General features: G+C 54.6%; 54 protein-coding genes and 1 tRNA gene (1 of these 55 running past the window's edge). 34 read left to right on the forward strand and 21 right to left on the reverse strand.

Annotation, left to right across the window (positions count from 1 at the left end; all coding sequences use genetic code 11):
• Positions 1–341 precede the first annotated feature (341 nt).
• Positions 342–414, forward strand: a tRNA-Ala gene (locus tag VJ369_RS15380).
• 143 nt (positions 415–557) lie between these two features.
• Here VJ369_RS15380 and VJ369_RS15385 read toward each other — a convergent pair.
• A complete protein-coding gene (locus tag VJ369_RS15385; protein ID WP_324092923.1) occupies positions 558–1,916 on the reverse strand; it encodes a DUF4232 domain-containing protein in 1,359 nt (452 codons plus the stop codon).
• 525 nt (positions 1,917–2,441) lie between these two features.
• Here VJ369_RS15385 and VJ369_RS15390 point away from each other — a divergent pair.
• From VJ369_RS15390 to VJ369_RS15405, 4 genes are all read left to right on the forward strand, one after another.
• The gene (locus tag VJ369_RS15390; protein WP_324092924.1) at positions 2,442–3,536 is read left to right on the forward strand and encodes a magnesium and cobalt transport protein CorA; all 1,095 of its coding nucleotides are present in this window, start codon (positions 2,442–2,444) and stop codon (positions 3,534–3,536) included.
• A gap of 15 nt (positions 3,537–3,551) precedes the next feature.
• Positions 3,552–4,178: a GyrI-like domain-containing protein gene (locus VJ369_RS15395; RefSeq protein WP_324092925.1), complete on the forward strand. Its 627-nt coding sequence runs from the start codon at positions 3,552–3,554 to the stop codon at positions 4,176–4,178.
• 6 nt (positions 4,179–4,184) lie between these two features.
• Positions 4,185–4,652 carry a protein-tyrosine phosphatase family protein gene (locus VJ369_RS15400; protein WP_324092926.1) on the forward strand — a complete coding sequence of 156 codons (468 nt, stop codon included), beginning with the start codon at positions 4,185–4,187 and terminating at the stop codon, positions 4,650–4,652.
• 78 nt (positions 4,653–4,730) lie between these two features.
• Positions 4,731–5,420 (forward strand): DNA alkylation repair protein, encoded by a 690-nt coding sequence (locus VJ369_RS15405; protein ID WP_324092927.1) that lies wholly within the window; start codon positions 4,731–4,733, stop codon positions 5,418–5,420.
• 77 nt (positions 5,421–5,497) lie between these two features.
• Here the strand turns inward: VJ369_RS15405 and VJ369_RS15410 are convergent, their stop codons facing one another.
• From VJ369_RS15410 to VJ369_RS15420, 3 genes are all read right to left on the reverse strand, one after another.
• Positions 5,498–6,889: an amino acid permease gene (locus tag VJ369_RS15410; RefSeq protein WP_324092928.1), complete on the reverse strand. Its 1,392-nt coding sequence runs from the start codon at positions 6,887–6,889 to the stop codon at positions 5,498–5,500.
• Positions 6,886–7,953, reverse strand: coding sequence for a histidinol-phosphate transaminase (gene hisC, locus VJ369_RS15415; protein ID WP_324092929.1), 1,068 nt, complete (start codon positions 7,951–7,953; stop codon positions 6,886–6,888). The genes VJ369_RS15410 and hisC overlap by 4 nt, the downstream gene beginning before the upstream one ends.
• Positions 7,954–8,148: 195 nt before the next feature.
• Positions 8,149–8,658 (reverse strand): Lrp/AsnC family transcriptional regulator, encoded by a 510-nt coding sequence (locus tag VJ369_RS15420; RefSeq protein ID WP_324092930.1) that lies wholly within the window; start codon positions 8,656–8,658, stop codon positions 8,149–8,151.
• A gap of 241 nt (positions 8,659–8,899) precedes the next feature.
• Between VJ369_RS15420 and VJ369_RS15425 the strand changes: the two genes are divergently transcribed.
• From VJ369_RS15425 to VJ369_RS15440, 4 genes are all read left to right on the forward strand, one after another.
• Positions 8,900–9,769 (forward strand): SDR family NAD(P)-dependent oxidoreductase, encoded by an 870-nt coding sequence (locus VJ369_RS15425; protein WP_324092931.1) that lies wholly within the window; start codon positions 8,900–8,902, stop codon positions 9,767–9,769.
• A gap of 156 nt (positions 9,770–9,925) precedes the next feature.
• Entirely contained in the window at positions 9,926–10,825 is a 900-nt protein-coding gene (locus VJ369_RS15430; RefSeq protein WP_324092932.1) for a VOC family protein, read from the forward strand.
• An 80-nt stretch (positions 10,826–10,905) separates the two neighbouring features.
• A complete protein-coding gene (locus VJ369_RS15435; protein WP_324092933.1) occupies positions 10,906–11,874 on the forward strand; it encodes an epimerase in 969 nt (322 codons plus the stop codon).
• A gap of 53 nt (positions 11,875–11,927) precedes the next feature.
• The gene (locus VJ369_RS15440) at positions 11,928–12,593 is read left to right on the forward strand and encodes a pentapeptide repeat-containing protein (RefSeq protein WP_324092934.1); all 666 of its coding nucleotides are present in this window, start codon (positions 11,928–11,930) and stop codon (positions 12,591–12,593) included.
• A gap of 1 nt (position 12,594) precedes the next feature.
• Here VJ369_RS15440 and VJ369_RS15445 read toward each other — a convergent pair whose 3' ends face one another.
• Entirely contained in the window at positions 12,595–13,530 is a 936-nt protein-coding gene (locus tag VJ369_RS15445) for a LysR family transcriptional regulator (RefSeq protein ID WP_324092935.1), read from the reverse strand.
• Between the two features lie 78 nt (positions 13,531–13,608).
• Between VJ369_RS15445 and VJ369_RS15450 the strand changes: the two genes are divergently transcribed.
• Positions 13,609–15,348 carry an FAD-binding protein gene (locus VJ369_RS15450; RefSeq protein WP_324092936.1) on the forward strand — a complete coding sequence of 580 codons (1,740 nt, stop codon included), beginning with the start codon at positions 13,609–13,611 and terminating at the stop codon, positions 15,346–15,348.
• Positions 15,349–15,428: 80 nt separating this feature from the next.
• Here the strand turns inward: VJ369_RS15450 and VJ369_RS15455 are convergent, their stop codons facing one another.
• Positions 15,429–17,111: an ABC-F family ATP-binding cassette domain-containing protein gene (locus tag VJ369_RS15455; RefSeq protein WP_324092937.1), complete on the reverse strand. Its 1,683-nt coding sequence runs from the start codon at positions 17,109–17,111 to the stop codon at positions 15,429–15,431.
• 87 nt (positions 17,112–17,198) lie between these two features.
• Here VJ369_RS15455 and VJ369_RS15460 point away from each other — a divergent pair, with 87 nt between their 5' ends.
• From VJ369_RS15460 to VJ369_RS15470, 3 genes are all read left to right on the forward strand, one after another.
• Entirely contained in the window at positions 17,199–18,140 is a 942-nt protein-coding gene (locus VJ369_RS15460) for a DUF6578 domain-containing protein (RefSeq protein ID WP_324092938.1), read from the forward strand.
• Positions 18,141–18,286: 146 nt separating this feature from the next.
• Positions 18,287–20,884: an esterase-like activity of phytase family protein gene (locus VJ369_RS15465; protein ID WP_324092939.1), complete on the forward strand. Its 2,598-nt coding sequence runs from the start codon at positions 18,287–18,289 to the stop codon at positions 20,882–20,884.
• Between the two features lie 107 nt (positions 20,885–20,991).
• Positions 20,992–21,723, forward strand: coding sequence for a Type 1 glutamine amidotransferase-like domain-containing protein (locus tag VJ369_RS15470; protein WP_324092940.1), 732 nt, complete (start codon positions 20,992–20,994; stop codon positions 21,721–21,723).
• 161 nt (positions 21,724–21,884) lie between these two features.
• Here VJ369_RS15470 and VJ369_RS15475 read toward each other — a convergent pair whose 3' ends face one another.
• Positions 21,885–22,244 (reverse strand): hypothetical protein, encoded by a 360-nt coding sequence (locus VJ369_RS15475; RefSeq protein WP_324092941.1) that lies wholly within the window; start codon positions 22,242–22,244, stop codon positions 21,885–21,887.
• A gap of 217 nt (positions 22,245–22,461) precedes the next feature.
• On the opposite strand from VJ369_RS15475, the gene VJ369_RS15480 reads away from it, so the two are divergent.
• Positions 22,462–23,544: a PLP-dependent cysteine synthase family protein gene (locus tag VJ369_RS15480; protein WP_414652669.1), complete on the forward strand. Its 1,083-nt coding sequence runs from the start codon at positions 22,462–22,464 to the stop codon at positions 23,542–23,544.
• On the opposite strand, the gene VJ369_RS15485 is transcribed toward VJ369_RS15480, so the two are convergent.
• Entirely contained in the window at positions 23,541–24,155 is a 615-nt protein-coding gene (locus VJ369_RS15485; RefSeq protein WP_324092942.1) for a DUF2249 domain-containing protein, read from the reverse strand. The two genes, VJ369_RS15480 and VJ369_RS15485, sit on opposite strands and share 4 nt — an antisense overlap.
• A 134-nt stretch (positions 24,156–24,289) precedes the next feature.
• Here VJ369_RS15485 and VJ369_RS15490 point away from each other — a divergent pair, with 134 nt between their 5' ends.
• From VJ369_RS15490 to VJ369_RS15535, 10 genes are all read left to right on the forward strand, one after another.
• Positions 24,290–25,069, forward strand: coding sequence for a YggS family pyridoxal phosphate-dependent enzyme (locus tag VJ369_RS15490; protein WP_324092943.1), 780 nt, complete (start codon positions 24,290–24,292; stop codon positions 25,067–25,069).
• A gap of 83 nt (positions 25,070–25,152) precedes the next feature.
• Positions 25,153–26,877 (forward strand): ubiquinone-dependent pyruvate dehydrogenase, encoded by a 1,725-nt coding sequence (poxB, locus tag VJ369_RS15495; protein WP_324092944.1) that lies wholly within the window; start codon positions 25,153–25,155, stop codon positions 26,875–26,877.
• A 96-nt stretch (positions 26,878–26,973) separates the two neighbouring features.
• Positions 26,974–27,723: a YggS family pyridoxal phosphate-dependent enzyme gene (locus tag VJ369_RS15500; RefSeq protein WP_324092945.1), complete on the forward strand. Its 750-nt coding sequence runs from the start codon at positions 26,974–26,976 to the stop codon at positions 27,721–27,723.
• On the forward strand, positions 27,720–28,538 hold the full coding sequence (locus tag VJ369_RS15505; RefSeq protein WP_324092946.1) for a PfkB family carbohydrate kinase: 819 nt from the start codon (positions 27,720–27,722) through the stop codon (positions 28,536–28,538). The genes VJ369_RS15500 and VJ369_RS15505 overlap by 4 nt, the downstream gene beginning before the upstream one ends.
• A gap of 446 nt (positions 28,539–28,984) precedes the next feature.
• Entirely contained in the window at positions 28,985–29,215 is a 231-nt protein-coding gene (gene nrdH / locus VJ369_RS15510; protein WP_096254696.1) for a glutaredoxin-like protein NrdH, read from the forward strand.
• A gap of 67 nt (positions 29,216–29,282) precedes the next feature.
• Positions 29,283–29,765, forward strand: coding sequence for a class Ib ribonucleoside-diphosphate reductase assembly flavoprotein NrdI (nrdI, locus tag VJ369_RS15515; RefSeq protein WP_324093097.1), 483 nt, complete (start codon positions 29,283–29,285; stop codon positions 29,763–29,765).
• 2 nt (positions 29,766–29,767) lie between these two features.
• Complete coding sequence (nrdE, locus tag VJ369_RS15520; protein WP_324092947.1) at positions 29,768–31,906, forward strand: class 1b ribonucleoside-diphosphate reductase subunit alpha; 2,139 nt, start codon at positions 29,768–29,770, stop codon at positions 31,904–31,906.
• Positions 31,907–32,424: 518 nt separating this feature from the next.
• A complete protein-coding gene (gene nrdF, locus VJ369_RS15525; RefSeq protein ID WP_324092948.1) occupies positions 32,425–33,399 on the forward strand; it encodes a class 1b ribonucleoside-diphosphate reductase subunit beta in 975 nt (324 codons plus the stop codon).
• A gap of 254 nt (positions 33,400–33,653) precedes the next feature.
• The gene (locus VJ369_RS15530) at positions 33,654–34,931 is read left to right on the forward strand and encodes an MFS transporter (RefSeq protein ID WP_324092949.1); all 1,278 of its coding nucleotides are present in this window, start codon (positions 33,654–33,656) and stop codon (positions 34,929–34,931) included.
• 51 nt (positions 34,932–34,982) lie between these two features.
• The gene (locus VJ369_RS15535; RefSeq protein ID WP_324092950.1) at positions 34,983–36,203 is read left to right on the forward strand and encodes an FAD-dependent oxidoreductase; all 1,221 of its coding nucleotides are present in this window, start codon (positions 34,983–34,985) and stop codon (positions 36,201–36,203) included.
• Positions 36,204–36,287: 84 nt separating this feature from the next.
• On the opposite strand, the gene VJ369_RS15540 is transcribed toward VJ369_RS15535, so the two are convergent.
• The 3 genes from VJ369_RS15540 to VJ369_RS15550 form a co-directional block, all read right to left on the reverse strand.
• Positions 36,288–36,491 carry a cold-shock protein gene (locus tag VJ369_RS15540; RefSeq protein WP_096254701.1) on the reverse strand — a complete coding sequence of 68 codons (204 nt, stop codon included), beginning with the start codon at positions 36,489–36,491 and terminating at the stop codon, positions 36,288–36,290.
• 534 nt (positions 36,492–37,025) lie between these two features.
• The gene (locus VJ369_RS15545; protein ID WP_324092951.1) at positions 37,026–38,018 is read right to left on the reverse strand and encodes a MerR family transcriptional regulator; all 993 of its coding nucleotides are present in this window, start codon (positions 38,016–38,018) and stop codon (positions 37,026–37,028) included.
• A 34-nt stretch (positions 38,019–38,052) separates the two neighbouring features.
• Positions 38,053–38,994 (reverse strand): NAD(P)/FAD-dependent oxidoreductase, encoded by a 942-nt coding sequence (locus VJ369_RS15550; protein WP_324092952.1) that lies wholly within the window; start codon positions 38,992–38,994, stop codon positions 38,053–38,055.
• 78 nt (positions 38,995–39,072) lie between these two features.
• Between VJ369_RS15550 and VJ369_RS15555 the strand changes: the two genes are divergently transcribed.
• Together VJ369_RS15555 and VJ369_RS15560 are read left to right on the forward strand one after the other, a co-directional pair.
• Entirely contained in the window at positions 39,073–39,654 is a 582-nt protein-coding gene (locus VJ369_RS15555; RefSeq protein ID WP_324092953.1) for an XRE family transcriptional regulator, read from the forward strand.
• Positions 39,655–39,727: 73 nt separating this feature from the next.
• Positions 39,728–40,546, forward strand: coding sequence for a thioesterase family protein (locus VJ369_RS15560; protein WP_324092954.1), 819 nt, complete (start codon positions 39,728–39,730; stop codon positions 40,544–40,546).
• Here the strand turns inward: VJ369_RS15560 and VJ369_RS15565 are convergent.
• Positions 40,543–41,205 (reverse strand): uridine kinase, encoded by a 663-nt coding sequence (locus tag VJ369_RS15565; protein ID WP_324092955.1) that lies wholly within the window; start codon positions 41,203–41,205, stop codon positions 40,543–40,545. The two genes, VJ369_RS15560 and VJ369_RS15565, sit on opposite strands and share 4 nt — an antisense overlap.
• A 70-nt stretch (positions 41,206–41,275) precedes the next feature.
• Here VJ369_RS15565 and VJ369_RS15570 point away from each other — a divergent pair, with 70 nt between their 5' ends.
• Positions 41,276–42,013: a lipoate--protein ligase family protein gene (locus VJ369_RS15570; RefSeq protein WP_324092956.1), complete on the forward strand. Its 738-nt coding sequence runs from the start codon at positions 41,276–41,278 to the stop codon at positions 42,011–42,013.
• A gap of 94 nt (positions 42,014–42,107) precedes the next feature.
• Here the strand turns inward: VJ369_RS15570 and VJ369_RS15575 are convergent, their stop codons facing one another.
• The gene (locus VJ369_RS15575; RefSeq protein ID WP_324092957.1) at positions 42,108–42,386 is read right to left on the reverse strand and encodes a mycoredoxin; all 279 of its coding nucleotides are present in this window, start codon (positions 42,384–42,386) and stop codon (positions 42,108–42,110) included.
• A gap of 148 nt (positions 42,387–42,534) precedes the next feature.
• Here VJ369_RS15575 and VJ369_RS15580 point away from each other — a divergent pair, with 148 nt between their 5' ends.
• On the forward strand, positions 42,535–43,263 hold the full coding sequence (locus VJ369_RS15580; RefSeq protein WP_324092958.1) for an SOS response-associated peptidase: 729 nt from the start codon (positions 42,535–42,537) through the stop codon (positions 43,261–43,263).
• Here the strand turns inward: VJ369_RS15580 and VJ369_RS15585 are convergent.
• Positions 43,260–43,802 (reverse strand): hypothetical protein, encoded by a 543-nt coding sequence (locus tag VJ369_RS15585; protein WP_324092959.1) that lies wholly within the window; start codon positions 43,800–43,802, stop codon positions 43,260–43,262. The two genes, VJ369_RS15580 and VJ369_RS15585, sit on opposite strands and share 4 nt — an antisense overlap.
• A 619-nt stretch (positions 43,803–44,421) precedes the next feature.
• Here VJ369_RS15585 and VJ369_RS15590 point away from each other — a divergent pair.
• On the forward strand, positions 44,422–44,616 hold the full coding sequence (locus VJ369_RS15590; RefSeq protein WP_324092960.1) for a hypothetical protein: 195 nt from the start codon (positions 44,422–44,424) through the stop codon (positions 44,614–44,616).
• Positions 44,617–44,825: 209 nt separating this feature from the next.
• Here VJ369_RS15590 and VJ369_RS15595 read toward each other — a convergent pair whose 3' ends face one another.
• From VJ369_RS15595 to VJ369_RS15605, 3 genes are all read right to left on the reverse strand, one after another.
• Positions 44,826–45,455 (reverse strand): MBL fold metallo-hydrolase, encoded by a 630-nt coding sequence (locus tag VJ369_RS15595; RefSeq protein WP_324092961.1) that lies wholly within the window; start codon positions 45,453–45,455, stop codon positions 44,826–44,828.
• Positions 45,455–46,540, reverse strand: a complete 1,086-nt coding sequence (locus VJ369_RS15600; RefSeq protein WP_324092962.1) for an S-(hydroxymethyl)mycothiol dehydrogenase — start codon at positions 46,538–46,540, stop codon at positions 45,455–45,457. The genes VJ369_RS15595 and VJ369_RS15600 overlap by 1 nt, the downstream gene beginning before the upstream one ends.
• A gap of 176 nt (positions 46,541–46,716) precedes the next feature.
• Entirely contained in the window at positions 46,717–47,160 is a 444-nt protein-coding gene (locus tag VJ369_RS15605; protein ID WP_324092963.1) for a DUF1772 domain-containing protein, read from the reverse strand.
• 417 nt (positions 47,161–47,577) lie between these two features.
• Here VJ369_RS15605 and VJ369_RS15610 point away from each other — a divergent pair, with 417 nt between their 5' ends.
• Both VJ369_RS15610 and VJ369_RS15615 read left to right on the forward strand, forming a co-directional pair.
• A complete protein-coding gene (locus VJ369_RS15610) occupies positions 47,578–47,886 on the forward strand; it encodes a hypothetical protein (RefSeq protein WP_324092964.1) in 309 nt (102 codons plus the stop codon).
• Positions 47,887–47,957: 71 nt separating this feature from the next.
• Positions 47,958–51,413, forward strand: a complete 3,456-nt coding sequence (locus VJ369_RS15615; protein WP_324092965.1) for a DNA polymerase III subunit alpha — start codon at positions 47,958–47,960, stop codon at positions 51,411–51,413.
• On the opposite strand, the gene VJ369_RS15620 is transcribed toward VJ369_RS15615, so the two are convergent.
• Genes VJ369_RS15620 through VJ369_RS15630 form a run of 3 tightly spaced genes read right to left on the reverse strand, consistent with a single transcriptional unit; the run spans position 51,414 to position 53,454 of the window.
• The gene (locus tag VJ369_RS15620) at positions 51,414–51,854 is read right to left on the reverse strand and encodes a VOC family protein (RefSeq protein WP_324092966.1); all 441 of its coding nucleotides are present in this window, start codon (positions 51,852–51,854) and stop codon (positions 51,414–51,416) included. It abuts the gene before it with no gap.
• A gap of 32 nt (positions 51,855–51,886) precedes the next feature.
• Positions 51,887–52,063 carry a hypothetical protein gene (locus VJ369_RS15625; protein ID WP_324092967.1) on the reverse strand — a complete coding sequence of 59 codons (177 nt, stop codon included), beginning with the start codon at positions 52,061–52,063 and terminating at the stop codon, positions 51,887–51,889.
• Positions 52,060–53,454, reverse strand: coding sequence for an MFS transporter (locus VJ369_RS15630; protein ID WP_324092968.1), 1,395 nt, complete (start codon positions 53,452–53,454; stop codon positions 52,060–52,062). The genes VJ369_RS15625 and VJ369_RS15630 overlap by 4 nt, the downstream gene beginning before the upstream one ends.
• An 80-nt stretch (positions 53,455–53,534) precedes the next feature.
• Here VJ369_RS15630 and VJ369_RS15635 point away from each other — a divergent pair, with 80 nt between their 5' ends.
• From VJ369_RS15635 to VJ369_RS15645, 3 genes are all read left to right on the forward strand, one after another.
• On the forward strand, positions 53,535–54,170 hold the full coding sequence (locus VJ369_RS15635; RefSeq protein WP_324092969.1) for a helix-turn-helix domain-containing protein: 636 nt from the start codon (positions 53,535–53,537) through the stop codon (positions 54,168–54,170).
• Positions 54,171–54,290: 120 nt separating this feature from the next.
• Entirely contained in the window at positions 54,291–56,303 is a 2,013-nt protein-coding gene (gene thrS / locus VJ369_RS15640; RefSeq protein ID WP_324092970.1) for a threonine--tRNA ligase, read from the forward strand.
• A gap of 28 nt (positions 56,304–56,331) precedes the next feature.
• Positions 56,332–56,898 (forward strand): HIT domain-containing protein, encoded by a 567-nt coding sequence (locus VJ369_RS15645; RefSeq protein WP_324092971.1) that lies wholly within the window; start codon positions 56,332–56,334, stop codon positions 56,896–56,898.
• A 280-nt stretch (positions 56,899–57,178) separates the two neighbouring features.
• On the opposite strand, the gene VJ369_RS15650 is transcribed toward VJ369_RS15645, so the two are convergent.
• A protein-coding gene (locus tag VJ369_RS15650) for a hypothetical protein (protein WP_324092972.1) crosses the window boundary here: on the reverse strand, positions 57,179–57,245 show its 3' portion. 140 nt of this gene lie beyond the right edge of the window; only the last 67 of its 207 coding nucleotides appear in the window; its start codon lies off the right edge, out of view; it ends in the stop codon at positions 57,179–57,181.

Raw genomic sequence — 57,245 nt, forward strand, 5'->3', positions numbered from 1 at the left:
CGCTGCATACACGGAAGGATATTCAGAGAGCCGGTCCACAACCATCGCTACGGCGCGGTCACGAACTTCGGCAGGATACTTCTTGGGCATGGTTTCTATCTTTCTCTCGAAAGACAGCGGCATCAAATCAGGGACGGTTCAACACCCTTATCTCCACAAATTAAATTCAAGAGTCCCATCTCGTTACTCACGAGATGGGACTCTTGTGTTCTACCAGGTTTGAGATCCGTGTTTCGAGAGTTTCAATGTCTTGAACTACGCGGCAGAGGACGCACTGTCTGCCTGTGGCATCGGCTGATCCACCGGGATGAAATTTACAGGAGTAAGGTCGAAGATATCGCGGGGCTATAGCTCAGGTGGTAGAGCGCTTCGTTCGCAACGAAGAGGCCAGGGGGCCGATTCCCCTTAGCTCCACTGCCTGCGTTGAGAGGCAAGCTTTTGAATATCTTCAGATACGTTCCCATTACTCTGTTGCGGAACCGGTTAATGGCCTCCCAAATTCGGTCTCCATACCTAGCTGAACTATCCAGCGTAGCCTTAACGAGATCTGGACAAGACTAGTTAGGCTTGCTCCATCCCTCCAAGGCTTGCACCCACGGACTAATGCGAATCTTCGCACCGTCGAGAATATCTAAGGGGGTGTCGGCACCTTCAATTTGTGGCGTTAGCGTGGTCGGTTCCAGTCCCGGCAGTAAAGAGATTTCCAGACGGGTAGTCTCATCGGGATCTTGAGAAGTCGACATGGCGCCCCATTTCATTGTGGTCATTGCCGTTTCTCCTTCTGGAATGACCACTATTTCTGGAGAGATTCCCGGATCTGCTGTGACCGTGACATCCATTTGGGGTTGGTCCTTTTTGTTGAAAAACTCCAGATTCGCCACGCCTTGAACCGCACAAGGTGAATTTGAAATGTTCGTGGCGTAGACCGACAAATATCGGGAACCAACAGCCGCGTCAGGCGCGCTGAGTTCGAACTTCACGTCATCGGTCGTACAGTAATTAGCATTTGGGTCTTGTTTCCATGCCGTGGTTCCCTCAGGTAAAGGTGCGGGCACAGGGATTAATGAATCCGGGAGTGCTTTGCCAATCCACCCCTCAAGGATTTTTGCGTAGCCAGGGGAGGAAACGGAGTACTTCAATGGTTGATTGTGTGGAGGCGTGCGCTGCTCCAGCCATTGTTGAATGGCGCTGGTTTCCACGGTGCTATCAGCAGTGGTGCTGTGAACGGAAAGCACTTGACTGCCGTAAAGGGCTGTCTCGACGTTTGGTAATGCTCCCGCATCGGTAACTAGAGCCACTTTTTCCATATCGATCGTCGGATCGGGGGTATAGCGCACTTTTTGATCCTCGGTTTCCAGACTGACATCGAAACCGTGTTCTTTGGCAAAACTGGCGATCTGTTGCAAGTCGTGTGGATTAGCAGCGACCACGGACGAGTTAGTGACGCGCAATGCCCCAGCATTTCTGAGCATGAAAGCTTGGCGCAATTCGCTCTTTAGATCCTCAAAGGGGGAGACACTCAGCGCATAATATTGACCTGTTGTTGCTTCGGTTTTGATGACCTGTGGTTTTCCGAGCACGTATTGAGAGTAATTTTGTATCCGTACGGTGGGAACCACCGTTCCCTGCAGGATCTCTTCTGCGCGAACCGCAGCTTCGATGGCTGTGCTATCTTGTTGATTTTCTGACAAATTGACAGTCCAAGTGGCGGAGGAGCTACTTCCATCCTTGAGATCAGTAGCCATCGTCTCATAGTCGACTTGTACTAAGGCGATGCCATCTAGGCTCTGGATCTTTTCGAAATTCTCACATATCGGTTGAGGCCCATCGCAAGAATCCCAAGGATTCCAGATGACAAGCCCCACGGCGACAATAAAAAGCGCCGAGACCAGTGCGAGTATTCGAGACTTCTTCACCTCGTTACCGTACCAAAAGTTCAGAGTCAGGCGTCAGTTGGAATACCACTGCGGACGCGGGAGGCCAGAAGTATCAGCATGAAAACGATATTCGTATGCAATGGCCGTTCCTGGTTCTTTACAGTACTAAAGCGCTATGCAGCACTCCTAAACCAGCAGCCGGGTACACTGCGTTGGTGAATTTGAATAGCTACTTATGTCGAAGTCGCAGATCGTCGCGGCAGTCGTAGCACGAACATCGGCGTCGAAGCTAGACCGTATCAGCGCGAAGATTCCTGCAATCGCGTCGTAAAGCAGCGATACCCAAGAAAGCGGACGCGACAAGTGCGGCGGTGAAGCCTCCTGGGAAATATCTGACGCCGGTAAATGTCTACTAACAGCCGAAAAGACGCGTGTAGGGCCGACAATTTCCCCAGTAGCGCTATAACTTAGAGGGATACGATACGTTGAAGCCCGTTTGGTTCACTGGAATGCCGCGGAATTCGCCTACGCCCAAGTTTCGTTGGATTTTGGACAGGAGCCCAGATGAGGGAACCAACCCGCAAAGTATTACACCGCACTAATCGAGCCAAAGATGCTCTGAAGTATGAACATGCGCCTTTTATGGTGAGATTCGTTGAGGACGGTTCAGTGCGAGCAGCGCCAGCTGCTACTTCGCCTACTAACGCATTGGAATACGCTGACAGTGCCGCAGGACGCGTGTCATTGAGCCTATACTCGACGCCAGATGAACAGGATATTCACGAGCTCGCACAAGCCTGGCAATTGCACCCGGTCCTGGTAGATGACTTGATGCATGCGCGGCAAAGACCAAAACTAGAACGCTATGGCAACGTACTGCTCTTAGTGGTGCGCTCGGCACGATACTTAGACGATCTTGAAGAAGTCGAGCTTTCGGAATTTCATATCCTACTTCGACCGGGTTCTATTGCGGTGCTTTGCCAAGACCATCGCTGGATCGATGGCACCCCTGGGCTGGAGCTTGAAACTTCCGTGGCAGACGAATTTGTGGCCCGGGATCGGACATTATTTGCAGATAACAAACTACTGAGCATGGGCGCCGAAGCGGTGCTCTATAGGTTGCTAGATGAGATTGTCGATGGCTACGTGCCCGTCTTGCAAGGCTTGGGAATTGATAAAGAACAGATTGAGCGTCAGGTATTTAGCGGCGATGCAGCGGTCACCGAACGCATCTACCGGTTGAGCCAAGAGATTATCGATATGCAGCACGCGACGGCCTCTTTGCTTGAAGTAGTTCGTTCGCTATCGGATGGCTTCAATAAATATGACGTACCCAATGAGTTGCAAACCTATCTCCAAGACGTCACCGATCACCTGACTCGGGCACATGCGCAGACCGTGGAATATCGTGATGCGCTCTCCCAAATCCTGAATGTGAATTCAACGCTGGTGGCGCAACGTCAAAACGAGGATATGAAAAAAATTTCCGGGTGGGCTGCGATCTTGTTCGCGCCGACCCTGATTGCAGCGATCTATGGAATGAACTTTGACGTGATGCCCGAACTGCACTGGGCTTTGGGTTATCCTGCGGCAGTAATTTTGATGATTGGGTTCGCAGCGACCCTCTATATTGTCTTCCGACGACGTGGCTGGTTCTAAGAAGGGGCGAAACCGATGGCTGAGAAAGTCGACCTGAAGAAAAGTTTGCTCGGGTATCGAGCGAAACACGAAGAGTTCGCACTACTTGAGCTCCCCGAACGCAGATACCTGATGATTGATGGGTGCGGGGATCCGAACACTTCACCAGCCTATGCCCAGGCACTGCAGGCGCTGTATCCGGTGGCCTACAAGCTGAAGTTTTTCAGCAAACGTGAACTTGGCCGTGACTACGTGGTGATGCCCTTAGAAGGGCTCTGGTGGGCGAAGGATATGACCTCCTTCACCGAGCACAGGAACAAGTCCTTGTGGCACTGGACCATGATGATCATGGTTCCTGACTGGGTAGAACAAAGCATGTTTGAAAGTATCAAAGAAGACCTAGGGCAGAAAGATCCGCCGATAGATCTAGCAAAGGTCAGATTCGAAATTTTCGTCGAAGGGCTATGCGTACAAACCCTACATATCGGTCCCTATGATGATGAATCCCAGACACTACGCCGATTGCATCAAGAATTCATTCCTGCACATGCTCTTGAGCTAACTGGGAAACATCACGAAATTTATTTGAGTGATCCACGACGTGTTCCAGCGGAAAAACTCCGGACGATTCTTCGTCAGCCTGTGCAGAGCATAGACGGATAACCCGATATGCAGACGGGTCCCGGGCAGTGGTCCGATGGAACAGCATGGCCGGCAGACGAGCCTGGCCTGGTGCGTCTGCCTGATGGAAGGCAAATTCGAGGTGCCAGCCTAAAACGTAGCAGGGCCTTGAGCGCTCCTGACTTTGGAGTGTATCTTCTAGGCCGGGATCCTCAATATTCGGACCGTGAATACCGGTGGGTCCAATGGCGGGATTTTTCGACACCCACGTCAACTGAATCCGCCGTGGCTGCGCTCCGCGAAGCATATCGGCGGGCCTCGTTTCAACGCGTGGAGGTCTCTTGCCACGGGGGAGTAGGCAGGACCGGAACCGCCTTAGCGGTACTCGCCGTGCTCGGCGGCGTATCGCCAGCAGATGCTGTGACTTGGGTCAGAGAGAACTTTCATCCCAAGGCTGTAGAAACTTTCGGGCAGAGACGTTGGCTGAAACGTCTGCTACCCGTACTTGCACGGTAGATAATTCGCTGAAGTAACAATCACGGCTGCCTAAATGCAGTTGATGATACGAAGCCAGATATCAGGGAAGATAAGACCATGAGCACCGACATTGAACTGAGCCCTTCGAGCAGTGTTGCCGACGTGCAACGGGCGTTGGAATCCTTAGAAGATCCGCGGATCCGCGCCATTAACGAAAAACACGGGGACGACTACGGTGTAAATCTTGGCAAGCTGCGTGCCTTGGCTAAGGCACTGAAAAGTAATCATGAACTCGCCGCCGAGCTGTGGCATACCGACCAAACCGGATGCCAGCTGGTCGCCACTCTCATTTGCAAGCCGCGGCTTTTCACCATTGATGACTTAGAACAGTGGGTCAGGCAGTCGCGAACGCCAAAGGTTCAAGCATGGTTCCTGAACTACGTGGTGAAAAAGAGCAAACATCTTGAAGAGCTTCGCCGTAGGCTCGTGGATGATCAGGACCCAGTGGTCGCGAGTGCAGGATGGGAACTCACGGCCCACCAGGTAGTCAAAGCTCCAGAAAATCTCGACCAATCCACATTGCTTGACATTGTCGAAGCCCAAATGCTTCACGCACCCCAGCGGTTGCAGTGGGCCATGAACAACACACTGGCCCAAATTGGTATCGAGAACGAAGAACTACGCCCCCGTGCTTTGAGCATAGGCGAATCGTTGCAGGTTTTGGCGGACTATCCCACCCCTGCCGGATGCACTTCGCCCTTTGCTCCGATTTGGATCAATGAAATGGTCAAACGTCGATCGGCATGAAATGCGTAGACAAAAACCGGGAAGCCGGCGGAACCAAAAGGTTCCGCCGGCTTCCCGGTTTTAGTTCGGGTAGTCAGTTACCGCTGGTGCTGCGTGGCAGCTCCCAGCTTCAATGCCTTGGAAACTAACCAAAGTGCTGCGGTCAAGCCAAGAGTGAGCAAGAGCTGCGTGCGGGCTACCGCATCGGTCATCGCGATACCCACAATGACAACCATCATCGCAATGGTGGCCAATGATAAGTAGGGGAAGCCCCAGAGCTTCAGCGGCAAGTGCGTTCCGTCGCGTTCTGCACGACGGCGCAGAATGTATTGCGTGAGGGCAATAAAGCACCAGATCACGATGATCGTTGAGCCGACCACGTTGAGCAGAATCGGCATGACCGCATCTGGCCAGATCCAGTTCAGCCCCACGGCAATAAAGGAGAACGCTACCGAGCTGAGCACCGCCTTGGCTGGAACTCCCTTACCGGTGACGTGTGTGACCGCACGCGGAGCCATCTTGCGAGTGCCAAGTGAATACAGCATGCGTGAAGCGCCATAGATGTTCGCATTCATGGCGGAGAGCAGTGCGATAACAACCACGGCACTCATGACTAGTTCAACGCCCGGTACGTTCAGCACGCCTAAGACCGCGGAGAATGGACCGTCGACAATGGCTGGGTTATTCCAAGGAAGTACTGCAACGATCACGATGATCGAACCAAGGTAGAAGAACATAATGCGCATCATCACGGATTTGATGGTCCGCTTGATATTGCCCTGCGGGTCATCGGACTCGGCTGCGGCGATAGAGACTACTTCGGTACCGCCGAAGGAGAAGATCACGATTAACAAGGCTGCCGCGATACCGGTCAAACCGGCTGGTGCGAATCCGCCGTGGGCGGCAAGGTTCGCCAGACCAACTGGCTCGTCGGTAGGAATAATTCCAAGCAGAACTAGTGCGCCGACGGCCAAGAAGGCAACAATCGCGGCGACTTTAATGAACGCAAACCAGAACTCGAACTTTCCGTAGTTTCCTACGCCCAGTAAGTTAGCGCCGGTAAACAGGACCACAAAGCCAAGGACCCAAGCCCATTGCGGGAAGTTGGGGAACCACGCGGCAACAATAGCGGCAGCACCGGTTGCTTCGGCCGCAATGACCACGACGAGCTGGATCCAATAAAGCCAGCCAACGGTACTGCCGGTACTGCTGCCCATTGCCTTATGGGCGAAGGTGCTGAATGCTCCGGAGGAGGGGTCTGCCGCCACCATTTCGGCGAGCATCGACATGATCACGATAACCACGGTGCCGGCGATCAAGTAGGACAGTAGTACGGCTGGGCCAGCGATTGAGATCGCTTGGCCTGAGCCTACGAAGAGCCCAGCACCAATAGCACCGCCAAGGCCCATCATGGAGATCTGACGCTGAGTTAGCCCAGCATGGAGCTTGGGGGCATCCTCACTTTTCCGGATGTCGGTCTTCGTACTCATAGGCTGGTTACCTGTACTTTGTTGTTCAAGGCTGCCAGCACGCGGTCAACGTCGTGGGCATTGCCAGAGGAAATACGCAGACCCTCGCCTGCAAAGGCACGAGCCACGACATTTCCTTCGTTTAAGGTGGCCTCCAACTGTGCAGTGTCTTCACCGGCAGCGACCCACACGAAATTGGCTTGCGAGGGAATCGCTGGATAACCGGCGGCGAGTAGTCCTTCGAGCATGCGATCGCGTTGCTCGACTACTTCTTCGATGCGAACGTTGAGTTCCCCGGCTGCTTCAAGCGAAGCCACGGCTGCGCGTTGAGCAAGGTCGGTGACGCCGAAAGGCACTGCGACCTTGCGCAGGTTCTGTGCAACCCGAAGCGGGCTGATGGCATATCCAATACGCAGTCCGGCTAAGCCGTACGCCTTGGAAAAGGTATGCAAAACTGCAACGTGTGGGTACTTGCGAAAGAGCTTGAGTCCGTCGGCGCGAATATCCGAGCGGTCAAAGTGCACATACGCTTCGTCAATGACTACCAGGATGTTTTCGGGGACTGCCGCCACGAATTCTTCCAATGCCTCAGCGGCAACGACGGTTCCGGTGGGGTTATTTGGGTTGCAGATAAAGATGAGCCGGGTGCGCTCGGTAATCGCAGCGAGCATTGCAGGCAGGTCATGCTTGAACTCGGCGTCTAGCGGAACCTCAACTGGTACGGCTCCAGCGATACGAACCAGCGAGGGATAAGCCTCAAATGAGCGCCAGGCGAACATCACCTCGTCACCTTCGCCTGCCACAGCATGAATGAGCTGGGAGGCCACTTCAACGGAACCTGCCCCTAATGAAATCTGCTCCGGATTCAAGTCGTACTCTTTAGCTAACGCGCCAATGAGTTCTGGAGCGGCCATGTTTGGGTAGCGATGGATGTTCTCTAAACCCTGCGCGATGCTTTGAATCACCGAAGGTAGCGGCGCGTGCGGCGATTCATTGGACGAGAGCTTCGAGGCACCCGGCGCAGCAGATTTCCCTTGGCGGTAGGCCGGAACTGCGGCGAGGGAGGGGCGTTGATTGATGTTCATTGATTCCTCTCTAAAAGTCATGAATCGCCGTAGGCAAAACGGTGAAGTGCGGTCTGCCGAGCATTTGATACCCAGGACACAAACCCAGGTGAAGCGAGTCACAAGAAAAGACTGTAGGTGCGAGTGCGTGCGCCGCGCAATCAGGTCGCAAAAGGCTATGCATGCTGTATACCGATTGGGCCGTAGCTGCAGAATTTACTGATCGATTTGTATAGTCTTCTCATCGGGTGGCGAATTTTTTGCATAGGCTTTAACCAATGGAAGGGTTCGTCCTTGAAAATGCTCACGGAGCGCCAGTGATGATGAGGTGCGGGCCACCCCGGGTACCTGATTGATCCGGTCGAAAATTGCTTGAAGGTCGCCGGCGTTTCTTGCCACGACCCGCAACTGCAGATCGGAGGTTCCGGTGACCGTATACATGTCCACAATTTCGGGGATGGAATCGGCTAATCCTGTGGCTACTGGTTCATGACCAAATTTTTGGATGATTTCCACCGAGCAGAAGGCGACCAATTGATAATCGAATCCGGCAGGTTGTACTTGCGGAACGATTGCCTTGATCACCCCGCCTTCGTGTAAGCGTGCCAAGCGGCTAGTCACCGTGCCACGAGCCACGCTAAGGCGCCTGGCGCATTCCATCACGGGCAGCATGGGGGATTCGGTGAGGAGCTCGATTAAGTCGGCGTCGAGGCGGTCGATATGCACTGCGTAAGTCCTCTGCTGGAGGTAAACATCGGATGCGGTGGTCAAGGTGGTCGAAGCTATGGGCCACCGCGCACCACTGTTCAAGAGTATCGCGAACAACTTGAGGCGCTGGGGATCAAATTATGGCAGGGCACCATGGACTAGGGGATCGACGCGCTCTCACCCTTCGCGGTGTAACGCGCCTCACGTTGTAGGGTAAGTTTCACTTGGCCATTGTCGGCTTAAATACGGGAGGAAACCGATGAGCAAGAGCGCACGATTAGAATCAGTGGCAGGTCTGACGGTTCTGGTTACCGGAGCAGCCCAAGGACTGGGCGCGCTATTTGCCCGTATGGCCTGTCTGGAAGGTGCTCAGCGTCTGATCCTTTGGGATATCAGCAGTGAGCAACTCAGTGCGCGTGCCGAAGAGCTCATGGAGTTAAACCCTGCATGCAAGATTCAGACCCAGGTCGTAGACCTGCGTAATCAGTCGGCAATCACGGCCGCTGCAGACCAGGTTCTAGCCGGTGGAAGCGTCGACGTGCTGGTGAATAATGCCGGTGTGGTCACCGGCACGAACTTTGCAAAACATCGTACGGCGCAAATTACGGACACCATGGCGGTCAATTCCCTCGCCCCGATGTATTTAACTCATGCACTGCTAGAACAGATGGGCAGGCAGGGGCGCACAGGCCGAGTTCTGACAATTGCCTCAGCGGCCGCGTTGGTATCCAATCCGAATATGAGTGTATATGCAGCTTCTAAAGCCGCGGCCATGAGTTGGAGTGACTCGCTGCGTTTGGAACTCGAGCAAGAAACCGAACGGAACATTAAAGTGACCACTTTTTGTCCCACTTATGTTTCCACCGGGATGTTCGCCGGGGCGAAAAGCATGTTGCTGACTCCCATCATGGAACCTGAGCAAGTAACAACTAAGGCCTGGAACGCGATGCTTCGTGGAACACCGTTGGTATTGATGCCCTGGACCAGCAAGCTTGGGCAAGCTTTGCGTGGTATTTTGCCGCGCGCAGCTTGGGATCTGGTAGCAGGCAAGGTCTTCAGAATCTATGGATCCATGAACGAGTTCACCGGTCATCAAAGCCCATCTGAAGTAGACGAAACAGTGTCCTAACGAAGGACTTCGCTAGCACCATATTTACTGCCAACCTATTTACCTCAAGGTTCAGCCGGAGTAGCGTAACTGAGGTAACCGGGGCGTAGCTTCTGACCCTCCAGGAGCTGTTGCGCAGACATCGTAGCCAGTTTTTAGTTTCAGGAGTGAGTGAGCGTGCAAAAGTTCATCCCCAATCTATGGTTTGCCGGAAATGCCGAAGAAGGCGGGCAGTTTTATAGCTCGGTCTTCCCGGATACCTCCTCTGCAGTGGAATCTCGTTATCCCACCGAGGGACTTCTCGATTTTCAGGAGCCTTTAGCCGGTCAACCATTGACCGTGACGGTGAATATTGCTGGGACTCAACTCACCTTGGTGAACGCCGGCAATGACTTTACTCCCAACCCATCAATTTCATTTATGCTCAGCTTTGACCCGGAAAACTATCGGGGCTCCGCAGAAGCTGCAGGTAAAGCCCTCACCACAACATGGGACCAGCTTCGAGAAGGTGGAAGTGTTTTGATGGCGTTGGATAACTATCCATTCAGTGAACTGTATGGGTGGGTGCAGGACCGTTATGGGATTAGCTGGCAACTGTTGCAAACGCAATCCGGACAGAGCGAGTCATTCGTGACTCCTTCGCTGATGTTTGGCGGAGCCGCTCAGAACAAGGCAGTACCGGCGGTTGATTTTTATGTTGACGTTTTTTCTGATGCGCAGCTCGGTAGCCGGTTCCCGTATCCTGAGGCCACCGAAGTCACCACGGCCGGCGCCGTAATGTTTAGTGACTTCAAAATGGCGGGACAAAACTTTGCCGCCATGGATTCGGCCGTCGAACAACCTTTCAGCTTTACCCCAGGCATATCCATTGAGGTTCAATGCGAAGATCAAGCCGAAATCGACAGGCTCTGGACGGCGCTGTCGGCGGTACCCGAAGCCGAACAATGTGGTTGGCTGCAAGATCAATACGGAGTGAGCTGGCAGATAGTTCCACGTAACATGGGCGAGCTCATGTCTCGTCCCGGAGCCTTCGAAAACATGCTTAAAATGAAGAAATTAGTGATCGCAGATTTCTAGTGTTTGAGTCATCATCGGTACCGGTGATGATGTGACACCAAGCTGCGGTTCAAGCTGAAGTGCGTGAACGGAGAACACAGGTGTCAGCACGGCGCGCAGTACTCGCCGGGGCGTCCGGATTTATCGGGGAACGTCTGCGAAGTGGCCTATCAGCCCAAGGTTACGAGTTGTCGATTATTGGACGCCGTGGACCCATCCGTTGGGATGAGCCCAGAGCCGTGGAGCACGCCGTCAACGGTGCGGAGCTACTGATTAACTTGGCTGGAAAGAACGTGGGTTGCCGCTATACCGACAAAGCGCGCAATGAAATCCTAAATTCACGGGTCCAGACAACCCGAATATTGCACGATGCGGTTTCCAAAGCCACGAAACCACCAAAATTATGGCTGAACGCCTCCACTGCGACCATTTATCGTCACGCCATGGACCAACCCAATACTGAAAGCACCGGGCGACTCGGTGACGGATTCTCCGTGGATGTCGCCAGGAACTGGGAGCGGGAGTTTTTGCGCGGCGAGTTTCCGAATACTCGGCGAGTGGCTCTTCGCATGGCGATTGTGCTCGGTGATGGACCGGCATCGCGAAAACTCATGTCGCTAGCTAGATGGGCAGTGGGCGGTCCGCATATTGACGGTTGGTGGCCATCGCATACGCGGTACCGGGGCATAGGACCTGACCCCACCGGACCTCAACGAAGCAGTTTTTACCGCACTCAGGGCCGGCAACGGTTTAGCTGGATTCACCTTGAGGATGTGATCGGGGCGATTGGGCACATTCAAGATCATCCAGAAATTTCCGGCCCAGTAAATCTCTGCTCGCCTCAACCAGTGACTAATACCGAACTTATGGCGGGCTTGCGACGAGTCGCTGGCCGAAGCTTCGGCTTACCCGCGTATCGTTGGATGCTTGAACCTGCGATGTTCTTGCTCCGGGTTGAACCGGAAATGCTGTTGAAGTCTCGGTGGGTACTGCCCGAAGTCCTTTTAGAGTCGGGCTATAAATTTAGCTGGCCGGAGCTATATCCAGCGCTAGTAGACATCGCAGACTAAAGGACGTGCATCGTTGGTGAACCCCACAGTGTGCTTGTGAAAGGAACCTAGGCATGGCCCGTGGAAAGACAATCGGGGCTGCCCCGCGTATCAGAGACTTCCAACTACCTGATCTCGAGGTAGGGACGATTGAAGACCTGTTGGGAGGTGGATACGTAGAAGTACTGCATTTCACCGGCTTTGATCAGTCCCTACTAGATTTGACCGATGGCCGGCTCGAAGATTGCCTGTTCTCAGAGATGAACATCGGCGAGCTGTCTATGCGTAATGCGCGGTATATTCAATGCGAATTCAAACAGCTCAGTGCACCGATTCTTGAAGGGGCTGGTGCAACACTCAACGATGTGCGCGTGTCACAAAGCCGTTTCGGATCCGCAGATCTCTCAGACTCTTCGATTGACTCGGTGGTCTTTGAGCACTGCAAATTTGGCTGGGTAAACCTTCGCACGGCTCAACTTCGCGATGTTGTTTTCCGTGATTGCAGCTTTGACGAAATAGATCTTCGACTAGTTAAGGCTCAGCGCGTCAAATTTGAGAATTGCCGTACCGGCGCATTAAATGTTGAACGCGCTGGCCTCAGCTCAGTTGATTTAACTGGCCTTGAAATTGCGCAAGTCCAAGGCATCGAAGGATTACGCGGGGCAATGATCAGTGAACAGCAACTGATGTCACTATCCCACGAGTTTGCCGCTCATCTTGGGATAAAAGTTATGGGCTGAGTTAGCCACCGACCTGCAAACTAGTGATTCGGGCTTGCCGTGAGGCGAGCTGGCTAGCGGTGTGAAGAATGATTTCCTGCATGGCCGCTGCCGCGCGAGTTAAGCTGACGTCCTTGCGATGGGCTAATCCAATGGTTCGCGTCAATCGTGGATTTTGAAGCGCTACAGCGGTCAGCCCTGGGCGATCTACAAGTACCGTGGCCGGAACAATTGCCACCCCTAGCCCGACTTCAACAAAGCGTAGTACCGCATCCATCTCGCCGCCTTCTAGCACCACGTTCGGCATGAGGTTCCGTGAACGATAGGCATCCATGGTGCTTGCTCTCAGGTCGTAACTTTGCGAAAAAACGATCTGCGGTAGTCGTGACAGGATTTTTAGATCAATGGAATCTTTCCCTAGTAGCCGTGGGTTATTGCTGGAGTCGATGACAACTAGCTCTTCGGCCAGTAATGGCAAGCTTTCCAAGCTTTTCTGCGCGACTGCGTGTTCCGAAGTGACGATCAGTGCAAGATCCAGTTGCCCGCCGTCTAGCTCATCTAACAGGTTTTTTGAGCCTGCTTCGCTCAAATGAAGTTCAATGCCAGGGTACCGGCGATGAAAAACGCCAAGTACTTCGGCTACCAGCGACACACACAAAGTAGGCGGAGCGCCCAGACGGATACGGCCTTTGCGCAGACCGGCTAATTCAGCCATTTCCAAGCGGACGTTTTCTTCATCTGCAAGCATCCGCCGTGCCAGTGGCAGTAATGCTTCACCGGCCGCTGTCAGCGAGATATTCCCTCGTGCGCGATGGAAGAGTTCAGATCCCAAATCCTGCTCGAGGCTTGCAATCTGACGACTTAGGGATGGTTGCGCCAGGTGCAATTCTTCGGCTGCGCGCGTGAAGTGCCCCACTTCGGCGATAGTAGTGAAGCCACGCAATTGCTCTAGATTCATACTTCATAGCGTACTGCTATCGAAACCATGATAATAATTCATTGGACGCATGATACTTTTGCGCAGAAGCTTGAAAGCATGAACACATACACCAGCAAAGAACAGCAGATTTCGACCACAGTCCTGGTAATCGGCACCGGAGGATCCGGGTTGCGTGCGGCCATCGAATTAGCCGAGCTCGGCGTGGATGTGCTGGCAGTGGGCAAACGTCCGCGAAATGATGCCCACACCTCGCTGGCCGCTGGCGGAATCAACGCCGCTTTAGGCACCATGGATGACGAGGATAGTTGGCAGCAGCACGCGGCTGACACCATCAAGGAAAGTTATTTCCTCGCAGATCCTCGCACCGTGCAAACGGTAGCCCAAGGCGCACAGCGAGGCATCGAAGATCTAGAGCGCTACGGGATGAATTTTGCTAGGGAAGAAGACGGCAGAATTTCTCAGCGATTCTTCGGTGCACATAAATTCCGGCGCACCGCTTTTGCCGGCGATTACACCGGCCTAGAAATCCAGCGCACCCTCATCCGGCGGGCTGAGCAACTCGACATTCCCATCCTGGACACCGTGTACATCACCCGATTGCTGGTCAAAGACAACCAAATTTTCGGCGCCTACGGCTTCGACCTCAACAACGGTACGCGATACCTGATCCATGCAGACTCGGTGATCCTGGCCGCCGGCGGGCACAATCGGATTTGGCGACGCAGCTCATCTCGCCGAGACGAAAATACCGGCGATTCATTCCGTTTGGCCGTTGAAGCCGGCGCCCGCTTACGGGATCCGGAATTGGTCCAATTCCACCCCTCGGGCATCATCGAACCAGAATCGGTGGCCGGAACTCTGATCTCCGAGGCTGCTCGCGGGGAAGGCGGCATCTTGCGCAACGCCTTGGGCGAACGCTTCATGGAAAACTACGATCCGCAACGTATGGAGCTATCCACGCGCGACAGGGTGGCATTGGCTGCCTACACAGAGATCCGCGAGGGCAGAGGAACTGCCAAGGGCGGTGTGTGGCTCGACGTTTCCCATCTGCCACGAGCTGTGATTATGGATCATTTGCCGCGGGTCTACCAAACCATGCTCGAAGAACAAATGCTCGATATTACCCGTGAACCCATCGAAATCGCACCTACCGCGCACTACTCAATGGGCGGGGTCTGGGTTGACCCCTATGATCATTCAAGCGAAGTGGAAGGCTTGTACGCTATTGGCGAGGCTTCCAGTGGACTGCACGGTGCCAACCGGCTAGGAGGAAACTCCTTGATTGAACTCTTAGTCTTTGGACGCATTGTTGGCCAAGCCGCGGCGAAGTACTCGCAGTCCCTCGAATCCCAGCCTCGAAGTCTTGAAGCTATCGATACCGCGCGAGCGGACATTGATGATCTGCTTGCCAGTGACGGAGTGGAAAATGTCCGCGCTTTACAGCGTGCCATCCGCGATCTGATGACTGAGCACGCTGGAGTAGTGCGTGACGAACAAGGCCTGCTCAGCGGTCTGAAAAAACTGGATGACGTGGAAGCGCGCATGGCCAACGTAGGAATACATCCCGATATCGCCGGTTTCCAGGATCTTGCGCACGCATTCGATTTGAAGTCCTCGGCGCTTTCGGCCCGGGCCACTTTGGAAGCTGCCTTGGAACGGCGCGAAACTCGTGGATGCCATAACCGAAGCGACTTCCCAAACATGGATCCAGAATTACAGGTCAATCTTGTTTGGTCAGCGAAATCGGGAATAGTTCGGGAACCCATCGTGGATGTACCAGAGGAAATCGCCGAGCTCATCGAAGAGATTTCCAGCGCCGGCAAACTGGTCGAATGATCGAGCGGATTAAACAGTCGCCCACGAATAGCTGGAAAGCATTCGTGGGCGACTGTTCTGCGGGATCAATTAGTGGTGAACTATCGATCTCGTTCTACACGTTTTTCGTCCCATACTGGAGTATCGGATTCGTAGACCTTGCCGTCCGAGCCGAAGACGAGGAAGCGGTCGAATGATCTCGCAAACCAACGATCGTGTGTCACCGCGAGCACGGTGCCCTCAAATGAGTCGATAGCACGCTCCAGTGCCTCACCAGAGTGCAGGTCCAAGTTATCGGTCGGTTCATCAAGCAACAGTAAGGTGGCTCCTGAGAGCTGCAAGAGCAAAATCTGGAAGCGTGCCTGCTGTCCACCCGAGAGTGACTCAAACTTCTGCTCGGCCTGGCCAGCCAATCCATAACCATCCAACGCCCCCGAGGCTGCCTCACGGGCCATACCTGAACGGTGTTCGTCACCGCGATGCAAGATCTCCAGCAACGTGCGGCCAAAGAGATCAGGCCGGGTATGAGTCTGAGCGAAATAGCCAGGGCGGATGCGAGCGCCCAGTTTGACCGTACCTTCATGGGGTACCTCGGCAAGTTCGACGTCCGAAACGGGAAGGTGTTCGCGTTCCGGATCGGTACCGCCGGCCGCTAAGAGGCGCAGGAAGTGAGATTTTCCTGAACCGTTGGACCCCAGCACACCAACACGGTCACCGAACCAGATTTCATTGCTAAAGGGTTTCATCAAGCCGGTGAGCCCGAGCTTTTCGGCGACGACCGCGCGCTTGGCGGTACGTCCGCCCTTCAACCGCATCTGTACATTTTGTTCCAGAGGGATAGCCTGGGGTGGGCCAGCCTCTAAGAATCTGTCCAACCGTGTTTGCGCCGCATGGTAACGGTTGGCCATGTCGGAGCGGAATGCGGCTTTGGTCTTGTACATGATGACCAATTCCTTGAGCTTAGAATGTTCTTCATCCCAGCGCTTGCGCAGTTCTTCGAAGCGCTCGTTACGTTCCTTACGCGCCTCGACATAGGAACCGAAAGATCCGCCATGAATCCACGCCGTGGCACCTCCATGACCTGGTTCTAAGGTGACGATTCGGGTGGCCGCGTTGTTCAGCAGCTCGCGATCGTGGCTAATGAAGAGAACCGTTTTGGGGGAGCGAGCCATCATCGCTTCAAGCCAACGTTTACCCGGGACGTCGAGGTAGTTGTCAGGCTCGTCGAGGAGCAGCAAGTCGTCGTTGCCTTCAAAGAGGGCTTCCAGGACGAGGCGTTTTTGTTCGCCGCCGGATAAGGTGCGGGCCAAGCGTTCTTCCGCCTTGTCGAAAGGTATGCCAAGCGCTGCCATGCAGACTTTGTCCCACGTGGTTTCGAGTTCGTAACCGCCGGCATCACCCCAGGCAATGATCGCTTCGGCATAGCGCATATGAACTTTTTCATCATCGCTCACCAGCATCTTGGCTTCACAAGCGGAGACCTTGGCAGCGGCAGCGGCTAGCTCCGGGGCGGCCGTTGAAAGTAGTAAATCCTTGACCGTAGATTCATCGCGGACTTGCCCGACGAACTGACGCATGATGCCCATCGAACCTGAGCGGTTGATGGCACCTTCATCGGCCTTCAGATCACCGGAAATGATCTTGATCAAGGTCGTTTTGCCCGTGCCGTTAGGGCCGATTAGCGCGGTCTTTGAACCTGCACTGACCTTGAAGGTGACTCCGCCCAGCAACTGTGTGCCATCGGAGAGGAAGTATTGGATTTCGGTAACGTCAATATGTGCCACCAAGCCATCCTAGCCGTGATTAGCGCTGGGGCTCATTCGAACAATTATTGGTACCGACCGCTGAGCGCAGATTCAGCTATGCTGCTCGTGGCACCCACACGATATATTGAGTACATGCAGATCAAAGTGAATATCGAGGGATGGGCCCATGCCTGTTGCGGGCAGGCATTTAGCGTTGGTGACACCATTAAGTGGGAGATGGCCCAACTTCGTTCTGCACAGGGGGACGTGAGATTCGAACTCAATGATCATGACGAGCTCAGTGCATCGGGTGTTCCGGTCAGCCTAGTGGCCGCCCGAGTTGTGTCTATTGAGTTTGCAGACCGGGACTATGTCGCTGCCATCGGGGATCCCCATGAAATGGTCGAGTCCGGTCAACCTGCCAAAATAACCAAAGCCTCCCACGTCCCGGCCGGCACCGACTTTGCGCATTCTGCGATCATCGTCGCGCTCCAAGTTCATGATCCTGAGTCGTTGCCACCAGTTCACGACTGGGACCCGCAAGCAGACTTCGGGGAAAACGAAGAATTCGAACGGCTCGAAGCCGCTCGGATCGACATCTATCGGAAGTCTGAACTTCGAGAAGAACTTGTCGGCCTGATCGAGCAGTTAGCAAGAAATTATGGCATCGTGGCGCGCGCACGTTTCGACGACCTGGGAAATGCTTCATTCGTTCCGAATAATAATCAAGCTGCTTCCATTCATTGGCGAGTTGATTTTGAGACGGATAAACCCCGTCTCCTCGCAGAAATCGCGCGGGCCGACTGGGAATTTGAACTTGACGAGCGACACATTGGCTTGCTCGGACAGATCGTTGGGGCAGCAGCCGAAGGACGCATTACCGATCGCCGTCGCGGTTGGAGGATGAACGCGATGTCCATGGAAATGGTGATCGAGCTTGCCTCGGGGCAGAAGCTAAAACAGCGCCAGAAAATCGAAGGATACTTCGGCAAAGGAAACTTTGGCATTCTGGGGGCCATGGGAGATCGGATGACCCGTGAAAATGACCGGTGCGCTCCGTGGCACTAGCTCAGATTAGGTCCAACATCAAAGCCCCATCTTGCTTCCTATATGTTCGATTCGATTAACTTCGAATTCACCGTCTAGTGGTTATGGTTTGCCAATCTTAGGAGGACATTACTAGCAAACTTTAAGTTTTATGGGGGAAGACTCACGTGAATCGAGCCGCAAGAAAATCGGTGGGTGTTCTGGCCGCCGCTATGGTGCTTGGCGCTGCCGGTATCGCACCATTGGTTACGGCGGGCACCGCAACCGCCGACTCGGGAAACTACTTTGAACGCATCTCTACCTATCCGGTATATCAGAATCATCCGGACGGTAAAGCAGCCGAAACGGCCTCTGAAATTTCCACCGTCTCAGAAGACGGGAATACGCTGATCTACTCTGACGCGCTGTCGCGGCTAATTGGGTTCGTTGACATTTCGGATCCGTCCAACCTGAAGGGTCTGGGTACCCTCGGGCTGCACCAGCTTGGTAGCCCGGAAGATGAACCCACAAGTGTTGCTGCGTACGGTGACTACGTTTTTGTCGTCGTAATAAATACCTCGGAAAGCTACGCAAATCCTTCGGGACGGGTTGACGTTGTGCGCATCGCCGACCGCAGTCTGGTTCGTAGCATCGAGCTTGTCGGGCAGCCGGACTCGATTGCTATTTCCAAAGACGGTGGCTTTGCCGCAATAGCCATTGAGAACGAACGTGATGAGGATGCCGGCGATGGCGGCTTGCCCCAATTTCCAGCTGGATCGATCCAGATCCTTGACCTGGTTGGCGCCCAACCTGAAGGATGGAATATTCGCGAAGTTGCGCTCACTTCGGGAACCCGCGAAGAGCCAGCGGCCCTGCCAATCCTTCAAGAAGCTGGATTTGATACCCCACAAGATCCGGAACCCGAATACGTCACCATTAATGCCAAAAACCAACTGGCGGTAACCCTCCAAGAGAACAACGGCGTGGTCTTGATAGATCTGCCAACCGGTGAAATTACCAAGGCTTTCAGCGCCGGCAGCGTTGACCTGAAAGATATTGACATTGCAGAAGACGGAAAACTGGATCCCACCGGTGCATTGAAGGATCTCCCGCGAGAACCCGATGCTATTGGCTGGATCCAGGAGCGCTATCTAGCCACTGCCAACGAAGGGGATTGGAAAGGCGGAAGTCGAGGTTTCACGATTTTTGATTCTGAAACCGGCAAGGTTGTCTGGGATGCGGGAAACAGTTTTGAACACTTAGCTCTTTCTCAGGGTCTGTTCCCGGAGAAGCGCGCAGGCAAGAAGGGGACCGAGCCAGAGGGGTTGGCCGTCGAGAACTTCCACGGCATTGACTACTTATTTGTCGCTTCCGAACGCGGCAACTTTGTCGCTGTTTACGAACTGAGCGATCCAACCAACCCCACTTATCTGCAGACCCTGCCAACCACCAATGGGCCAGAAGGAATCCTCCCGATTCCCGGTCGTGATCTACTGGCGGTAGCTTCGGAAACGGACGAAGCAGATAACGGTGTTCGTTCGTCGATGACACTATTCAAATTCGGGGCCACCGAAGCACAGTTCCCAACTATTGAATCTGACAGGAAAAATCTAGTTCCTTTCGGAGCACTCAGTGGTCTAAGCGCCGACCCATCGCAGCCGCGCAAACTCTTTGCCGTCAGCGATAGTGCCTATGAACCGCGTATTTACGTGATTAATACCGAGGAAACACCCGCGTTGGTCGAAAGCTCACTGCCGGTCACCACGGAAGGCGCTCCGGCTACGCTGGATCTCGAAGGTCTCGCTGCTCGCTCCGATGGTGGATTCTGGGCTGCCCACGAAGGTAAGAAAGGCGCAGATAACGCACTGATCCAGATTGATGAAGCAGGTGCTGTCCTAAATGAAGTCACCTTGCCAGAAAACGTGGTCGGTCAACTGGGTGGTCAGGGACTGGAAGGAATCAGTGTTCGAGGTAGCGGTGATCAAGAAGAAGTAATCTTTACTCTGCAGCGTGAGGTTCCGGGCGAAGACTTTGTTCGGATCGGCAAATACACCCCGGCTAATGGAGAGTTCACCTGGTACGGATATCAGCTTGAACCTACCGGTGGAGATGATTCGTGGAATGGGCTCTCTGAAATCACCGAACTTCCTGACGGGAAATTCGCTGTCATCGAGCGTGACAAACGAATCGGCGAAGACGCGCAACTGAAGGCAATTTATCAGTTCGAGCTGCCCGACGAAGTTTCCGACGAGGTGACCATGCTGGACAAGGCTCTGGCAAAGGACGTCCTGCCGGTACTGGAAGCAACACATGGCCGCACCCAAGAGAAACTTGAGGGGCTAACAATTTCCGGTGCTGGAGACGTTTTTGTTGTCACCGACAACGACGCCGTGGATGATGCGAGCGGTGAAACCGTCTTTGCCAACTTGGGTTCCGTCAGCGAAGTATTCGGAATATCGGAGCAGCCAACCGACACGGAGTCTCCGCAGCCGAGCGAGTCTGCAGAAAGCAGCCAGACGCCAACAAAATCTGCTGAACCTACCGTCACCAGTGAAACCACGCAGAGCCCTGAGCCTATGGAGACTGAGACGGAGTCCTCTCAAGCTGACGCCTCGGAAACCAAGCAGAGTTCGACTCCCTCACAAACATCCTCAGCGCACAATGAGGGTGAGCGATTAGCGGATACCGGTGCCAGCAGCTTATGGCTGATCCCCGTCGGATTAGTCATGGCGGGCTTTGGCGTAGCAGCAGCGATGAAGAATTCGCGATCACGCAGGGAACACTAAGATAAAATCTCACCATTAGTCCCATGGCCTGCGCAGATTCTTCTTGTGCAGGCCATGGGATTTCTTGTTGCTCCCGGTAATGGAAGTAACTGCGCTACGCTGAGCGCGTGAGCATTTTTCTAGTGGGTGGCGGCGTGCCTGATACGCCTGTATACGAGCCGATCTTGGACGCGTTCCTCCAGGATGTTCTCCAGAACAAGTCGCGTGAGGGTGAGCCAATTCTTGCGCTGGCCCTTGTTGACCATGCGGGCAGTGGCCAACATTATCTTCCGGCCTACGCAACACCCATAAAAGCACGTATGCCTTGTCAGCTCCGGCCAATATATCTGCGTCCCGATAAGCCCGCCGACCCTGTGAGCTTCGAGAATGTAGATGGAATTATTGTCTGTGGCGGCCCCACTCCAGAGTATCTAGCCAGGCTGCGCACTTGCGCGGACACTATTCGTGGAGCAGTAAACCGGGGGATTCCCTATCTGGGGTTCTCCGCTGGAGCGATGATCGCTCCCAGAAATGCACTTATTGGTGGATATTTTTCTGGCGGGATAGAAATTTGCCCGGAAGAATCTTCAGAGAATCTGAAGGAGATCACACTAGCGGACGGGCTTGGGCTGACCACTTTTACCGTTGAGGTGCACGCCGCACAAGCGGGGACACTGGGGCGAGCCATAGCTATCGTTGAAAGTAATCTTACCGAGATGGCTATTGCGATCGATGAAGACACCGCAGTCGTTCTTGAACTGGAGAATCCAGAGAATCTCAAAGTTTTGGGTGCTGGGCACGTCTGGGTTGTGACACGCACTGCTGAGTCAATAAATGTGGAGCTGCGCACCGGCAGCTGAGCTGGTGCGAAGTTCAAAGCCGCAGAAGTGCTTGACACGGATCGTTCTCCGATGGGGACAAATCACGATGAGATCAGCGTCGGAAGGCGCTGAACGCACAAACCGTGGTCCTGAAAATTCAGAACCACGGTTTGTGCGACGTTTAGGTCATGCAGACTTCGTTAGTGCGCGGCACTCTTCTTGGTGCTCGCAACCACTACGGCGACGATAGCGGCAACAATGGTGCCCACTAGCAGTAGCTTGCCACTCTTGCACGATGACTTCTGTGGAGCACCCAGTTTCTGCTGTGCGGTCTTCACTGCGCTTTCAACCGATGAACGGGTGCGCTTCGCGGCCTTTGAGTTGCCGGTGACGTTTTCGATCAGGCTGGCGCCTGCGTTGCCGATGGCTTCGCCGTTGACTCCGGAGATGGCGTTATTCCAAGTCTCGCGAAGATCCTTCGGGAGTTCTGCCTTGGCTGACTTCGCTAGTTTGTTCAGCGACTTTTCAACTTCTTTGAAACTCTTAGCAGTCTTTGACATCTTAAACCTACTCTCGTCGAGGATCCCGGGGTTGTTACTTGTGGTAACTCGGGCCACCCAATCTACCCTAGCCAGCCTGAAGATAACTCTCAAGAGCATAGGGTTTAGCTCACCGCGAACTCACAGGAAACCGGAGCTTACAGCGAAGCCCGGTGGCCTCGGTTTCGTTCACGTCGGTGCTGAACGAAAGTGAATAGAGTAGAGATAGAGTAGGTGCGTGACTGAGCAGATAAGCAAACCAAATCATTGGGTCCGGAACGCTATTGCATTGCTTGACGCGGATGCCAACCGTAGCGCCGACACCCACCTTCACGTTTTTCCCCTCCCTGAAGAGTGGGGGATAGACCTTTACCTCAAAGACGAGTCTGTACATCCGACCGGGTCTCTTAAACATCGTCTAGCTCGTTCGTTGCTGCTCTATGGTTTGGTCAACGGAAGAATTGGCGAACACACCACTCTGGTGGAAGCATCCAGTGGATCTACGGCGGTTTCAGAAGCCTATTTCGCTCGCATGCTTGGCCTGCCCTTTATTGCGGTGGTCCCCAGAAGTACCAGTAGTGAGAAAATTGAACTTATCGAGTTCTACGGCGGACACTGCCATCTGGTTGAAAAAGCAGGCGAAGTAGATCTTGCCGCCCGCCGACTGGCCGAAGAATCTGAAGGTTATTACTTAGACCAGTTCACTTATGCCGAACGAGCAACTGATTGGCGCGGAAACAACAACATCGCCGAGTCGGTCTTCTCGCAGCTTTCCGCCGAGCGGCACCCGATCCCATCATGGATAGTCGTCGGTGCAGGTACCGGAGGAACCTCGGCAACCTTTGGCAGATATGTGCGATACCGTCAGCATGATACTCAGGTGGCCGTGGCCGACCCGGAGAACTCATCTTTTTATGAAGGATGGCGTACCAGAAATATGAGCCACGCAACCGGTCTTGGCTCACGTATCGAGGGAATTGGGCGACCAAGCGTCGAACCCTCTTTTGTGCCCGGAGTCATCGACCATATGATTCAGGTGCCTGACGCAGGATCGCTCGCTGCCATGTACCTGCTGCGGGCACATACCCGACACTGGACCGGTGGGTCCACCGGAACGAACCTCTACGCGGTCTTCCAAATTATTGCTGGCATGCTCGAACGCGGTGAACAAGGCAGTATTGTCACGCTCATTTGTGACTCCGGCGAGCGCTATGCGAACACCTATTACAACCAGCAATGGTTAGACGAGCAAGGACTAGATCTTGCCCCACACAGAGTGAAGCTTGAACATTTTCTGGAAACTGGACGTTTCGAGGCTTAGCCGTTTTTTGTTCGCAGCGTAGGCATTAGACCGAGCGTCTTCTTGCGCTGGTGAACGGAGAAGTATTTAAGTCCGTGGTCACCTGCCACGAAGTGTCTCCGGGATCGCGCAGGGAGGTAGAGCACGTCACCGGGATTCAGCGGGATTGAATCTATTTCGGAGTGTAAGGTGCCGGTGCCTTCAAATACGTGGATGAGCACATCGAGATCCGGTCCGCGGTGTTCGCCGATTTCTTGGTGTGGCTGCAGTGCGATGATATTTGCGTCGAGGTCTCTGGCATCGGGTTCGAGCTTCCAGATGGCCCCGTCCAGCGTGTTTTCTTGTTCCCCGAGCCATGCGGTGTTTGTCATGATTCGTGGAGCCGGGGTGCTGGTGAGTTTGGTAATGATGATTTCCCAGTCGCCGCCGATGCGTTCGGTGGCTTGCCAGGTGTAGGTGCCAGGCAGGTTACGTTCGAACTCTTTATGCAGATTTACCGGCTCATGATCGTTGAGCAGGCTCAGGTAGCCGCTGGCGGGCAGGGCGTTGTAGGCCGCCATGATTTTTGGGTGGCGTTCTGCTTTCGGGATGTTCCGCACATCCACCACTTGCCCGCTGGTCTGCTCGTCCATCGATACCTCCAAAGCGCTGTGTCTGAGTTGATGCTTGTCTCCAGCCTAGTAGCTCATCGGCCTTATCTGTCTAGGGGTATTACGATGAAGTGAGATTTAGAATTTACTTCGTTAGTACGAGGAGCAGTATTTTCATGAGCCAACCAGTTCCGAATTCAAGCGCAGCGAGTTCGGCTAGTACCGTCGAGGACTTCAAAGCTAACCTCGCCTCCATTCGCGGGCGGATCGCTGCGGCTGAGACGGCCGCGGGACGAGCCGCGGGTAGTGTGCGCTTGCTACCGGTGACCAAAACGGTACCGGAGGATCGACTGCGGCTGGCTATTGAAGCTGGTGTGGATTGGTTGGGTGAAAACAAGGTGCAGGAAGCCGCCCGGAAGGCCGAGAACCTGGCCGGTATTGCGGGACTCAAATATTCGGTAATTGGGCATCTGCAGACAAACAAGGCCAAGGACGTGGCTCGTTTTGCGCACGAGTTCCAAGCTTTGGATAACCTGCGCCAGGCTACCGCTTTGCAACGGCGTCTTGAACTAGAAGATCGCAGTTTAGATGTTTTTGTTCAAGTGAACACCTCTGGTGAACAAACAAAATTTGGTCTGGAACCCGCGGCGGTACCGGCATTCCTGAAATCTTTACCGGGCCTTGACCGGCTGCGCGTCAAGGGGCTGATGACTCTGGCGATCTTCTCCACTGATCATCACGCGGTGCGCACCTGCTTCACCACGTTGCGTGAATTACGTGATCAGCTGCGAGAAGATGCACCCGAAGGAATTGGTTTGGAGGAATTATCGATGGGAATGAGCGGAGATTTTGAGCTGGCAATTGCCGAAGGTTCCACGGTGGTTCGTGTGGGGCAAGGAATCTTTGGTGCTCGCGCGCTACCTGATTCACATTATTGGCCGGGGTTTGCCGGATAGTCGGTAGCCAGAGAGGCGATTTTTCTCGTAGGCTGGCGATATCAACCGGTAGTAACCGGCCCTTTGTTTGCAGGAGGAAATTAATGCCTACCGTCGCCGAACACATGATCGATCAGTTCTACACCCAGGGTGTTAAACGTATTTACGGAGTCCCGGGGGATTCACTCAATGGGCTGACCGACGCACTGCGGGAAAATGGGCAGATTGAATGGGTTCACCATCGCCATGAGGAAGGCGCGGCCTTCGCAGCTGCTGCCGAGGCCGAAATTACCGGAGAGCTCAGCGTATGTGTGGGCTCCTGCGGACCGGGAAACCTGCACCTGATCAACGGACTCTACGATGCCCAGCGCACTCGGGTCCCGGTGCTGGCCATCGCGGCACAGATACCCACCGAAGAAATCGGATCGAACTATTTTCAGGAAACCCATCCGGTAGAAATCTTCCGAGGCTGCTCCGTATATGCCGAGCAAGTCTCGGATCCTAAGCAGCTTCCCCGAATGCTGCGTATTGCGATGCGTGAAGCAATTGAAAAGCGCGGTGTTGCGGTGCTCGTCATTTCCGGCGATGTGGCTCTGTCGCAGATGGACCGTGTGCTCACCCAAGAAATCGTCAAAACAAATCCGCGAGTGGTGCCCAACGAGGTAGAACTCGAACGGGCCGCGCAACTCTTGCAATCCTCGGCCAAGGTCACCATCCTTGCCGGAGCAGGGACTGCCGGGGCGCACGCCGAAGTGATGGAGTTGGCCGACAAACTCGCCGCACCTATTGTGCATTCGATGCGCGGTAAAGAACATATCGAATACGAGAACCCCTTCGATGTAGGAATGACCGGGTTGCTGGGCTTTGCCTCCGGCTTCCGGGCCATCGATGAGTGCGAGGTGCTATTAATGCTCGGCACCGACTTTCCATACCAACAGTTCTACCCGCAGAACGCGAGCATCATTCAGGTCGATGTGCGCGGAGAGCAGCTAGGCCGGCGGACCAAGGTCGATGTCCCCTTGGTGGGTACGGTTAAAGACACCGCAGCCGCGCTCGCCGCCATCCTGCCACGACAGAAGAAACGTAAGCACCTAGATGATGCATTGGCGCACTATGCAAAAACCCGCATCAAACTCGATGAACTAGCCACCCCGTCCAAGGGCAAAGCAGCCATCCATCCGCAATATTTGGCGCGGCTGATCGATCAGGCAGCAGATCCCGACGCGATCTTTACCGCAGACGTGGGCTCGCCGGTTATTTGGGCTGCCCGTTATGTGGCGATGACCGAGCAACGCCGGCTGCTAGGTTCCTTCAACCATGGGTCGATGGCCAATGCGCTCTGCCATGCGCTGGGTGCTCAGGCTATCGACCGCAACCGTCAGGTGATCGCATTCGCCGGCGATGGGGGACTGGCGATGATGCTTGGCGAGTTACTCACCGCGACGCAAAATAAGCTGCCCATCAAGATTGTCGTGTTCAACAACTCCTCGCTGAACTTCGTAGAACTTGAAATGAAGGCCGCAGGTTTTGTCACCTACGCGACAGATCTAGAAAACCCAGATTTCGGTGCGGTTGCCAACGCAGCCGGGCTCAAGGGATACCGGGTGGAAGACTCGAATCTGCTGGAAGCCACGGTTGCTGAATTCCTTGCCCATGATGGGCCTGCCCTCCTTGACGTGGTCACCGACAGGCAAGAAATGTCCATGCCGCCTAGCATCAAGGTGGAACAAGCCAAGGGATTCGCGCTCTACGCCATCCGAACGGTGCTTTCCGGGCGCGGTGACGAACTCTTTGACCTTGCCAAGACGAATTGGCGTCAAATGTTCTAGAACGCGAACTATGCCTATGCTTAAAGCCGGACTCGAGTTCTCGAGGCCGGCTTTTTGCAGGTAGTTTCACCAAACTGAAAGAGGCATAGGCGTTTTATGACTTCGCAACCGGCCGCGGCACAGGCGGTAACCACCGAGGATTTCTCCCGGAACTTGGCAACTGTGAATCAGAAAATCGCCGAGGCTGCATCGCGCAGTGGGCGTCAGGCCAGCGCCGTGCGGCTGTTACCAGTAACCAAGACCATTGAACCTGAACGCCTGCGTCTGGCTATCGCAGCCGGTGTGCAGACGCTGGGGGAGAACAAGGTCCAAGAAGCCTTGGCTAAATCCGAGGAGTTCGCCTCCGAATTTCCGGCGCTACGCTACGCGGTTATTGGTCCCCTGCAGGCAAATAAAGCGAAGTTCGTGGCACGCTTTGCCCACGAATTCCACGCTCTGGATTCGCTGAAACTTGCCCAAACACTACAACGCCGTCTTGAGCTTGAAGAGCGCACCTTGGAAGTTTTTATCCAAGTTAATACCTCCGGTGAGGACAGTAAATCGGGCATTGCCGCCGGCGAGGTGGCCGAGTTGCTCGAAGCTATTGCACCGCTGGACCGGTTGATCCCGCGCGGATTGATGACGATGGCTGCTAACACTACCGACGAATCAACTATTCGTGCTAGTTTCGCGTTGCTACGTACTACGTTGGAAGATTTGAAGGTTTCGGGTGCGCCAGGTGGATTCGATCAGCTCTCCATGGGAATGAGCGGTGACTTCGAACTGGCTATTGAAGAAGGGGCCACCGTAGTGCGAGTAGGCCAGGGAATCTTCGGAGCGCGCAGCTACCCACAGGCGTCGGCGTGAACGGTTTCGAACTAGATGTTCGCCCCGTAGCTGCCGTGGTGCTCAGTTCCCAGTTAGCCTACGGTGCGGTGGGAAATAACGTCATCGCCCGGATGATCGAGCGGGCAGGTCACCGCACGGTGGCGGTACCTACCGTGCTCTTAAGCAACCTGCCGCATTACCCGACGGTTTCCGGCGGTGCGATCAGCGACCAGTGGCTCTCGGGAATTTTGGCAGACTTGCTGGAGCGCGGGGCCCTGGTTCAAGCTCGCTACGTGGTGGTTGGTTATCTTGGGTCGCCGAGCCAGGCGCGGATCATTGCCGAATGGTTCGTTACTGCCCGCGCCCGCTACCCGCAGCTTCGGCTGATCCTGGATACCGCATTTGGGGATTCGGATGTTGGGCTGTATGCCAGTGAGGAAGTCGCAGCCAGTTACGGAGAATATCTGATTGAGCATACCTGGCTGATGACCCCGAATGCCTTTGAACTGGAGCTGCTCACCGAGTCAAAAATCCATGACGAGCAAGACGCGGCTAACGCGGCCCTGGATTTGATGGATGCCGGCCCCGCCCACGTGATCGTGACCTCCGCTCCCACCGAGGACTCGGATTTTATCGGTTGCCTGTTGGCCCTCGACGAGGAGCAGTTTGAACAGTTCGACACCGGCCGGATTGCGACCGAGGCCAAGGGGGCCGGAGACTGCTTCCTAGGCATCCTCACCGGCGCCTTGCTCAGCGACGTCGCGCTGCCCGAAGCGGCGGCGCAGGCGGTCGCCGGGACCTCCGACGCGTTATCCGGTGTACACCCTGCCTTCAGCGTGCAACGCACCGGGTAAGCGTTACCCACACGTCGTGTGTTGTCGCTCCAAATGTCGGAAGGACGGCGGACACTACATGTAGGGCACAAGAAATGTGGCCCGTCTAGCCAGAGGAAGCTGAACACGCCGAGGAACATCTCACATGAAGAATTTTTAAACTGCATCGACCATTGCCCGGGCTGTGGACAAGTTTTGGTCGACCGCGGGAAATCGCGGTTTAAATGACGGTTAATATCCACAGCTCCTGTGGACTGGCCGGTGGATGAATGACATACTTGTAATACATCATGTTGTGGCCACTTGACCGACCAAACACAAGATGTAGTATTGAAACCGTTGGTGAGTGAAACACCGAAAGCACCCCAGAGACAACATTTTGGGGCATCCGAGAGGATGGCCGGAAGCACCAGAAAATGGTGGAGGCCGAGCCAAAACATGGACTTTTTAAAAGGGGAAACAGGCAAATGGCAATCACCGTTTACACGAAGCCGTCCTGCGTGCAGTGCAACGCTACATACCGCGCTTTGGACAAGCAGGGCGTCGAGTACAACAAGGTAGACATCTCGCAGGATGCCGCCGCCCTGGAGCATGTACGTGGCCTTGGCTACCAGCAGGCTCCGGTTGTTATCACCGACAACGATCACTGGTCGGGTTTCCGCCCAGACAAGATCGCTAGCTTGGCAGTAGCCAACTAGTCGGCAGCCGGACCCCACCATGGGTCCAAAGAATTATCTCGTCGAGCATCTCGCGGAGGCGACAAAAATGCCACCAACAGCAGTTGCCGATTATCGGCAAAACGCTGAGGCGAATGAAGTCACGGTGAACACCGATACCACGTTGATTTATTTCTCGTCGGTATCGGAAAACACCGCGCGCTTCGTTGAAAAATTAAATGTCACTGCGGCTCGTATCCCAGTTTTTGCAACTGAGCCGCAACTGATCGCCACAGCACCGTATGTATTGCTCATACCAACCTACGGTGGTGAACGCGGAAAGCGTTCGATCCTTCCCCAGATCATGAAATTTCTGGGTCATGAAGCAAACCGCGCAAACCTGCGCGGAGTGATCGGCGCAGGGAACACGAACTTCGGCGAGTACTACTGCATCGCAGCTAAAAAAATTGCGGCCAAATGCAACGTACCCGTTTTATACACATTCGAACTTATGGGAACGCCAGAAGATGTTCTCAACGTCAATGAAGGGCTTGAAACCTTTTGGGCACCAGCGTCGCACAAGAAGAAGTAACGATGAGCGAAACTAAAGAGCTCCCCGCAAACATGCAGGGTCTGAGCTACAACGATCTGAACGCCATGCTGAACCTTTACGGTCCAGATGGCAAGATCCAGTTTGAGGTGGACCGCTACGCAGCCCGCCAGTATTTCTTGGATCATGTTAATAACAACACCGTCTTCTTCCACGACTTGGATGAGAAGCTCGAATACCTGGTCAAGCACGAATACTACGAGCGTGAAACTCTCGACCAGTACTCGATGAACTTCATCCGTGATCTTTTCAAGCGTGCCTTCGCTAAGAAGTTCCGTTTTGAAACCTTCCTCGGTGCCTTCAAGTTCTACACCTCCTACACGCTGAAGACCTTCGACGGTAAGCGTTACCTGGAGCGTTACGAAGACCGCGTGTGCATGGTTGCCTTGCACCTTGCACGTGGTGACGAGCAGTTGGCCACCAGCCTGGTTGATGAAATCATCGGCGGCCGTTTCCAGCCTGCAACCCCCACGTTCCTCAACGCCGGCAAGGCACAGCGCGGAGAGCTCGTCTCCTGCTTCTTGCTTCGTATCGAAGACAATATGGAGTCCATCGCCCGTGCGGTGAACTCCTCGCTGCAGCTGTCCAAGCGTGGCGGTGGCGTCGCACTGTCGCTGACTAACCTGCGTGAGCATGGTGCACCGATCAAGCAGATCGAGAACCAGTCCTCCGGTGTCATCCCAGTGATGAAACTTCTCGAAGATTCCTTCTCCTACGCTAACCAGCTTGGAGCACGTCAGGGTGCTGGCGCGGTCTACTTGAACGCCCACCACCCAGATATCCACCGCTTCTTGGACACCAAGCGTGAAAATGCCGATGAGAAGATCCGCATCAAGACTCTTTCCCTGGGCGTGGTTATTCCGGACATCACCTTCGAGCTTGCCCGCAAGAACGAAGATATGTACCTCTTCAGCCCATACGACGTGCAGCGTGTCTATGGCGTGCCGTTCAGCGAAATCTCCGTTACCGAAAAGTACGAAGAGATGGTTGATGACTCGCGCATCAAGAAGACGAAGATCAGCGCCCGCGAATTCTTCCAGACTCTGGCCGAGATCCAGTTCGAATCCGGTTACCCGTACATCATGTTCGAGGACACCGTAAACCGTGAGAACCCAATCGAGGGTCGCATTACGATGTCGAACCTCTGCTCGGAGATCTTGCAGGTTTCCTCGGCTTCCGAGTTTGCCGATGACTTGAGCTACTCCAAGGTCGGCAAGGACATCTCCTGCAACCTCGGCTCGATGAACATTGCCAAGGCTATGGACGGCAAGGACCTCGAAGGTTCAGTTGATATCGCGATTCGTGCCTTGAGCGCGGTCTCGGACATGTCCTACATCGGTTCGGTTCCATCGATTGCCGACGGAAACAAGAAGTCGCACGCCATCGGCTTGGGCCAGATGAACCTGCACGGCTTCCTAGCCCGCGAACACATCTACTACGGATCCGAAGAAGGCATCGACTTCACCAACATCTACTTCTACACGATCCTGTTCCACGCGTTGACCGCGTCGAACAAGATTGCCATGGAGCGCGGTGAAACCTTCGATAACTTCGAAAACTCGAAGTACGCATCCGGTGAATTCTTTGACAAGTACACCACTCAGCAGTGGGTCCCGGCCACCGCGCGAGTGAGCGAACTCTTCGACGGAATCCACATTCCTACCCAGGAAGACTGGAACGCGCTGAAGGATTCGGTCATGAAGCACGGAATCTACAACCAGAACCTGCAGGCTGTGCCGCCAACCGGTTCGATCTCGTACATCAACAACTCGACTTCCTCGATCCACCCGGTCGCAGCGAAGATCGAGATCCGCAAGGAAGGTAAGATCGGCCGCGTGTACTACCCGGCTCCTTACATGAACAACGAGAACATCGACTTCTACGAAGATGCTTACGAAATCGGTTACGAGAAGATCATCGACACCTACGCCGCTGCAACTCAGCACGTAGACCAGGGCTTGTCCCTGACGCTGTTCTTCAAAGACACCGTGACTACTCGTGACATCAACAAGGCGCAGATCTATGCATGGCGTAAGGGCATCAAGAGCCTGTACTACATCCGCCTGCGCCAGCTTGCGCTGGAAGGCACCGAGGTTGAAGGTTGCGTCTCCTGCGCACTGTAAATTGAGGGCTTAAAAACTTCTGGGGACAGATTTGCACATCTGCCCCCAGAAAAGTCCCGGATGACGGAACTTCCATTGGTATGGAACGTTCAGTTTAGCGGAGATACTGTCCCACAACCAAGTGGGCCTCCGGTCCGGGCAATGCTCAGACCGTAAGGAGGTGGTTATTTTGGCAAAAAGCAACGGCGGTAAGTACCGCAGTGCTATTTCCGGTCGCTATGTAACGTCAGCGCACGGTAAGCGCAGCCCAAAGACTACTGTCAAAGAATCTAAGTAGATAACCTACTCTGATCTTGCTCGGTAAGTTCGATCCTAATTCCAGTTGATCGTGCCCCGTGATGTCTTTTCGCTAGGGTCAGTCTGACTTCTTCAATGGAGGTCAGGCTGACTTTTGTGATTTAAAAATATTCGTTCGATGTTGTGTAAAGCACGACCCACTAGAATGAGAGAAAACGTCAATACAGGGTAGAGTTGATCCGAGACATAAGCATGACTGAGATAGGTAGTTAAGGGATTTAATGTCGGATAGAGTTCAGCTCACCCACAAGGTTGAGGCAATCAACTGGAACCGTATCCAGGATGATAAAGACGTAGAGGTTTGGAACCGTCTCGTTAACAACTTCTGGCTACCGGAGAAGATTCCATTGTCCAACGACATCCAGTCGTGGGGGACTCTGACCGAGGCCGAGAAGCTGCTCACCATGCGCGTTTTCACCGGTCTGACTTTGCTTGACACCCTGCAGGGTACCGTCGGTGCGGTCTCGCTGATCCCTGATGCACTAACCCCTCACGAGGAAGCCGTGTACACCAACATCGCCTTCATGGAATCGGTGCACGCAAAGAGCTACTCTTCGATCTTCTCCACCTTGGCTTCCACCAAGGAAATTGATGAAGCTTTCCGCTGGTCCACGGAGAACGTGAACCTGCAGAAGAAGGCCCAGATCATTGAGAGCTACTACCACGGCGAAGATCCGCTCAAGCGCAAGATCGCTTCGACTCTGCTCGAGTCCTTCTTGTTCTACTCCGGCTTCTACTTGCCGATGCACTGGTCCTCACACGCGAAGCTGACGAACACCGCGGATCTGATCCGTCTGATCATTCGCGATGAAGCCGTCCACGGTTACTACATCGGCTACAAGTTCCAGAAGGGACTTGAAGGAGCCAGCGAAGAGCGCAAGCAGGAGCTGAAGGATTACACCTTCGAGCTGATGTACGAGCTGTATGAAAACGAAGTCCAGTACACCCATGATCTTTATGATCCGGTTGGCCTGTCCGAGGATGTCAAGAAGTTCTTGCACTACAACGCCAATAAAGCTCTGATGAACCTGGGCTACGAGGCAATGTTCCCGGCAACCGTGACCGACGTATCGCCAGCGATTTTGGCTGCGTTGAGCCCGAATGCCGACGAGAACCACGACTTCTTCTCCGGCTCTGGTTCCTCCTACGTCATCGGTAAGGCAGTAAACACCGAAGATGAGGACTGGGACTTCTAGGAAATTTTCCTAATCGTCTAGCTGAAAAGATTTGATGAGGCTCGGATCCCCGCGAAAATGCGTCGGGATCCGAGCCTTTACCTATGTTATTGGCTAATCGGTCTAGTGCTATCTGGCCTTCAGAATTTTCGCCGAGGATTATCCGCTGTAAACTTGCGCCAACTTAGAGTATCAAGGCAATGGGTATCGCCTGATTGGCGACGGATCGACGATACTTGAAAAAGTACTGCTTCTAATGGGCAATGATCGCGGGGATGAAAGTGCAACTTCAGTCATCGAAGAATGACTTCAGCGCATTGGGCGAAGAAGAAGTCCAACGTATTCGGCGCAAGTCAATTTCGGTGCTTGCGACCGGACAGATCCTCGGTGGATTGGGCAGCGGTGCCACCCTCACTCTCGGCTCACTACTTATCGTCAGCATCTCAGGTTTAGACTCCTTGGCGGGAATGGCTGCCACCATGAATACGCTTGGTGCGGCAGTCATGGCCATTCCGTTAGCTTTAATGGCTCAGAAGCATGGTCGCCGGGTTTCACTTTCTAGCGGTGCATTATTGGCCGCCAGCGGCATCGTGGTGATTATTTCCGCAGCAATATTGAACTTTTGGCCATTGCTGATGCTTGGAATGCTAGTACTTGGCACTGGGTCGGCGATGAACCTCCAGTCGCGTTTTGCTGCCACCGATCTATCCAGCAAAACTACTCGCGGCCGAGACCTTTCGGTGGTCGTCTGGTCAACTACTATTGGTGCAGTGATCGGGCCAAACCTCTTTGAACCAGGCGAAGTAGTTGCCCAATATCTCAATCTTCCTGTCTTTACCGGTGGATTTCTTATAGCGATGGTAGCTCAGCTAGCTGGGGCTCTAGTTTATTTCTCTGGCTTACGTCCTGACCCATTACGGGTGGCGCAATATCGGGCCTCCGCTCAGGCAAAAACTGACCAGCTTCGCCGTCGAGGTTGGAATATTCTGCGCAACACACCTATGGCCAGACGTGCGGTGCTGACCGTTGCGCTATCCCATATGTACATGGTCGCAATGATGTCGATGACACCGATTCACATGCAACACCACGGAGCAGAACTAACCCTCATTGGGTTTACGATTTCCATGCACGTGGCCGGAATGTACGCTTTATCTCCAGTATTTGGTTGGCTTACCGATAAATTCGGTGCCCGACCGATCATTCTTCTGGGGCAAACATTGCTGATCTCGGCGAGTCTTTTAGTGTGGGCCAATCCATCAGACCATACGATGACAACCATCGCACTGCTTTGTTTGGGTCTCGGGTGGTCAGCGTCAACGGTGGCCGGTTCCACCATGATTTCCGGCGCCGTAGAAGTCTCCGAACGGCCACAACTACAGGGAACATCCGATTTGTGCATGAGTTTAGCTGGGGTCATTGGTGGGCTTAGCGCTGGTCCAATTCTCGCGGTTGTCGACTTTGAAGGCTTGGCAGTGGCCTTATTGGCTCTCGCAATAATTCTGATTGGGCTGAATCTGCGGGCAACCCGAACTGAGACTATCCGCGCCTGAGAAATAGTGCCAAGCTGAAAGTAGCCAGAAGCTTCCTAAGGAAGGGTAATTATGGACTCCTCGACTCGATGCATCATAGTTGGTGGCGGCCCTGCAGGCATGGTGGCCGGTTTGCTTTTGGCACGGTGCGGAATCCCAGTCACTGTTTTTGAGAAGCATGGTGATTTTCTCCGCGATTTCCGCGGAGATACCATCCACCCATCAACGCTTCAGTTATTAGATGAACTGGGACTGATGGGTGAATTCGAAAAAATAAACTACTCCAAAGTGACTCATGCTGAATTCCCTTGCAAAGACGGAACCCTCAGCACTGTGCTCGATCTGTCCAGACTCAAGCACCCCTATCCTTATATTGCTATGGCTCCGCAGTGGGATTTCTTAGACCTCTTAGCGCGCGCTGGTGCCAACGAAGACTGCTTTGAACTGCGCATGAACTGCGAGGTGACTGATTTACTCATCGAGGGTGGTCATGTCGTTGGGATTCGCTATTCCGGACCCGAGGGTATGGGGCAGATGCAAGCGTTGCTGACGATCGCTGCAGATGGCCGCTGGTCGAAGGTTCACGAAGTTGCAGGAATATCAATGAAAGCGTTTCGCGTGCCACTAGACGTTTGGTGGTTCAAGGTTCCGGGCCAGCTGAAGACTGAAAACGTACTTGCACCAGCCTTTACGAAAAACCGTGCATTCGTTCTTATTCCGCGTAATGGTTATGTCCAAACCGCAATGCTTCTATCCAAGGGCACGGACGCACAGTTGCGTACTTTGGGTGCCGAAGTTTGGCACCAGGCAATTGCCGCTGCAGCTCCCGAGCTGCACGACGGTGTCCAAGGATTAAAGCTTGAGGATGCAAAACTACTGGATATAAAGGTCAATAGGGCAATACGTTGGTGGCGTCGAGGGCTGCTGTGTATCGGCGATTCGGCTCATGCTATGAGTCCAGTAGGGGGAGTAGGTGTAAATCTCGCGGTTCAAGATGCGGTGGCGGCCGCCCGCATTCTCGCAGGGCCACTAAAGTCAGGGACTATTTCGGATCGCGACGTAGCCGCCGTGCAGAAACGCCGAATTATCCCTACGGTGTTGGTTCAGAACACTCAGCGGCTGATGCATTTGGGCTTGGAACGACTGATGAAAAGCGATGAAGAAGTTGCTATGCCTGCACCCGTGGCAAAATTCTTGAAAGCGTTTCCTGGCCTAACTTCGATTCCGGCCAGGCTACTAGGTGTAGGTATTCTGCAGGAACGACTGCCGGAAGCGGCGCGGAGCCGAAAATAAAAAGGTAAAGCGGGGTTAAACACCAATGGTGCAATACCATCCGAAACGGACGGTATTGCACCAGAAGTTTGGCAGTGCTAAAGCTTAGCGAGCCTGGATGTTGGTTGCCTGTGGGCCCTTTGGACCGGCTTCCAAGGTGTATTCTACGTTCTGGCCCTCTTCGAGGCTACGGAAACCGAAGCTCTGGATTGCGGAGTAGTGTGCGAACACATCTGCCGATCCATCAGAAGGAGCGATGAAGCCGAAGCCCTTTTCAGCGTTGAACCATTTAACAGTGCCAGTAGCCATGTTGTTATTTCCTTATTTATTCATTGGCCACTACGTGACCTTGTTGCCGAGTCGAAATCCGAAACGGAAAATTAGTGGTTACCTCGAGCAGTACTATATTTGGCGAATTCCATGCCGTCGGTATCAGCTATCGAATGCTGATTTTGCCGATACCGGCCAAAACGGAGGTCGCTACGCACGCTAGATGTCCTTGCGGTCCATAGACATGACTGTGGAAATGCCAGAGTCAGTGGAGTAGAATTTGGAAGCCGCATCGTGGAAACGCTGAGAAGCGTCTGGACGAGCTGTAAGCGGTGAAGAAGAGAAGATGAAAATTCGTTTCGATAGGAGTTCGCTCATTCCGAAGAATCATTGAACCGATTTGCTGCACAGACGATTTGCTTGTCTTGCTACAAATCTAACTGCTAACGTTTGCTGGCGGATGACTCACACCTGCAAGCGTCGAGGTAACAAATTAAGCGTACCATCATTTTTGCTGCTTTGCCTACCGCCGGCCTCTCAGGCAGAGGCCGGCGGTAGAAATGGCACCAAGATCTATAGATGCGAGTGCCAGTGCGCGAACGGATTGGTGGTTTGCGCCAAGTCGCCCTCATCGTCCTCAACTCGAAGGATGGACCTATCAATCACGCCGCCCTGGTAAGCGACAAAATCACCGCCATACCGCTCTTTATTTCCGTGCCGAACAAAGAAAGGTCCACTCGGCAGGACCCCTTGTTCGTACATTTCATGATGAACATGCTGGACCATTTGGTTCCATTCGGCAGTGCCGAAAGCTGAGAATTCGGGTACGGCAAAACCAATCTCAATGTTTCCAAAATTATTTTTCACGGATCCAGGAATAGCTGGTAAATTTTCGCTCTCTTCTAATCCCGCATACATCCGGAAGGGAGCCTCATCAGGATCTTCTGTGGTTTCAACCCAATACCAAACTTGTTGCATCATTTCTTCGCTAAGTGCTTCTGAAAGAAGTTTCTTCTCAAGTCGCTGGGTCGCTTGCTTGAGGTTGGCGGAGCTTCTTGACACGAGAGGGGTTGAAATACTCAGTAAAGAGCGCGCGGGGCCATGCTCGGAAGCAACGCTCTCAATTCCTGGTGGCAGTAGCAACATGCAGTCCATGGGGGATGGAGATGACGCTAGATGATAATCAACCGAGGTCATTTGTTTGTACATTTCTGCAAACTTTGAGAGTTCGTCAGGCTCCTCGAGCTGCGCGGCAAGCGCTCCATAGGTTTCCAGGTCCTTGTAAATGCGACTGGCTAAAACTCGCTGACTACTTCTCAGGATGGCCTCATAGGTGTCATCGTCGACGTCATCAACAATGACACGCTTAATGCCTGCCAGGGTGAGTCCCAGTGCGCGATACTGACGAATCAGCATCACCGTTCCAAACTGGGCCGAACTATATTTGCGGTATCCAGTGAGCCGATCAACCCGAACTGGTTTAAGCAGGCCGATTTTTTCGTAGTGGTGAAGCGCCTTCACCGTCACGTTCATTAACGTGGCAAATTCCCCAATGCTGTATTCCATATGGTTATCGTATGGTCTGCCCCTAGGGGAGAGTTCAAGCCTGTACCTCATTTTGTGCCATTTTTTTCTTCGCTGTTTCCATGGCTAATTCAGCATTAATGAAAGCGCCGGACATGGTGCCGGCAGCGGCTGATGCGCCAATCATCGCGCCGATATTAGCTACGTTTCCTGCGGCGTAGACTCCGGGGACGCCAGTGGCTCCCGTCTGTTCGGCCGAAATGAACGTACCCATAGGGTTTTCGCTGAGTTCGCCACCCAGCTCCAAATAAATCGAGGCGTTCGCAGTGACTTGGCTCGCTACAACGACAGCTTGAACTTCCAAGTCCGTACCATTTTGCAAGCTGAGCGAACTGACCTGACCACTGGCGTTGACCGCTAGCCTGATCACCGAGGAATCAATTACCTCCACTTCGAGAGCGGATAGCAGCTGACGATTTTCAGCACTGAGCTTTTCTGGTGTGTGGTTGACGAAGATAACTTTGTCGCTGAGTTGGCTGAAAAGCAGAGCCTGATGAGTGCTCATTTCACTAACTCCGAGGATTGCAATTTGCTGATCGCGCACCTCCCAGCCGTGGCAGTAAGGACAATGCAGCGCGGAGACGCCCCATGCTTCTTGAAGACCGGGAATTTCGGGCAAGATATCGCGTGCGCCTGTTGCCAAAACGATGCGGCGGGCGGTCCACTGTGACGATTGGGTGGAGATTTTGAACCCCTCTTCAACTGAGCCCTGAACGGATTCGATGTGCGCAGAAACGAATTTGACGCCGTAGCCAACAGCCTCGGCGTGGCCCGCGGCGATCAAGTCCTTTGGGCTGATTCCCTCGTGGCCAAGAACATTGTGAGCATGTGCTGAAACGGCATTGCGTGGATGGCCTTCATCAACCACGAGCACTTTTCGCCGTGAGCGGCCTAACGCTATGGAAGCTGCCAGCCCTGCGCTGCCGCCGCCGATGATGATTACGTCAAAGTTTTCCATGGTGTTCTCCTTGCGTGTGATTACTAGTGCAAGATCCAAACTATCGACTTCTTGCATGAATCGTGTATCTTTTTGCGTATGACGCAAGAATTGGATTTGGACTCGGTAATTCGACAACGCATACGCGCATTACGGCAAAGCAACGGCTGGTCTTTGGACTCGCTGGCCAAAAGGGCAGACCTCAGCGTCTCTACGCTCAGCCGGATCGAAACTGGGAACAGGCGTATAGCCCTAGACCAGTTAGTTCCTATTGCTAGATCCTTGGGTACAACCTTGGATGAATTGGTAGCCCCAGCCGATGGGAAAGGCGTAATTATTGGCCCTGAGCCCATTACGGTTCCCGGCATGACGATGTGGAAGCTTTCCGATGACGACGCCGTCAACGGGGTGGTGGTTACGAAGATCCGCTTCGATCCGGAGCAGCATGTCGCACCAACCGAAGCCCGAGTGCACCCGGGCAAGGAATGGTTCACGGTACTGTCAGGCGAAATTCAGCTCACCTTGGGGGATCGGGTGTTCCATGTGAAATCCGGGCAGGCAGCACAATTCGACACCATGACTCCGCACGTTATCCGCGCCATCGGTGGTGTCGCCGAGGTATTGAGCATGATGGATAGTGCCGGAACTAGAGCGCACCACGACGACGGGCGAGAAAGCTAAGCCACTTCTCTGTCCAAGTTTTGGTTAGGCTGTGAGCTAGGACCCATAAGTTTGTAGACCGGGAGATTGACTCATGACACACCAGCTCGAAGATGAACTGGATAAGATCCTCGCCAACGGCGACTTCTACTTCGAAACGCTAGGAGAAGGTCGTTATCGCTCGTCGTGGCATACGCAGGGAGCGTGGAACGCACACGAGCAGCATATGGCCCCTGCCTCGGGAATCCTGACCCATGCTTTGGAGAACTTCCAGCCCCGAGATGACATGCGTATCGCTCGGCTGAGTTTTGAAATTCATGGGTTGATTCACGCAGGTGAATTTGAAATCACGACTCGGATGATCAGGCCGGGACGCACCATTGAACTGATCGAAGCTGAGATGACCGCTAAGGGGCGCACCAGTATCGTGGCCCGGGCCTGGCGAGTCATCACAGCTGACTCCACTGCTGTCGCGGGAATCGAAGATGTCACAGTACCTGGGCCTGAGGAAAGCGAACTGCAGAACATTTCTGCGCAGTGGCCCGGTGGTTACATTCGCTCCATTGAAATGCGTGCTGTGCCAGGTCGTCGCCCCGGTAAGGGAATCGCTTGGCTGCGCACCCCATATGCTCTGGTAGACGGTGTTCAAGCTTCACGTTTGGCCAGTTTGATTGGGCTGGCAGATACCGCCAATGGTGTGGTGCCACGTACGGAACCTGGAGACGGAAACTGGATGTTCCCGAACTTGGATCTACAGATCCACATGTACCGTGCGCCCGAAGGCCAATGGCTGGGGCTAGAAGTTCAGCAAAGTTACGGTATCGATGGCATTGGGCTAACCTCTACCGTGTTACACGATACTTCGGGAGCTTTTGGCCGTGCTGAACAGATTCTGACCGTACGCCAGCTCTAATGAGCCGTTTCAGCGAGCTGCGCTAGAAGCTTCTTCAACTGTGGTTTAGGCGTGACTGTGAAGCCCTTAGCGCGGTAGGTTTCGCGATCTGCGCCGTGCGCCCGGAACAGGGCGTAGCCGCGCTTGATCAAGAACAAGACGGGCTTACGGCGTTGGGAAACATCTCGGACGAAGCGCCGGATGGAGGTCAAGAGAGCCGGCTCATCGACGTAGTAGGCCTGTACATTCAGGCCCTTGTCGCGCAAAGGTTCCAATATCTCGGAGAGGAATATTCCTTCGGCGATGATTGGGCCACCATTTCCGCGCACTTCGCGGTGTCCGGTGTAGCTGGAGGTAGTGATCGAATAGTTCGGCACCATCGTGAATCCCTGGGTTAAGAGCTCATCCACCGCGTTCAGTGCTGCCTGCATATTCCAGGTGTCCGGGTGATCCCAGTCAATCTCTCCGTAGCCGGTGCGTGGGAACTGTCCGGGGTGCCCATCCTCGCTGATCTGCCGATAGAACTCATCGAGTGGGAGATGCGGGTTGCCGAAACGGCTGGCAAGGTATGACTTGCCCGAGCCGGAAGGCCCGCCGACGAGGATCACGGGGGTGGAAGATAGAGGCACCAGATTATTATCACGCAGAACCTTGGGTAATTCGAATCGGGCGATTGGCATCACGGCTCTCACAGGTCGAGTTAAGCCGCGGCGGGCGGGCATGTGTAGCTAACTGAATTAGACTCGGAACATGACCCTTTGGAATCCCGAATCGAGCGCGCCGCTGTCCTATCAGTTTGAGGATGCTAGTGGGGATCCCGAAGCTGACTTGGAACGCGGTGTGCAATTACTGCGTGAAGTTCAGGCCGGCAGCAGGGGCGCGCTATTACGGTTTTACCGACCCGATCCAACGGTAGCCTTTGGACAGCGTGATATCCGGCTACCGGGATTTGAACGTGCAGCCCAAGCAGCCCAAGCAGCTGGCTATGCTCCACTGGTACGCAAGGCCGGGGGACGTGCAGCTGCCTACCACCGCGGCACATTGATTGTGGATCATATCGAACCACATTCCGAAGCGATTATTGGGCAGCAACAGCGTTTTAAAGTATTCGCAGATCTTTATGCCCGAGCTTTTCGAAAGCTGAACGTCGATGCCCATGTGGGCCCGATCGATGGCGAATACTGCCCGGGTGACTACTCGGTACATGGGGTCCCTGCAGAAAGCTCACGTGCCAACTCCGCGGTCAAACTTATCGGCACAGCTCAACGGGTGATCTCCGGTGCCTGGCTATTTAGCAGTGTGTTTGTCATTGAAGACTCCGCCCCGCTGCGTTCGGTACTGGACACGGTCTATCGGGCCTTGGAGATCCCCATGGATCCATCCACCGTGGGTGCCGCGGATGACTTGGTCGAGGGCATTACCGTAGAAGACTTCGTGCTGGCGCTGCTAGAGGTCTATCGCGAACATACGGGACTTCTCGACGCCTAACAGCTTTCTAACGCTGAACTTAAAGAAGCCTGATACCTCCCTTTGAAGGGGAGGTATCAGGCTTCAAAATTTTGTGCGGGCTGCAGCTAGGAAGTTAGGCGCCTACGCGCTCGACAACTTCTTCGATTCGTGGGTTGGTGGCTGCGGTACCATCTGGGAAAATCAGGGTTGGCACAGTCTGGTTTCCGCCGTTAACGGATTCCACGATCTCGGCGGTGCCCTCGACCTCTTCGATATTGACCTCGGTGTACGCCACACCCTTCTGATCCATCAGACGCTTGAGGTTGCGGCAGTAACCGCACCAGCTAGTGGTGAACATGGTGACCCCGCCGGCAGCAGGAACATACTTTTCAAGATTTAATTTGTTGCTCATACTTCATGTAACCATGTGAGCTTACTGTTTGTTCCGCTTTACCGGGCGCAAGCCAGATGAATTTTCTTAGCTGAGCGAGGAACGCGCCAACAGCAGTCATGCGGACTACACTGGTGCCCAACGACCAAGGGCGACAGGAAGTGAAAACATGTGTGGACGATACGTGATGGCCAAAGCCATCGGTGACCTGGTCGCGGAGGCAGAAGCTGAAGCGGATGACAATTTGCAGCTACGCCACTCATGGAATGTTGCACCCACTACGGATGTGCCGATAGTGCTTGAAAGGCTCATCGATGACCAGCTGCACCGCCAAATCCATGTAGCGCGGTGGGGCCTAGTGCCTGGATGGGCTAAAGAACTATCGGTGGGTGTACGCGCCTTCAACGCACGCAGTGAAACTGCTGCCAGCAAACCAACTTTTCGTGCGGCCGTCAAAAAGCGCAGGGCGGCGGTGCCCATGCAGGGGTACTACGAGTGGACGAAAGAAGGCAGCAAAAAACGGCCGTTTTTCGTTCACCGTGAAGATGGCAAGCTCATGTTTTTCGCCGGCCTCTACGAATGGTGGAAAGACGAGAACGGCGACTGGATCTTATCGACCTCGATCCTCACCATGGAGTCACCTTCCGCCGAAGAACCCGGTGTTTTAGGTGAACTTGCCGGACTCCATGACAGGTTACCCATACCGCTGGATCGCCAGATGATGTCCCGCTGGCTGAACCCGGAGGAACAAGATGGCGAAGGGCTAATCGAAGAAGTACGTGCACAAGCCTATGACGTGGCGTCCACCTGGACCATGTATGAGGTCGATTCGGCCGTGGGTAACGTGCGGAATAATTCAGCAGAACTCATCGAAGGGCACACTAACGCGCTCTTCTAAGCCAAGCGCTCGCCGGTTTGCTCATGCCGGCCCCAGATGAGGCCACGGCCAACTCCCAAGCCAAGAAAACCGAGCCCCAAGGCGATCTTGCCAAAAATTGGGGCTGCGCTGGCCATCAGCTCTCCCCGAAGATCCGCATTGCTCAACGGTGCGTAGGCAAACCAGCCGAACTCCTTGACCTGGTAACTATCCCACCACAGCAGGCCAATTCCGAGAAGCAAAAACAGCACGCCGAGCCCGATGACCAGCGCAGTGGAAATCTGCCGTAGGTGTGCTCGTTTGGAGTAGCTGAAGCCCGCGGCTACACCGCAGGCCGCGATTCCGAGCCCGACCAACAGCTGACCTAGGATCATGGTGAGGCTGGGGCCGAAATAGAACGTGTCCTCTTCAGGTAGCGAGACATAAGAGCCAGTGTAAAGCGTGACCATCTGCCTGCTATCCCACCAGACCAGCAAGATCCCTGCGAGCAATAATAAAACTCCGAATCCCAAAGCGCTACGCGGTATTCTTCGGGAAGGCTGACCAATACGCTCTGACATGGGAACTATCTTGCCATACCAGGGTAGCTATCGGACGCCCTTACATAACATCTAGTTCGTCCTTAGCATGGTCTATATTGCAGATATGAATGAAAATATGAGGGATGAGCATGCAGATAATCGCAGTGTATCCAGCGGTGGTGTATTGAACTTATGTTGTTCTTGAAGTCATTCCTGCGATCAGCCGTCGATTTCCTGAAACAGACTGTAGTCCTCACCGCTTTGGCCTTTGTCTCTGGTTTCGCTGTTGCTCGGGTACTCCCACCATTTATCATGGATGACCCGTTTTGGCGCGATTTTTGGTCCGGCCCGCCTGCTGCTGGAATCTTCGCCGTGGTTGCAGCGTTCTTTGCTTACTCTGCAGCTGTGCACAGTGCGTCCGTGACCAAAAGAAATGCTGAAGCAGATGAGTTTTGGAAGCAAGCGGAATGGGCACTTAACCTAGCTATTTCTGACTCGAGCACAAAGCGGGCAGTCGGTCTCAGCTAGATACTTTCGCTCATGGGAAAGCATAGCGAGACTGCCGACGAGTTAATGCTGAACGTTGTCCAAGGGGTCACCGGAAGCGAGCTCAATGTAGACAGTTCAGATCAAAGCATAGTCAATGAAGGTGAGGCAGGTGGTGAATATGAAGGATAGAAACAGTGGCATTTTGCGTGATCGCATCGCATCCGGTGAAGCCGAACCTATCTCTGATTTCGAAAAGAAACTGGCTAACCAGATTATCAGCAAGTATGAAGCCAAGTACGGCTTGAAGAAGACGGATCAAGACAAAAAGCGCGAGGAAGGCCGTGTTGTGCGGCGCTCAGCCTGAATCTAACTTGAAGAAACAGATCATTTTGGGGGTTGGTGTCTTGGATAGCGCAAAATTGATCATGGTATCCGACCGCAACCGGTTTTCTCTATGTCATATGAATTTTCGCTCCTCTGAGGGAATTGAACCGGCGATCTGCACGTAGCGGAAATAAAACGGCCGGCTAACTCTCAAGGAGTTAACCGGCCGTCAGTAGAGCAACCGAGGTGTTAGTGCCCGCGCTTAATCCATTCATCTACATTAGGTGCCTCGGCACCAATGGTGGTCGCATCGCCGTGACCGGTGTTCACCACTGTCGCTTCTGGCAAGACCAGCAGCTTGGCCCGAATCGACTCGACGATTGTCTCGAAGCTAGAGTAGCTGCGCCCGGTGGCACCTGGGCCACCATTGAACAGCGTATCGCCACTGAACAACACTCCCAGGTCCGGAGCATAGAAGCAGGTGGAACCTGGCGAGTGCCCTGGGGTGTGGATTGCGGTCAGGGTAGTGTCACCGATGGTGAAGGTGTCGCCTTCCTGAATTTCTGCATCGACCTTACGCTCTGGGTAGATGGCGTCCCAGAGCATTGAGTCGGCAGGGTTCAGGTACAACGGTGCTTCGACCTCGTCAGAGAATTCAGCGGCCGCACGAATGTGATCATCATGCCCGTGGGTGAGCAGTACGGCCATCACTTCGCGGTCACCTACCACCTCAAGGATTTTTGCCACATCGTGGGCTGGGTCGATAACCATAACTTCGGAATCATCACCGATGACCCAGACGTTATTATCAACATCCCAAGTGCCACCGTCCAAGGAGAAAGTCCCCGAGGTGACGACGTTTTCAATCTGCACAGTCATTAGAGCTCCACTACTGATCGCAGTACGGTGCCTTCATGCATCTTGTCGAAGGCTGCTTCGATTTCGTCCAGCTTGATGCGTTCGGTGACAAATGCGTCCAAGTCGAGGTTTCCCTGCTTGTACTGCTCGACGAGCATCGGGAAGTCGCGGCTTGGCAGGCAGTCGCCGTACCACGAGGACTTCAGCGAACCGCCATGTCCAAAGACATCGAGCAACGGCAGTTCTAGCTTCATCTCCGGGGTTGGCACACCCACTAGAACTACACGGCCTGCAAGGTCGCGGGCGTAGAAAGCCTGCTTGTAGGTTTCCGGGCGGCCTACCGCATCGATGACAACGTCCGCGCCGAATCCGCCGGTTAGTTCCTTGATAGCTTCAACCGGATCACCCTTCGAAGAATCGATGGTGTGAGTAGCGCCCAGCTGCTTTGCGGTCTCCAGCTTTGCTGGGTTCAGGTCTACGGCGATGATGGTGGTCGCACCTGCCAGCTTGGCGCCGGCGATGGCTGCTACGCCTACGCCGCCACAGCCAATAACTGCCACGGATTCTCCGCGCTTAACTTCGCCGGTGTTGATCGCCGCACCGATGCCTGCCATGACACCACAGCCGAGCAGGCCTACTGCTGCAGCATCTGCATCCTCGTCCACCTTGGTGCACTGTCCGGCTGCCACGAGAGTTTTCTCTGCAAAGGATCCAATGCCCAGTGCAGGGGAAAGCTCGGTGCCATCTTCCAGAGTCATCTTCTGGGTGGCGTTAGCGGTATTGAAGCAGTACTGAGCCTGGCCCTTGGCGCAAGCGCGGCACTGACCGCATACTGCACGCCAGTTCAGGATCACGCGGTCGCCCACGGCTACATTGGTCACGTTCTCGCCGATCTGGCTGACTACAGCGGTGGACTCGTGGCCCAACAAGTATGGGTAGTCGTTGCCGATTCCGCCGAGCTTGTAGTGCAGGTCGGTGTGGCAAACGCCGGCGGTCAGTACATCGACGATAACCTCTCCCGGGCCTGGATCGGGAACGATAATGTTTACGACCTCTACCGGTGCGTCTTTGGCGCGGGAAATTACGGCTTTGACCTTATGCGGCATGGATTTACTCCTGAGTTTATTTGTATGTATGTCTCGATGCTATCGGGGTGCTCGGCGCTAATCGAGTATTAGGGCCACCGTGACGTAAGAAGTTTCGCGCAGAGCCAAGTTAGTAATGTGGCCGGCAGGTTTTCTTGAGGTCAATTCTGAGTGCTCAGGTGGTTCGAAGTTCGTGTTCAAGCGTCGGTGAGCAATAAAATCACACCGGCCAAGGAGGTTATGGCACGTAAGGTATTTGCGCGGATCCAACGGTCTCGATAATGCTTCCAAGATATTTTTTGCTGATCCAAGGCGCGGTTCAGTGGAACATTGACACAAATCGTCAGCAGTCCACCACCCAATACAAGTGCCGCACCAATGCATTGGACCGTCGCACCATGTGTGATCGCCTGTCCCAGATATCCGATGCTGCTGAGCAACCCGAGAAAGAACAGGCTCAAAAACGGTGCTCGTTCGGCGTATTTATTGACTTTGACCATGAAATCGCTCGCATCACTGTCCTTCGCCGCGGTCAGTGCAGGGAAGATCACTAAAGAAAACGCTGTATAAAAACCGCCCAGGAGTGCGCCGAGGATAAGGGTGAGAGGGAACAAGGAGGTGATAAACCACTGGATGGCCATGGTCTCTATCCAACCCGACAAAATATGCAATGCAGTCCAAATTATTGCGATGTTTCCCCAACATTCGTTTCTCTCCGAGTAATGTGTGAGCGCAGCGTTCCTCGGCAGTTTTTTGCTGCATCTAGTTACCGGGCGGAGTATGAGCGAGTTTCTTCGGAGACCTTCGTAACCATGCGGCCACCGGTGGTGCCCCTTGATGGCGTAGCGGCCAGTCCTGCGAACGGTGAATCCATCGTGGCCTGCTTCCAAAATCGCTGGTTCCAGTTTTCGGGGGGAATTTCTGGAAGCGTGCCGAAGGGCGGTAGCCCGGTATGCCGCCCTCAACCTAAACTGTCCGTCGGCCTGACTAGCGTAACTGTTGTTCGAATACGTGTTCGAATATAATGGTTTTAGTGAGATGGAGGGGTACGCGTGGGCATGTTTACCGAATCAATCCAGGTTTCCTGCGCACCTAACGGGGTGCCATTGAGGATTTCGTGGAACGGGTGCGACTATCGACTGGTCGCCGAGCCGCAACGCTGGTTCGAGCGCCGCAAGTGGTGGGATGAAAACCTGCGTATTCCTCGTGGAATTGGCGCTGGACTAGTGGATTATGAAATCTGGCGACTTGAAATCACTCCCGCCATGAGTCGCGGGCCCATGCAGAGTATCGATGTAAGTTTTGATCCGCAATCAACTCGCTGGCGCCTGATTCGCGTTAATCAAGAAATGCCCATTGGCGCTTGAGTAGGGGCAAGTGCTTAATCTTCGAAACTTTGTTCTAATGGTATTCCGCGTAGTTTCGAAGGACCCCGACCATGAGCTTCACCCACCTAAATGTCACTTCCTCCTATAGTGCACACTATGGGGTTTCCAGCCCCTCGCAACTAGCGGCGACTGCTCATGCGCAAGGAGCGGATGCTTTAGCGCTCACCGACCGTGATGGGCTGTTCGGCGCGGTGAAACATGTTGGTGCCTGCCTGACCGAAGGGATCCGGCCAATCCTCGGAGTCAACCTAGCGGTACTTGACGATGCGGGAAAGCCAAGCGGTCGCATCATTTTGTTAGCACGCGGAAATGCACAGGGCCATGGGTATGCGGCTCTGTGCCGCGCGGTATCTGCCGCCCACCAAAATCCGCGCGGAATCATTGGACTGAGCCGAACTGAGTTAGCAACGCGGCTAGCGAGCGGCCAGCTCATGCTCTTGGTTGGGGCCGAATCTGACGTATCCCGGGCTATCGAGCGACATAAGCATCAGCACGCTAGAAACTTGCTTGCAGGCTGGAAAAAACTTGCAGGATCTGCCCTGCGCGCGGAAATCACCACCCACCTTTCCGAGCCGGGTAAGCGTTACAGCCTAGGGTTCGCCAGCAAATTACTACGCTTTGCTGAGGAGCTGAACATTACCCCGGTGATGAGTAATGCGGTACGTTATGCAGATCCTGACGGGGCGGTTACCGCAGACATTTTGGATTCTGCGCGGGTGCTGCACAGCCTGAAAGCATTAGAGGAACTACAACCTACGGGGCAAGGGTGGCTGAAAAGCTCGGCTCAAATGCACCAGCTTGCCCAAGACCTCTCCCGAGTGACCTCTCGTTCTTGGGCGCGCAAACTCCTGCACAACACCGAGCAGCTCGCCGACTGGGCAGCATTGGACGCCCACTCAGACTTAGGCTGGAAGCAACCGGTTATCCCCGAAGCTAAGGTTATTGGCCTATACCGCCCAGCACAGCAGGAGCTGACCGAACGAGTCTTCTCCGCCGTTCCGCGTCTGCTGCCAGATGCTAATCACAGTGCCGTTGAAAAACAGCTCGCACTAGAACTTGGGGTTATCGACAGGCTGGGCTTCGCCGGTTACTTCCTGACCGTCGCACAAACCGTGAAGCTGATTACCGATATGGGAGTACGCGTCGCCGCACGCGGGTCCGGCGCCTCCTCGCTAGTGAACTTCCTGCTAGGCATCAGCCAAGTCAACCCGCTTCAACACGACCTGGTCTTCGAACGCTTCCTCTCCGATACGCGAACCACCTTGCCCGACATCGACATCGACGTGGAATCCGCACGCCGTCACGAGATTTACCACAAGATCTTTGACACTTATGGCTTAGAACGAGTGAGCCTAATGAGTATGCAAAATGCTTATCGTGCACGTGGGGCAGTCCGCGACGCCGGAGCAGCACTTGGAATTGAACAAGAACAGGTAGACGAGATCGCCAAACAACTCTGGCGCTTCTCCGCCTCATCCTTCCGCGAAGCCTTAGAACAGAAACCAGAACTCGCACCCTTAGCCAAACGCATTACCCAAGATGGGCAGCTAGACGTACTCATTGACGCGACCGAACGCCTAGACCGGTTACCCCGACATATCTCTATGCACCCGTGCGGGGTGATCCTCTCCGACGCGAGCCTGCTGGACCGTACCCCTGTCCAGCCTTCCGGCATGGGATTGCAGATGAGCCAGTACGACAAGCACGACATGGATGTCATGGGGCTAATCAAACTCGACGTTCTGGGGGTACGCATGCAATCGGCGATCGCCTACACACTAGAGGAAATTAAGCGCCTGCACCCTACCGCTCAAGGAGTCGCACGAGCCGGCGGACACCAGAACACGCAGTACATCGAAGAAGACGGACATATCGATTTTTCTAAGGTGCCGCTTGACGATGCAATCACCTATGAGCTGATCCGCTCCACCCATACCCTGGGCTGCTTCCAAATCGAATCTCCAGGACAACGCGAGCTCATCGGCAAACTCGCACCACGCGAATTTAACGACCTCATTATCGACATCTCACTCTTCCGCCCCGGGCCCATGCAATCCAATATGGTCAAGCCCTATCTAGAGCACCGCCACGGCTTCGCCCCCGAACAATACCTTCACCCAGACCTGAAACCTGCGCTCGCCGAAACCCACGGAGTCACCGTCTTCCATGAGCAGGTACTACGCATGCTCCACGTGATGACAGGCTGCACCTTAGGGATGGCAGACGTGTACCGCCGTCACCTAGGAAACCCAGAGAAAGAAGAAGCACTTGCAGGCTTCTTCCGAACCAGCGCTACCGCTCGCGGATATAGCCAAGAAACTATCGACAAGGTCTGGCAAGTGCTCTCCGGCTTCGGCTCCTTCGGCTTCTGCAAAGCCCATGGGGCAGCCTTTGCCGTACCCACCTATCATTCGGCCTGGCTCAAGGCCCATCACCCGGAAGCATTCCTTGCAGGCATCTGGGAACATGACCCGGGAATGTATCCCAAGCGCTTACTGGTCTCCGAAGCCAGACGCATGAACATTCCTATCCTTGGCTTAGACATCAACCGCTCCACGGGGCACTACCGAGTAGAACGCGTATTCGAATCAGCTATACGCCCAGCACCGCTGATTCCACGCGCCGCCGGAACTATTCGTCCCGGCCAATACGGCATCCGACTCGCCTTCCGCGACATTCATCAGCTGAGCGAACGCGAAGTGAACCGCCTAGTCGCCGGACAGCCCTATGAATCCCTCGCGGATGTTCGCCAACGCGCGGGCCTATCCAGACGCAGCTACCAAAACCTCGCGGCCCTAGGAGTCTTCGACTCACTGCTAACCGGAACCTCTAGAGCAGACACCATCGCCCATACCCAATCTATGGCGCATACCCACCTGCCAGCTAAATACCGTCCAGGCCCTGGACAGCTCGCCCTGCCCCTAGGCGAGATCGAACCGATCGAGGCCACCGGAGCGCAACTAAGCGCTGAAGAAGTAGTGCGCACAGAACTAGACCTACTGCATCTAGACGTGAGCGAACACCTGATCACCTCATACCGTCAACGGCTGGCACATCTGCCCATCACCCAAGCGGCCGAACTGCTCCACCTACGCAACGGCACTGAGGTCCTTGTTGCGGGGGTACGTATTGCTACACAAACCCCGCCCATGCGCGGAGGCAAACGCGTCGTGTTCATTTCACTAGACGACGGCAGCGGTTGTATTGACGCCACCTTCTTTGACGACACCCAGCAACGCACCGGGCCGCTACTGTTCTCCACCCGGATGCTGCTCATTCACGGAGTAACTCGTCGCACCGGACCACGCGGCATCTCGTTACAAGCGCTACATGCTTGGGACCTGCACCAGCCAGAGGCGCTGCCGGCCGCCGGATATCTGGACGACGCAAACCGGCCGCAACCCACCTATAGACCCAAACTTGGCCAAGCAGTCCCTGGGGGAGGAAGCGTCGCAGACCTCGCCAAGCGCATGAACGCAGAAGGACTCGATCAGCGTGGAGCCTAGCTATACCGAGGAGATCCGACCATCGGCTTCAATCACAAACGTCGGGTTATGCACAAAATCCCAACGAAACCCGTCAGGATCAGCCACACACGCACTCATCCCACCCCAGGACTGCTTCGTCGGCTCATTAACCGAACTAGCACCGGCATTCAGCGCTCGCCGGTAGTAGATTTCAACTTCCTCATCGCTTCGCACATTGTGCCCGAGCGAGATTGGGGGAGCGAGCCTGGAATGGCCAACCTCGCCATACTCACTGGGCATCTGGACTACGTCCCAGAGCGCGAGCATCAGACCACGTCCGGCGCGGACAAATGCGATCTCGGGATGTGCCGGTTGCACCAGCTCGAACCCGATGCCCTCGGTGTAGAACTTGAGCGAAATGCCGACATCACGCACGCCGAGGGTGATTGCGTTCAATGTTGGTGGCGCTGGCGTACTCATGGTTCTAGCGTAGAAGCCTCTGTTCGGGAAAGCTACAGGTAAATCCATTGCCCGTTGTCCAGCGTAGAGCGCTGGGCTTCGATAGTTCCGCGACTGACTTCAGTGCTAATGAAAGAGGAAGGGACATAGCGGGTTTTGCTGCTGAAAACATGGCGCAATAGCGAAGGTTTGTTTAGCGGCGGACGGCTCTGTTCTGGTGTCGATTTCATTTCTGGTTCTCCTTATTAACTTGGTCAACTAACACGCTGGACTGTGCGTCCCGGGAGGTTTTTGGATTGAGAATTTCACTCTTGACGGGTTCTTCAAACCACTGGTCGGGATGCGGAATACCGCGAACCTGCGGTGATAGCCAAGCGGACAGCATGGCCAATACGACCAATGATCCAAAGAACATCAGGGTCGGGCCCATGCCAAACCCTTCCAGCCCGAAGCCTGTGGCTAATGGTGACAGTGGCATAGCAGCCAGTGCCATAAACGTGATCAGTGAGTTGGCCCGGCCGGCCATTTCCTGCGGGATGATGGCCATGAAGTAGCCGCCGACAGCCGCGTTAAGCGCAGGGACGCTCAGGAAGCTGATCAAAAGCATGACACCCATCCACAGCAGGTGCGTGTTCAAGCCGATGAGGATCATTGCGCCGCCCAGCACGCTGAGGCATGTGCAGGCCAGCAGGCCGGTGCGGAATTTATCGATCAGAGACGTTGCCACCAGTGAGCCGAGCAGCATTCCTGCACCCATGAATGTTGAAACCAATCCAATGACCCAGGCATCTTCTCCGCGCTGCTGCAACCCGTAAATCAAGGTTGTCATCAATCCGTTGACGCCAATGTTGACGGCCATGATCAAGAGCAGCAGTGCACGCAGTCGCGGCCGGGAAAAGCACCAACGCATGCCGGCAAGAATCCCGTGGTCCACCGTCTGGCCTGCGCCGGCAGGATCCTCACGGCGTTTCCGGGTGGTTTCTTCGGCCGCCCGCAAGGGTTTGCGTAATGCAAAACCGGTAAATGAGGCAACAAGATTCAAGGCGCTTACCACCAGGAGGGCAACATCGCCACCCAAGCCAAGCAATAAACCACCCAAGGGAGCGGAGCCGAGCATCAGCACCGAATCCCGCCCTTGATTCGCCGCCAGTGCTCGCCCCAACTGCTTCGGATGAACGATGTCTTTCAAAGCAGCATTAGTTGTGGAGCCAAAATATCCTCCGCGCAGTTCCATCAAGATATGTGCGACGCAAAGAACTGTGGCGGAAAGTGAACCCGTATTGCTGCCCAGCGCTAAAGCTGCAGTGAAGAGCGCTCCGCAAAGCCCGCCGATGAGCATCATCCGAGCTCTGTCGGATCGATCGGACATGGCACCGCCTGCCAGCGTGAGGCTAGCTCGGGCGGCCAATCCTAAGGCTGCCAAGGTCCCTGCCAAGACTGGAGAATTGGTCGTTGCCAGCAAAATGAGGGGGAGGATGAACCCGTAGATACCGCCGGCGAGCAGCGCTGAGGAATCTGCCAGCCACCAAATCCGGTAGTTGCCCTGGGCGCGAAGGGCCGGCAACTGCGTCACCGAATTGGTCGCGGAGGCTGGCGAACTGGTGGGCTGGGAGGGGTTCATGAGAACAACTTTAAACCCGCAAATATAATTGCGCAATAGAATTTGCGCAATTAAAACTGTGAAATTGTTATGCTGATCCCATGACCCAAGCGAAGCCACAAGTCACATTCACCTCGCCGATGCTCAAAGCGATAGCTAACCCGTTGCGCAGGCAGATTTTTGATGCGCTCGGGGCCATGCGAACTGGCCGTGCAGCTGATCTGGGGGAGCTGCTGGGGATTGCACCTAATAAGGTGAGTTTCCACCTGCGTGAACTCGCCAAGGCAGAGCTGATCGAAGAAGCGCCCGAATTGGCTCGCGACAAACGAGACCGAGTTTGGAAACCTGCAGCCGGCGCTTTCACCACAGGGCCACCGGCCGAGCGTGCTGCGGATGAATCGTCCAGTGCCATTAATGCCTATCTTGCGCAGGCCGTCCACGAAGAGCAACTGCGGCTCTCGGCGATGCTTGCCCATGCCCAGTACTGGTATGCGAAGGGCGAGAACCCTGGAAATTTAGCTGAGATGAGTACCAGTAATCTATTGTTGACCGATGATGAGCAGGCAGAATTACTACGCCGTTTTGCACAGGTCATCCCAAAGTTCCGTGAGGACCAGCAGAACGGAAAAATCGAATCTTCGCAACCGGCCTCCGCGCGGAAGCTATGGCATTATGCTGGATTGCTCTCAGCCGAAGAGCTGTTGAATATGCCACACCCGGGCGATGAATCTTCGTAAAACTGGTAGTAGGCAACGACTTGCACGCTTCGCTGAACTAAACTGGACTCTGGCTGGCTGTGGCCAAGGTATGCCACAAGCTATGAAGCCATCACAGATTGAAAGGCAGAACCCGATCTTATGAGCGAGCAGCGCACTCTCACCATCGACGGCGAGCAGGTCCAGGTCGACGCGGGAACCACCGGTTTGCAGTTTTACGCCAAGGATAAAGACGTGGTTGTTATGCACGTCGACGGCGTACTTCGTGACCTGGCCCGTGAACTTGAAGAAGGCACCACCGTCACCCGTGTAACCATCAGCGATCCGGAAGGTCTGGAGGTGCTGCGCCACTCAACAGCCCACGTGATGGCTCAGGCTGTGCAGCAGCTGCGTCCAGATTCCAAGCTTGGAATCGGCCCATACATCACCGACGGTTTCTACTTCGACTTCGACGTTGAAGAACCGTTCACTCCAGAAGACTTGAAGCAGCTGGAAAAGATGATGCAGAAAATCATCAACCAGAACCAGCTCTTTGCCCGTCGCGAAATAACCCCCGATGAGGCCAAGGCCGAAATGGCCGACGAGCCATACAAATGCGAGCTGCTAGCCAAGGCTGACTCCGCTGACACCTCAGGCGAGGGAGTCAACGTTGAGGTCGCCGCCGGTGAAACCACCATCTATGACAACGTTGACCGCAAGAGCGGCGACACCGTCTGGAAGGACCTGTGCCGCGGCCCGCATTTGCCAAACACCAAATTGATCAAGAACGCCTTCGCGTTGACCCGTTCAGCCGCCGCCTACTGGTTGGGCAGTGAGAAGAACAAGCAGCTGCAGCGTATCTACGGCACCGCATGGCCAACCAAGGAAGACCTCAAGGCCTACCAGGAGCGTTTGGCCGAGGCTGAGCGCCGCGACCACCGCAAGCTCGGTGCCGAACTTGACCTCTTTTCCTTCCCCGACGAGTTGGGCTCCGGACTGCCGGTATTCCACCCTAAGGGCGGCATCATCAAGCGTGAGATGGAAGACTACGTGCGCGACCGCCACGTCGAAGAGGGCTTCCAGTATGTAGGTACCCCGCACATCTCCAAGGACGGGCTCTTCCACACCTCCGGCCACCTGCCGTACTATGCGGACACCATGTTCCCTGCGCTGCACATCGATGAAGAGCGCGATGAAGACGGCAACATCACCAAGCAGGGCCAGGAGTACCGGCTGAAGGCAATGAACTGCCCGATGCACAACCTGATCTTCCGCGGTCGCGGGCGCTCATACCGCGAACTGCCACTGCGCCTCTTCGAATTCGGCCACGTATACCGCTATGAGAAGTCCGGCGTGGTTCACGGCCTGACTCGCGTACGCGGTTTTGCCCAGGATGACTCGCACTCCTACGTCACCAAGGAACAGGCCCCAGCCGAAGTTGAGCACCTGCTGAACTTCATGCTCTCCCTGCTCAAGGACTTCGGCATGGATGACTTCTACTTGGAGCTGTCCACTCGCGATGAGTCTGACAAGTTCATCGGTTCGAACGAACAGTGGGACGAGGCCACCGCGGTCCTCGAGCGCGTAGCTACTGAATCCGGTGTTGAGCTCGTCGCCGATCCGGGTGGCGCGGCCTTCTATGGCCCGAAGATCTCGGTTCAGGCTAAGGACGCTATCGGCCGTACCTGGCAGATGGGCACCGTGCAGTACGACTTCAACCAGCCTGCCCGCTTCGGTCTGGAATACCAGGCAGCCGATGGAACCCGTCAGGAGCCGGTGATGATTCACGCGGCTAAATTCGGTTCCATCGAACGCTTCTTGGGCGTACTCACCGAGCACTATGCCGGTGCTTTCCCAGCATGGTTGTCCCCGGTTCAGGTTCGTGCAATTCCAGTGGCCGAGGCCTTCAACGATTACCTCGCAGAGGTCGTCGCGAAGCTCAAAGCACAGGGCGTACGCGTGGAACTGGATGACTCCTCGGACCGTTTCCCGAAGAAGATCCGCAACGCGTCCAAGGATAAGATCCCGTTCACGCTCATTGCCGGCGGTGAGGATGCCGACGCAAATGCGGTTTCCTTCCGCTTCCGCGATGGTAGCCAGGAAAACCAGGTTCCGGTTGACGACGCGGTAGCCCGCATCGTTGAAGCTATCAAGAGCCGCAGCAACAACAACTAGGTCCGCCGGAAAATAGGAGTCCACCAACATGCAATATCCGCAGGACGAAAACGTCACCGACGACTTTGAACTCGCCGGTGTGCCAGATTCGTTCCAACGTTTGTGGACCCCTTACCGGATGGCCTACATCAAGGGCGGTCAGACTCAGGTGACGGACGAGGCAAGTTGCCCGTTCTGCGCCGGACCGAACCGCACCGATGAAGAAGCACTGCTGGTGCACCGCGGTAAAACTTGTTACGTGATCCTGAACTTGTTCCCATACAACCCAGGGCACCTGCTCGTTTGCCCATACCGGCACGTGCCGAACTATACGGATATCACGGTAGAGGAAACCGCAGAGATGGCTGCGCTCGCGCAGCAATCGATGCGGGTACTGCGCAAGGTGTCTAACGCTGCCGGCTTCAACTTGGGTATGAACCAGGGTGAGGCTGGGGGAGCGGGTATTGCCGCGCACCTGCATCAGCACATTGTGCCGCGCTGGAATGGGGATGGAAATTTCTTCCCGATCATCGCGCAGACTAAAGCGATCCCGCAGACCCTATCTGAGGTGCGTCAAGCGATCGCCGATGCGTGGGATAGTGAAAATCCGAGCTAGATTCAGCAATGCTTAAATCAGGGTGGTAGGAACATTTAGTTGTTCTTACTGCCCTGACTGCTTTAACTCGAACTATCTCTATCTCATATTGTGATTTCTTAGCTTCAATTCCCGCGTGACATGGTTAGGCTAAAGCTAAATACCGAAGACTTACACGATTTTACGGAGGAACCGTGACAGGAAGCGTTGGTTATGGCTTGAAGGCCCTTTCCTTGTCTGCTGCTTTGGTACTACTGCTTGGCGCGTGCTCGGCACCCGTGACCCCGCAAGCGCAACCGACTCACTCTGAGGTAGCGGTAAGCTCCTCGGCTACGGCCAGCACTAGTGCCACGCCAACTCCTGAGGAA

Origin of the sequence: Glutamicibacter sp., from assembly GCF_035257265.1 — a bacterium.
GTDB lineage: Bacteria > Actinomycetota > Actinomycetes > Actinomycetales > Micrococcaceae > Glutamicibacter.

What these genes read in the sequence shown, in the direction of transcription:
- VJ369_RS15390 (WP_324092924.1), top strand. Translation starts at nt 2,442, where the DNA reads ATGAGGGAACCAACCCGCAAAGTATTACACCGCACTAATCGAGCCAAA.
- VJ369_RS15395 (WP_324092925.1), top strand. Translation starts at nt 3,552, where the DNA reads ATGGCTGAGAAAGTCGACCTGAAGAAAAGTTTGCTCGGGTATCGAGCG.
- VJ369_RS15400 (WP_324092926.1), top strand. Translation starts at nt 4,185, where the DNA reads ATGCAGACGGGTCCCGGGCAGTGGTCCGATGGAACAGCATGGCCGGCA.
- VJ369_RS15405 (WP_324092927.1), top strand. Translation starts at nt 4,731, where the DNA reads ATGAGCACCGACATTGAACTGAGCCCTTCGAGCAGTGTTGCCGACGTG.
- VJ369_RS15410 (WP_324092928.1), bottom strand. Translation starts at nt 6,889, where the DNA reads ATGAGTACGAAGACCGACATCCGGAAAAGTGAGGATGCCCCCAAGCTC.
- hisC (WP_324092929.1), bottom strand. Translation starts at nt 7,953, where the DNA reads ATGAACATCAATCAACGCCCCTCCCTCGCCGCAGTTCCGGCCTACCGC.
- VJ369_RS15425 (WP_324092931.1), top strand. Translation starts at nt 8,900, where the DNA reads ATGAGCAAGAGCGCACGATTAGAATCAGTGGCAGGTCTGACGGTTCTG.
- VJ369_RS15440 (WP_324092934.1), top strand. Translation starts at nt 11,928, where the DNA reads ATGGCCCGTGGAAAGACAATCGGGGCTGCCCCGCGTATCAGAGACTTC.
- VJ369_RS15445 (WP_324092935.1), bottom strand. Translation starts at nt 13,530, where the DNA reads ATGAATCTAGAGCAATTGCGTGGCTTCACTACTATCGCCGAAGTGGGG.
- VJ369_RS15450 (WP_324092936.1), top strand. Translation starts at nt 13,609, where the DNA reads ATGAACACATACACCAGCAAAGAACAGCAGATTTCGACCACAGTCCTG.
- VJ369_RS15475 (WP_324092941.1), bottom strand. Translation starts at nt 22,244, where the DNA reads ATGTCAAAGACTGCTAAGAGTTTCAAAGAAGTTGAAAAGTCGCTGAAC.
- VJ369_RS15485 (WP_324092942.1), bottom strand. Translation starts at nt 24,155, where the DNA reads ATGGACGAGCAGACCAGCGGGCAAGTGGTGGATGTGCGGAACATCCCG.
- VJ369_RS15490 (WP_324092943.1), top strand. Translation starts at nt 24,290, where the DNA reads ATGAGCCAACCAGTTCCGAATTCAAGCGCAGCGAGTTCGGCTAGTACC.
- poxB (WP_324092944.1), top strand. Translation starts at nt 25,153, where the DNA reads ATGCCTACCGTCGCCGAACACATGATCGATCAGTTCTACACCCAGGGT.
- VJ369_RS15500 (WP_324092945.1), top strand. Translation starts at nt 26,974, where the DNA reads ATGACTTCGCAACCGGCCGCGGCACAGGCGGTAACCACCGAGGATTTC.
- nrdH (WP_096254696.1), top strand. Translation starts at nt 28,985, where the DNA reads ATGGCAATCACCGTTTACACGAAGCCGTCCTGCGTGCAGTGCAACGCT.
- nrdI (WP_324093097.1), top strand. Translation starts at nt 29,283, where the DNA reads ATGCCACCAACAGCAGTTGCCGATTATCGGCAAAACGCTGAGGCGAAT.
- nrdE (WP_324092947.1), top strand. Translation starts at nt 29,768, where the DNA reads ATGAGCGAAACTAAAGAGCTCCCCGCAAACATGCAGGGTCTGAGCTAC.
- nrdF (WP_324092948.1), top strand. Translation starts at nt 32,425, where the DNA reads ATGTCGGATAGAGTTCAGCTCACCCACAAGGTTGAGGCAATCAACTGG.
- VJ369_RS15530 (WP_324092949.1), top strand. Translation starts at nt 33,654, where the DNA reads ATGAAAGTGCAACTTCAGTCATCGAAGAATGACTTCAGCGCATTGGGC.
- VJ369_RS15535 (WP_324092950.1), top strand. Translation starts at nt 34,983, where the DNA reads ATGGACTCCTCGACTCGATGCATCATAGTTGGTGGCGGCCCTGCAGGC.
- VJ369_RS15540 (WP_096254701.1), bottom strand. Translation starts at nt 36,491, where the DNA reads ATGGCTACTGGCACTGTTAAATGGTTCAACGCTGAAAAGGGCTTCGGC.
- VJ369_RS15545 (WP_324092951.1), bottom strand. Translation starts at nt 38,018, where the DNA reads ATGGAATACAGCATTGGGGAATTTGCCACGTTAATGAACGTGACGGTG.
- VJ369_RS15550 (WP_324092952.1), bottom strand. Translation starts at nt 38,994, where the DNA reads ATGGAAAACTTTGACGTAATCATCATCGGCGGCGGCAGCGCAGGGCTG.
- VJ369_RS15555 (WP_324092953.1), top strand. Translation starts at nt 39,073, where the DNA reads ATGACGCAAGAATTGGATTTGGACTCGGTAATTCGACAACGCATACGC.
- VJ369_RS15560 (WP_324092954.1), top strand. Translation starts at nt 39,728, where the DNA reads ATGACACACCAGCTCGAAGATGAACTGGATAAGATCCTCGCCAACGGC.
- VJ369_RS15565 (WP_324092955.1), bottom strand. Translation starts at nt 41,205, where the DNA reads ATGCCAATCGCCCGATTCGAATTACCCAAGGTTCTGCGTGATAATAAT.
- VJ369_RS15570 (WP_324092956.1), top strand. Translation starts at nt 41,276, where the DNA reads ATGACCCTTTGGAATCCCGAATCGAGCGCGCCGCTGTCCTATCAGTTT.
- VJ369_RS15575 (WP_324092957.1), bottom strand. Translation starts at nt 42,386, where the DNA reads ATGAGCAACAAATTAAATCTTGAAAAGTATGTTCCTGCTGCCGGCGGG.
- VJ369_RS15580 (WP_324092958.1), top strand. Translation starts at nt 42,535, where the DNA reads ATGTGTGGACGATACGTGATGGCCAAAGCCATCGGTGACCTGGTCGCG.
- VJ369_RS15585 (WP_324092959.1), bottom strand. Translation starts at nt 43,802, where the DNA reads ATGTCAGAGCGTATTGGTCAGCCTTCCCGAAGAATACCGCGTAGCGCT.
- VJ369_RS15595 (WP_324092961.1), bottom strand. Translation starts at nt 45,455, where the DNA reads ATGACTGTGCAGATTGAAAACGTCGTCACCTCGGGGACTTTCTCCTTG.
- VJ369_RS15600 (WP_324092962.1), bottom strand. Translation starts at nt 46,540, where the DNA reads ATGCCGCATAAGGTCAAAGCCGTAATTTCCCGCGCCAAAGACGCACCG.
- VJ369_RS15605 (WP_324092963.1), bottom strand. Translation starts at nt 47,160, where the DNA reads ATGGCCATCCAGTGGTTTATCACCTCCTTGTTCCCTCTCACCCTTATC.
- VJ369_RS15610 (WP_324092964.1), top strand. Translation starts at nt 47,578, where the DNA reads ATGTTTACCGAATCAATCCAGGTTTCCTGCGCACCTAACGGGGTGCCA.
- VJ369_RS15615 (WP_324092965.1), top strand. Translation starts at nt 47,958, where the DNA reads ATGAGCTTCACCCACCTAAATGTCACTTCCTCCTATAGTGCACACTAT.
- VJ369_RS15620 (WP_324092966.1), bottom strand. Translation starts at nt 51,854, where the DNA reads ATGAGTACGCCAGCGCCACCAACATTGAACGCAATCACCCTCGGCGTG.
- VJ369_RS15625 (WP_324092967.1), bottom strand. Translation starts at nt 52,063, where the DNA reads ATGAAATCGACACCAGAACAGAGCCGTCCGCCGCTAAACAAACCTTCG.
- VJ369_RS15630 (WP_324092968.1), bottom strand. Translation starts at nt 53,454, where the DNA reads ATGAACCCCTCCCAGCCCACCAGTTCGCCAGCCTCCGCGACCAATTCG.
- VJ369_RS15635 (WP_324092969.1), top strand. Translation starts at nt 53,535, where the DNA reads ATGACCCAAGCGAAGCCACAAGTCACATTCACCTCGCCGATGCTCAAA.
- thrS (WP_324092970.1), top strand. Translation starts at nt 54,291, where the DNA reads ATGAGCGAGCAGCGCACTCTCACCATCGACGGCGAGCAGGTCCAGGTC.
- VJ369_RS15645 (WP_324092971.1), top strand. Translation starts at nt 56,332, where the DNA reads ATGCAATATCCGCAGGACGAAAACGTCACCGACGACTTTGAACTCGCC.